General features: G+C 37.5%; 55 protein-coding genes, 1 tRNA gene and 1 riboswitch (2 of these 57 only partly in view). Of the genes, 33 read left to right on the top strand and 23 right to left on the bottom strand.

Annotated features, from left to right (window positions below; translation table 11 throughout):
- Positions 1 to 802, top strand: partial view of an FG-GAP-like repeat-containing protein gene (locus tag QME58_01765; GenBank protein ID MDI6802556.1) — the final stretch only. It extends 944 nt beyond the left edge of the window; only the last 802 of its 1,746 coding nucleotides appear in the window; the start codon falls outside the window, past its left edge; the stop codon is at positions 800 to 802.
- On the opposite strand, the gene QME58_01760 is transcribed toward QME58_01765, so the two are convergent.
- Positions 803 to 1,099 (bottom strand): hypothetical protein, encoded by a 297-nt coding sequence (locus tag QME58_01760; GenBank protein MDI6802555.1) that lies wholly within the window; start codon positions 1,097 to 1,099, stop codon positions 803 to 805. It lies immediately after the preceding gene.
- Positions 1,100 to 1,114: 15 nt separating this feature from the next.
- Positions 1,115 to 2,533, bottom strand: a complete 1,419-nt coding sequence (locus tag QME58_01755) for an undecaprenyl-phosphate glucose phosphotransferase (protein MDI6802554.1) — start codon at positions 2,531 to 2,533, stop codon at positions 1,115 to 1,117.
- A 599-nt stretch (positions 2,534 to 3,132) separates the two neighbouring features.
- Here QME58_01755 and QME58_01750 point away from each other — a divergent pair.
- A complete protein-coding gene (locus QME58_01750; GenBank protein MDI6802553.1) occupies positions 3,133 to 3,576 on the top strand; it encodes a hypothetical protein in 444 nt (147 codons plus the stop codon).
- Here the strand turns inward: QME58_01750 and QME58_01745 are convergent.
- The 4 genes from QME58_01745 to QME58_01730 are packed head-to-tail and all read right to left on the bottom strand — an operon-like array spanning position 3,568 to position 4,730.
- Entirely contained in the window at positions 3,568 to 3,867 is a 300-nt protein-coding gene (locus QME58_01745; protein MDI6802552.1) for a hypothetical protein, read from the bottom strand. The genes QME58_01750 and QME58_01745 overlap by 9 nt on opposite strands.
- Position 3,868: 1 nt before the next feature.
- Complete coding sequence (locus QME58_01740) at positions 3,869 to 4,021, bottom strand: hypothetical protein (GenBank protein ID MDI6802551.1); 153 nt, start codon at positions 4,019 to 4,021, stop codon at positions 3,869 to 3,871.
- On the bottom strand, positions 4,018 to 4,275 hold the full coding sequence (locus tag QME58_01735) for a hypothetical protein (protein ID MDI6802550.1): 258 nt from the start codon (positions 4,273 to 4,275) through the stop codon (positions 4,018 to 4,020). The genes QME58_01740 and QME58_01735 overlap by 4 nt, the downstream gene beginning before the upstream one ends.
- A 32-nt stretch (positions 4,276 to 4,307) precedes the next feature.
- Positions 4,308 to 4,730, bottom strand: coding sequence for a hypothetical protein (locus tag QME58_01730; protein MDI6802549.1), 423 nt, complete (start codon positions 4,728 to 4,730; stop codon positions 4,308 to 4,310).
- Between the two features lie 59 nt (positions 4,731 to 4,789).
- Between QME58_01730 and QME58_01725 the strand changes: the two genes are divergently transcribed.
- The 3 genes from QME58_01725 (at position 4,790) to QME58_01715 (ending at position 9,493) form a co-directional block, all read left to right on the top strand.
- Entirely contained in the window at positions 4,790 to 5,065 is a 276-nt protein-coding gene (locus QME58_01725; protein MDI6802548.1) for a DUF1670 domain-containing protein, read from the top strand.
- Positions 5,066 to 5,221: 156 nt separating this feature from the next.
- A riboswitch (TPP riboswitch) is annotated at positions 5,222 to 5,329 on the top strand.
- A gap of 82 nt (positions 5,330 to 5,411) precedes the next feature.
- Positions 5,412 to 7,928 (top strand): TonB-dependent receptor, encoded by a 2,517-nt coding sequence (locus QME58_01720; GenBank protein ID MDI6802547.1) that lies wholly within the window; start codon positions 5,412 to 5,414, stop codon positions 7,926 to 7,928.
- 143 nt (positions 7,929 to 8,071) lie between these two features.
- The gene (locus QME58_01715; protein ID MDI6802546.1) at positions 8,072 to 9,493 is read left to right on the top strand and encodes a sodium:solute symporter family protein; all 1,422 of its coding nucleotides are present in this window, start codon (positions 8,072 to 8,074) and stop codon (positions 9,491 to 9,493) included.
- Position 9,494: 1 nt separating this feature from the next.
- On the opposite strand, the gene QME58_01710 is transcribed toward QME58_01715, so the two are convergent.
- The 14 genes from QME58_01710 to larB form a co-directional block, all read right to left on the bottom strand.
- A complete protein-coding gene (locus QME58_01710; GenBank protein ID MDI6802545.1) occupies positions 9,495 to 9,821 on the bottom strand; it encodes a hypothetical protein in 327 nt (108 codons plus the stop codon).
- 58 nt (positions 9,822 to 9,879) lie between these two features.
- On the bottom strand, positions 9,880 to 10,923 hold the full coding sequence (locus QME58_01705; GenBank protein ID MDI6802544.1) for a hypothetical protein: 1,044 nt from the start codon (positions 10,921 to 10,923) through the stop codon (positions 9,880 to 9,882).
- Positions 10,924 to 10,983: 60 nt separating this feature from the next.
- A complete protein-coding gene (locus tag QME58_01700; protein ID MDI6802543.1) occupies positions 10,984 to 11,658 on the bottom strand; it encodes an SOS response-associated peptidase in 675 nt (224 codons plus the stop codon).
- Between the two features lie 13 nt (positions 11,659 to 11,671).
- A complete protein-coding gene (locus QME58_01695) occupies positions 11,672 to 14,623 on the bottom strand; it encodes a PAS domain S-box protein (protein MDI6802542.1) in 2,952 nt (983 codons plus the stop codon).
- A 16-nt stretch (positions 14,624 to 14,639) separates the two neighbouring features.
- Positions 14,640 to 15,314 (bottom strand): hypothetical protein, encoded by a 675-nt coding sequence (locus QME58_01690; GenBank protein ID MDI6802541.1) that lies wholly within the window; start codon positions 15,312 to 15,314, stop codon positions 14,640 to 14,642.
- Positions 15,311 to 16,834 (bottom strand): glycosyltransferase family 2 protein, encoded by a 1,524-nt coding sequence (locus QME58_01685; protein MDI6802540.1) that lies wholly within the window; start codon positions 16,832 to 16,834, stop codon positions 15,311 to 15,313. The genes QME58_01690 and QME58_01685 overlap by 4 nt, the downstream gene beginning before the upstream one ends.
- 35 nt (positions 16,835 to 16,869) lie before the next feature.
- Positions 16,870 to 17,397, bottom strand: coding sequence for an LPS assembly lipoprotein LptE (gene lptE, locus QME58_01680; GenBank protein MDI6802539.1), 528 nt, complete (start codon positions 17,395 to 17,397; stop codon positions 16,870 to 16,872).
- Complete coding sequence (locus QME58_01675; GenBank protein MDI6802538.1) at positions 17,372 to 18,517, bottom strand: sigma-54 dependent transcriptional regulator; 1,146 nt, start codon at positions 18,515 to 18,517, stop codon at positions 17,372 to 17,374. Before QME58_01675 ends, lptE begins: the two co-directional genes overlap by 26 nt.
- The gene (locus QME58_01670) at positions 18,511 to 19,254 is read right to left on the bottom strand and encodes an SPOR domain-containing protein (GenBank protein ID MDI6802537.1); all 744 of its coding nucleotides are present in this window, start codon (positions 19,252 to 19,254) and stop codon (positions 18,511 to 18,513) included. The genes QME58_01675 and QME58_01670 overlap by 7 nt, the downstream gene beginning before the upstream one ends.
- A gap of 22 nt (positions 19,255 to 19,276) precedes the next feature.
- Complete coding sequence (gene miaB, locus QME58_01665) at positions 19,277 to 20,644, bottom strand: tRNA (N6-isopentenyl adenosine(37)-C2)-methylthiotransferase MiaB (protein ID MDI6802536.1); 1,368 nt, start codon at positions 20,642 to 20,644, stop codon at positions 19,277 to 19,279.
- Positions 20,645 to 20,865: 221 nt separating this feature from the next.
- Entirely contained in the window at positions 20,866 to 22,011 is a 1,146-nt protein-coding gene (locus tag QME58_01660) for a cystathionine gamma-synthase (protein ID MDI6802535.1), read from the bottom strand.
- Positions 21,996 to 23,117 carry a calcium/sodium antiporter gene (locus tag QME58_01655; GenBank protein ID MDI6802534.1) on the bottom strand — a complete coding sequence of 374 codons (1,122 nt, stop codon included), beginning with the start codon at positions 23,115 to 23,117 and terminating at the stop codon, positions 21,996 to 21,998. Before QME58_01655 ends, QME58_01660 begins: the two co-directional genes overlap by 16 nt.
- On the bottom strand, positions 23,117 to 24,484 hold the full coding sequence (locus QME58_01650; GenBank protein ID MDI6802533.1) for a cystathionine beta-synthase: 1,368 nt from the start codon (positions 24,482 to 24,484) through the stop codon (positions 23,117 to 23,119). The genes QME58_01655 and QME58_01650 overlap by 1 nt, the downstream gene beginning before the upstream one ends.
- A 49-nt stretch (positions 24,485 to 24,533) precedes the next feature.
- Complete coding sequence (larB, locus tag QME58_01645) at positions 24,534 to 25,280, bottom strand: nickel pincer cofactor biosynthesis protein LarB (protein ID MDI6802532.1); 747 nt, start codon at positions 25,278 to 25,280, stop codon at positions 24,534 to 24,536.
- A 141-nt stretch (positions 25,281 to 25,421) separates the two neighbouring features.
- Between larB and QME58_01640 the strand changes: the two genes are divergently transcribed.
- The 28 genes from QME58_01640 to QME58_01505 all read left to right on the top strand — a co-directional run bounded on the left by QME58_01640 (position 25,422) and on the right by QME58_01505 (position 55,549).
- Positions 25,422 to 26,171, top strand: a complete 750-nt coding sequence (locus tag QME58_01640; protein MDI6802531.1) for a hypothetical protein — start codon at positions 25,422 to 25,424, stop codon at positions 26,169 to 26,171.
- Between the two features lie 131 nt (positions 26,172 to 26,302).
- Complete coding sequence (gene lysS / locus QME58_01635) at positions 26,303 to 27,772, top strand: lysine--tRNA ligase (GenBank protein ID MDI6802530.1); 1,470 nt, start codon at positions 26,303 to 26,305, stop codon at positions 27,770 to 27,772.
- 5 nt (positions 27,773 to 27,777) lie between these two features.
- Positions 27,778 to 30,321 (top strand): TonB-dependent receptor, encoded by a 2,544-nt coding sequence (locus QME58_01630; protein MDI6802529.1) that lies wholly within the window; start codon positions 27,778 to 27,780, stop codon positions 30,319 to 30,321.
- A gap of 15 nt (positions 30,322 to 30,336) precedes the next feature.
- Positions 30,337 to 30,960, top strand: a complete 624-nt coding sequence (locus QME58_01625) for a hypothetical protein (protein ID MDI6802528.1) — start codon at positions 30,337 to 30,339, stop codon at positions 30,958 to 30,960.
- A gap of 8 nt (positions 30,961 to 30,968) precedes the next feature.
- Positions 30,969 to 33,050, top strand: coding sequence for a DUF1926 domain-containing protein (locus QME58_01620; protein ID MDI6802527.1), 2,082 nt, complete (start codon positions 30,969 to 30,971; stop codon positions 33,048 to 33,050).
- Positions 33,047 to 33,784 carry a glycosyltransferase gene (locus QME58_01615; GenBank protein MDI6802526.1) on the top strand — a complete coding sequence of 246 codons (738 nt, stop codon included), beginning with the start codon at positions 33,047 to 33,049 and terminating at the stop codon, positions 33,782 to 33,784. Before QME58_01620 ends, QME58_01615 begins: the two co-directional genes overlap by 4 nt.
- 65 nt (positions 33,785 to 33,849) lie before the next feature.
- The gene (locus QME58_01610) at positions 33,850 to 35,457 is read left to right on the top strand and encodes a S41 family peptidase (protein ID MDI6802525.1); all 1,608 of its coding nucleotides are present in this window, start codon (positions 33,850 to 33,852) and stop codon (positions 35,455 to 35,457) included.
- A gap of 21 nt (positions 35,458 to 35,478) precedes the next feature.
- Positions 35,479 to 36,306: a DUF3108 domain-containing protein gene (locus QME58_01605; GenBank protein MDI6802524.1), complete on the top strand. Its 828-nt coding sequence runs from the start codon at positions 35,479 to 35,481 to the stop codon at positions 36,304 to 36,306.
- 2 nt (positions 36,307 to 36,308) lie between these two features.
- Positions 36,309 to 36,812, top strand: coding sequence for a gamma carbonic anhydrase family protein (locus QME58_01600; GenBank protein MDI6802523.1), 504 nt, complete (start codon positions 36,309 to 36,311; stop codon positions 36,810 to 36,812).
- Between the two features lie 15 nt (positions 36,813 to 36,827).
- A complete protein-coding gene (locus tag QME58_01595) occupies positions 36,828 to 37,724 on the top strand; it encodes an MBL fold metallo-hydrolase (protein ID MDI6802522.1) in 897 nt (298 codons plus the stop codon).
- Between the two features lie 242 nt (positions 37,725 to 37,966).
- Positions 37,967 to 38,173, top strand: coding sequence for a cold shock domain-containing protein (locus tag QME58_01590; GenBank protein ID MDI6802521.1), 207 nt, complete (start codon positions 37,967 to 37,969; stop codon positions 38,171 to 38,173).
- Positions 38,174 to 38,258: 85 nt separating this feature from the next.
- On the top strand, positions 38,259 to 38,714 hold the full coding sequence (locus tag QME58_01585; protein MDI6802520.1) for a hypothetical protein: 456 nt from the start codon (positions 38,259 to 38,261) through the stop codon (positions 38,712 to 38,714).
- Between the two features lie 19 nt (positions 38,715 to 38,733).
- On the top strand, positions 38,734 to 39,162 hold the full coding sequence (gene ybeY, locus QME58_01580; protein MDI6802519.1) for an rRNA maturation RNase YbeY: 429 nt from the start codon (positions 38,734 to 38,736) through the stop codon (positions 39,160 to 39,162).
- Complete coding sequence (locus QME58_01575) at positions 39,162 to 39,614, top strand: DUF494 family protein (GenBank protein MDI6802518.1); 453 nt, start codon at positions 39,162 to 39,164, stop codon at positions 39,612 to 39,614. The genes ybeY and QME58_01575 overlap by 1 nt, the downstream gene beginning before the upstream one ends.
- 18 nt (positions 39,615 to 39,632) lie before the next feature.
- Positions 39,633 to 41,891, top strand: a complete 2,259-nt coding sequence (topA, locus tag QME58_01570; GenBank protein MDI6802517.1) for a type I DNA topoisomerase — start codon at positions 39,633 to 39,635, stop codon at positions 41,889 to 41,891.
- A 6-nt stretch (positions 41,892 to 41,897) separates the two neighbouring features.
- Entirely contained in the window at positions 41,898 to 42,803 is a 906-nt protein-coding gene (gene xerC, locus QME58_01565; protein MDI6802516.1) for a tyrosine recombinase XerC, read from the top strand.
- Between the two features lie 20 nt (positions 42,804 to 42,823).
- Entirely contained in the window at positions 42,824 to 43,156 is a 333-nt protein-coding gene (gene raiA / locus QME58_01560; protein ID MDI6802515.1) for a ribosome-associated translation inhibitor RaiA, read from the top strand.
- A gap of 1 nt (position 43,157) precedes the next feature.
- On the top strand, positions 43,158 to 44,168 hold the full coding sequence (gene hprK, locus QME58_01555) for an HPr(Ser) kinase/phosphatase (protein ID MDI6802514.1): 1,011 nt from the start codon (positions 43,158 to 43,160) through the stop codon (positions 44,166 to 44,168).
- Between the two features lie 160 nt (positions 44,169 to 44,328).
- Positions 44,329 to 45,285, top strand: coding sequence for a M23 family metallopeptidase (locus QME58_01550; protein ID MDI6802513.1), 957 nt, complete (start codon positions 44,329 to 44,331; stop codon positions 45,283 to 45,285).
- Between the two features lie 24 nt (positions 45,286 to 45,309).
- A complete protein-coding gene (locus tag QME58_01545; protein MDI6802512.1) occupies positions 45,310 to 45,534 on the top strand; it encodes a DUF2795 domain-containing protein in 225 nt (74 codons plus the stop codon).
- A 166-nt stretch (positions 45,535 to 45,700) separates the two neighbouring features.
- Complete coding sequence (locus QME58_01540) at positions 45,701 to 47,743, top strand: BamA/TamA family outer membrane protein (GenBank protein ID MDI6802511.1); 2,043 nt, start codon at positions 45,701 to 45,703, stop codon at positions 47,741 to 47,743.
- Position 47,744: 1 nt separating this feature from the next.
- Positions 47,745 to 48,866: a DNA polymerase III subunit delta' gene (locus QME58_01535; protein MDI6802510.1), complete on the top strand. Its 1,122-nt coding sequence runs from the start codon at positions 47,745 to 47,747 to the stop codon at positions 48,864 to 48,866.
- Between the two features lie 10 nt (positions 48,867 to 48,876).
- Positions 48,877 to 49,659, top strand: coding sequence for a regulatory iron-sulfur-containing complex subunit RicT (gene ricT / locus QME58_01530; GenBank protein MDI6802509.1), 783 nt, complete (start codon positions 48,877 to 48,879; stop codon positions 49,657 to 49,659).
- A 5-nt stretch (positions 49,660 to 49,664) separates the two neighbouring features.
- A complete protein-coding gene (gene metG, locus QME58_01525) occupies positions 49,665 to 51,731 on the top strand; it encodes a methionine--tRNA ligase (GenBank protein MDI6802508.1) in 2,067 nt (688 codons plus the stop codon).
- Positions 51,732 to 51,754: 23 nt separating this feature from the next.
- Positions 51,755 to 52,234, top strand: coding sequence for a DUF2721 domain-containing protein (locus tag QME58_01520; protein ID MDI6802507.1), 480 nt, complete (start codon positions 51,755 to 51,757; stop codon positions 52,232 to 52,234).
- Positions 52,235 to 53,419, top strand: a complete 1,185-nt coding sequence (locus QME58_01515) for a right-handed parallel beta-helix repeat-containing protein (GenBank protein MDI6802506.1) — start codon at positions 52,235 to 52,237, stop codon at positions 53,417 to 53,419. It begins immediately after the preceding gene.
- Positions 53,420 to 53,712: 293 nt separating this feature from the next.
- On the top strand, positions 53,713 to 55,263 hold the full coding sequence (locus QME58_01510; protein MDI6802505.1) for a T9SS type A sorting domain-containing protein: 1,551 nt from the start codon (positions 53,713 to 53,715) through the stop codon (positions 55,261 to 55,263).
- A gap of 151 nt (positions 55,264 to 55,414) precedes the next feature.
- On the top strand, positions 55,415 to 55,549 hold the full coding sequence (locus tag QME58_01505) for a hypothetical protein (protein MDI6802504.1): 135 nt from the start codon (positions 55,415 to 55,417) through the stop codon (positions 55,547 to 55,549).
- A gap of 55 nt (positions 55,550 to 55,604) precedes the next feature.
- On the opposite strand, the gene QME58_01500 is transcribed toward QME58_01505, so the two are convergent.
- Complete coding sequence (locus QME58_01500; GenBank protein ID MDI6802503.1) at positions 55,605 to 57,104, bottom strand: hypothetical protein; 1,500 nt, start codon at positions 57,102 to 57,104, stop codon at positions 55,605 to 55,607.
- A 283-nt stretch (positions 57,105 to 57,387) separates the two neighbouring features.
- Positions 57,388 to 57,671, bottom strand: a 284-nt coding sequence (locus QME58_01495) for a GIY-YIG nuclease family protein (GenBank protein ID MDI6802502.1), incomplete at its 5' end; no start/stop codon positions are given.
- Positions 57,645 to 57,671: transfer RNA gene (locus tag QME58_01490), tRNA-Val, on the bottom strand; it runs 148 nt beyond the window's last position. The genes QME58_01495 and QME58_01490, both read right to left, overlap by 27 nt.

Raw genomic sequence — 57,671 nt, 5'->3', positions numbered from 1 at the left:
CAAAAATCAATCTGCCAAAGGCAGATCAGATGTAGTTATCGCGGGCGGTTTATTTGGATATTTATATGCATGGGAAGAAGATGGAACATCATTACCAATGTTTCCTTTCGAACTGCCGGGGATTAATGGCCCATTCGCTCCAGGAGTTCCCTCAGTGCCTATTCCATATCACGATTTGGAGAATAAAGAATTTGTGCTTTTTACAAATGCCGATATAACGAAAAATGATACAGGTTATGTATTTGCCTCTCGTAGCAATGCAACACAGATGGCATGGTCGCCGCTTAAAGTTAATGGTTTAGCAGCTAGTACTCCGGCATTCGCAGACCTCGAGAACGATGGAACTGTGGAAATGGTTATGGCAACTAAAACTGCAGATCAGATTAATCTATATGTCTGGGAGTTCACAGATATACCGTACGATAAGCAGCGTTTTCCATGGCCTGTTGGCAATGCAAACCGCTGGAACACTGGTGAGTTTGGGTTTGAACCAACCGACACGGTTATTGTGTCGGTTAGAAATGAAAACGGCTTACCAAGCAAAATTAAATTGTATCAAAATTATCCAAATCCTTTTAATGCTTCTACGAAAATAAAATATGATATTGATAGAAATACAAAAGTACGATTGAGTGTGTATAATATTTTGGGTCAGGAAGTTGTCGTGTTAGTAGATTCTGAACAGAGAGCAGGAAGCTACGAAGCGGTTTGGGATGCGCGCAAATATCCTAGTGGAGTCTATTATGTAAAAATGGAAAGTAACAATTATAAATCAGTACAGAAATTAATAATGATAAAATAATCAATGCTGCGGTTTGATTTTTTTTCGCTCCCATTTTATGTACGCATAATAAAAGATCGATTCTAATACGGTGAGTAGTGCCAGCGACATCTGGTCGCGGTCGAACCATACACTCAATCCTTCTTTAGCAAAGAAGAATTTTAAAAATACTGTTGCAACCGACCAGCCGACACCGAAAATCAGAGCCATAAATCCTACAGCGAGAAAAGCTTCACCTTTGCCCGATTCCTGCCAACGCTTCGTAAATATTGCTGATGCTGCTACTAAATGTATATAAAAAACAAAAACTGCCACCATAATTATTTCACCTTTTTAATATGCATCTTTCCCAAATAATACTGCTTTTATTGTTTTAACGATTATCTTAATGTCGAGGACTAACGACCAGTTTTCAATGTAATATAAATCGTATTTAGTTCTATCTTCTATTGATACCTGTCCACGCATCCCGTTTACCTGTGCCCAACCGGTAATTCCTGACTTGAGGAGATGCCGGTCTAAATATTTCGGAACATTATCTTTGAATTGATTTACGAAAAACGGTCGCTCAGGGCGGGGACCGACTACACTCATTTCGCCACGCAGCACATTTATAAACTGAGGTAATTCATCTAAACTTGTTCGTCGCAAAATCTTCCCGATACGTGTAGTCCGTTTATCTTCTTGTGTAGCCCATACCGGTCCGGTTTCTTTTTCGGCATCCACCTGCATTGTCCTAAATTTATAAACATTAAATATTTCTCCGTTCAATCCCATACGTTCTTGTTTGTAAATAACAGATCCTCGTGAACCTGCTTTTATTAAAATGTAAATTATGATCATTACGGGAGAAAAAATTATCAAAACAAAAATGGAAAATAAAAAATCAAAAAAGCGTTTTATAATTCTTCCCCATGTAGTAATAGGTACACCTTTTATTTTTATAAATGGAATACCTTCAATTTCTTTTATATTCATTCTGCTTGTCATCAATCCAATTACGTCGAGGACTAACATCAGCTCAACGTTGATACCATCACTTTCATGCAGAATATTATAGATTTGCTGGTAATCCTGTGAATCAAGTGTGATGAGTGCGACTTCAATTTCATGATTATTGATGGAATGAATCAAATCTTCGATAGTTCCAAGATACTTTCCGTTTGAAATGGCATTATTGCTTTGAGCCGGTGAAGAAGCGAAATATCCCAATAAATTATAACCGTATGTTTTATTGAGGATAAGTTTTTCATAAACCGAATTTGCAGTTTCGTTGTTACCGATGATGACTGCATTGCGGAGTTCTTTTCCCTTGCTTAATAATTTTTTTCGTATTAAATAAATAAATATCCTTCCACCGAAGACAAGCCCAATTGCTGATAGCCAGAGAGCGACTACTACGTAGCGTGAAAAAGAAAACTCCCGATAGAAAAAAGCTAAACCAATTATCAGCAACATTCCAAGAGTAATTGATTTTAGGATTGAAAAAAAATCATCGGATAAAAGATTATTGCGGTGCGGGGCGTACATCTTATTTGAATTTAAAATCATCAACCATATCGGGATGATTATCAGTGAGCTTGTTAGATAGATGTTGAAAGAAGGAATTTCTTCACCAACCCGGAACATTTCAAGAAAATTTGTGTTGAACCGAATCCAAAAAGAAAAAAGAAATGCCAATTCGATTGCAATAATATCGAAGATAACCGAGAGCGCAGGTATTAAAAAATCGCTTTTTTTGTGCTTTATCATTTAAAAATCATCAAAATTCATTGAAAATATATAAAAAAAATGAGTAATTACAAAAGGGGGAAAGATGACTGTAAATCAATCAATAATAAAAATCTAAAAAACAGTAAATATACTTGACAATTTGGCAAAAAAAATTATAATCTTCCTGTTAAGGATACCTTCCTGCTACGCGTCAAATGGAAGTTTCAAAGGAAAATTTAGTTTTAAGTTTTAAATGTTAATTTGATGTAAGTGTGAAGTATATCAGGTCGCGCTAATTATTTTTTCATACTGATTATTTCTTTAATTAGATTAATATAAATAACTGAAGTTACGCAAAAGAGTCATTCTGAACGAAGTGAAGAATCTGAAACCTCAAATTCAGGCTATTTTTAGATGTTTCGCTTCGCTCAACATGACAAAAAGTCAATTCTGCGTAACTTCAGTAAATAAATTAATTCAAAGTTAAATCTTTAAATAATCTTTAGGAGGAGTTATTTTGCTAAATTACTCGTAGATCTTTTTAGTTTCATTAAGTTTAAAATTTTCTGAATTATGTTGGGTCGATAATAAATAATTAACAGGAGCCGTTATGAAAACATCAATATTAATATTTACAATTGCCTTTTCGATTACTCATCTTTGTTCACAGGTTCAATCCCAAACCCACTCCAATGCCGGCAGGAGCGCTGAAAGCAAAAATCGGTATCAGCAAAGCAAAGCGAATTTGGAAGAGGCTTGAAGGTGATGATTTTGTTTACACAAAAGCTCAAAGCACATGGATACTTTTAAAAGGCGGATATAAAAGATTAAGGGAGCTTGCCGGAAAAGAATCCGACCGAGTAACCCTCAACTGGACGGGTTCTATGATGCGGGCTTTAAAGGTAACCAATGTAAACGAGGCGGAAGGCAGCGTCACAATCTCATTCACCGACAACCGAGCGTCAGAGCTTGCGGGGTTTCATCACCGAGGAGCCGGCAGGAATAAGGTTAAACGTATTTTTCTATCATTGTCGGAAGAGGAATTAAACAAACTAACATCCGGCGTAAAATTTTCATTCTAAATGCCACCACCAATATTTTTTAGGACGTTGTTCACCCAAATCTCGATATTCTTGTACACGCTCAAACTCAATCAACACATTGAGTAATTTTGCCCGCACTATTTCGTCAGTTTTTTTTACAATCTCCCACTGTTTTTCTGTAAGTGTGCGTTCCCCGTTTTCAAACGACTCTCGCATATCGAGTGTTTGCCAGTATTCATACCACTCTAGTTTATCTTTTTTAAGCTGCCCGGCAAACAGCTCCCACTCATGGACAGCGTTATTATCGTTTAATCCTGCATAATAAGTCATGTTAAAAATCTCCTAAATAATATTTCAATGTCTCGCTAAGTTTAACTTTCTTCGATAAAAAATCGGGATATTTTTTCGCGTCCCATTTAAAGAATGATTCTATCATTGTCGGAAGAGGAATTGAATAAACTAACATCCGGTGTAAAATTTTCATTCTAAATGCCACCACCATTCTTCAGGCGGCTGGGAGCTGTCGTATTCTAAGTAAATATCCAAAAGGTTTGCCCCGCGAAGCGCGGGGAACAATGCCTTTTTAAATCTCTCGTCCAGATCCTCGATCATAATCTTTGTCGCTTCGTCGTAACTATTCCAGTTAGCCAAAATCTGTGCGCGTGAGTCTACGTAGCCATCGAATTCAAACTCGTCATCTATAGAGTCCGTGAATTCCTTCTTCTCGAGCATCCCCACACAATTCTTCCATATTATAATAGGGTCGTACATTAAAAATCTCCTATAAAATCTTTTAGTTTTCCAAGATTATTAAAAATCGAACGTCTTTTGTTTGTTAAAGTCTGTCTTAGCGCTGTGCGGATAAGACCGTTCTTATCAACATAAACCGTCCACTTAGTTTCTTCATCTCTTATTATGTATCGCTGAATATTTTTTTTCCCTACGGAAAGGTAAACATCGGCGTCAGGTTTACCTAGAATTTCGTTAATTTTTTGTTTATAATCAATTCCATCCGTTACAACCATGTATTTCAGTCTCTTACCGAGGTGCAGCTCTTTGCTTGCCTTGTTTAACCATTTACCTCTGTCGTGTGCTTTGGCAAGCGTAGCCGCCTGCAACTCGTTCACCCCCTTATCCAATAATTTTTGCCTCATCGTATAAAAACCGGTATCGGCGGGTATTGCATCGTTCAATGAGTCAATTACTTTATCTCGTATGTCTTTTTCTATCTTGCGAAAATCTACCCGCGCCGATGCAGCTATTTTTTCGAAATCAACCGACGCACAAAGGGATTATCATCGCCCTGTATGAGCAAGGGATCAGTCCGGCAGATATTGTATTGAAGACAGGACACAGTCAGAGTGCGGTTGATAGGTATCTCAAGCATTATGATCAAGTGAAGAAAATGTTGAAGAAGGGAATGAATGAATCGGCAATTAAAGAAATCACAGGCAGGACGATGAAAGTTGAGAAAGAATATGTTACATTGTACTATAACTTTCATCCGACTGCTAAATATACTCAATAAATAGCAAGTGCCATTTGGCTCTATTGTAGGTAAACTATAATGGTTCAATGAACAAATTTCAATCGAGCCGATTTCTTCGGAGTGGGAAGTCGGTTTTTTTTTGTTAGACTTGAATTACACTATTTGCTTTTGAGCAATTAAGATTTTAAATTACCACCGTACCGTTAGGGGTGCTCGGCAGTCGTTGTTGTTGCTGCCGGCTGAGAATAAACCCTTAAACCTGATCTGGATAATACCAGCGTAGGCAAACGGATGTTTGTAGAATCGCCGTTTTTCTGTCTTTTCTGTATTATCCAAAGCCAGGCAAACGGCGATTTCATTTTTATACAAACAATGGAGATTTAATATGAAGAAGATAATAGCAATAATAATATTTATGACTTTTTATTTTGATGTTTCAGCCGCAACAGGACGCATCAAAGGAACTGTCAGAAATAAAGAAAATAATAAAGATTTATCGGGTGCTTCCGTTATCCTGGAAGGAATAAAAACCGGAACAAGCTCTGATTTCGATGGAAAGTTTGTTCTAGAAAATATTGAGCCGGGTACTTATTCTATAAGTGCAAGTTATCTAGGATTTAAGGTTCAGAAAAAAACTGTTTATGTTAAACCCTCTGAAACAACCAACATCACATTCGAGTTAGAACCTACTATACTTTCAGGGCAGGAAGTAGTAGTTACAGCAACGCGTGCAAAAGAGCGGGAAACTCCGGTGGCTTTCGCTAACCTGACGCGAAAAGAAATCGAATCGAAACATTGGGCTCAGGATGTGCCGATGTTGTTGAACGAACTTCCCAACGTTTATTCCTACTCTGATAACGGGAATGGAATCGGATATTCTTACTTGAAAATTCGTGGGTTTGATCAGCGTAGAATCGGCGTTATGATTAATGGAGTGCCGCTCAACGATGCCGAGTCGCACGAAGTCTTCTGGATCGATCATCCAGACATTTCAGCAAACACAGAAGACATTCAAGTTCAGCGTGGAGTGGGAAATTCGTTATATGGTGCTTCAGCTTTCGGCGGCTCGGTGAATTTGATTACTGCCGGTTTTACACACTTACCTAAAGTTCAATTTGATGCCGGTTATGGAACTTTTAATACGCGCAGGTTTTCCATCTCGGCTAACTCGGGTCTAATCGATAATACATACAATTTATACGGTCGTTTTACCCGTATCGAAACCGATGGTTATCGCAAACCCTCTTGGTCGAAATTATGGTCTTATTTTTTTGGAATAACTCGTTACGATGCGAATATGGTTACAAGAATAAACATCTTTGGCGGACCGGAACAGAGTTACCTTTCGTATCGCGGTGTTATTCGAGATTCTTTGAAGAATTCTGATTCCCGAAGAACTAATCCGTTCCAATATCCTAATGAAATTGATAATTTCTATCAGCCGCATTATCAGTTTATAAACGATTGGCAGATTACTGAAAAAATGCGTCTCGAAAATACATGGTTTGTTTTTCTTGGAGAAGGAAATTATACACAATTTCGTGCGAGGCGTGATGTTCGTGAATACAACATTCCGCGATTCAAAGTTGCTGATTCAACAATGTTGCCGGCTAATTATTACAAGACAGATGCACTTGGTAATCCGGTTCGGGATGCTGTAGGTCTGTTCGAAATACGCCGTCTCGATTTAACTCGAAAGCGATTAGTTGATGATCTCGATTACGGTTGGTTACCTCGTTTTACTTTCAAACACAGCAAAGGAAATATAGTTATTGGTGGCGAGTATCGTTACCATTCGGGGCATCATTTCGGCGAAGTAACTTGGGCGAACCTCTTTCCATCAAATATTTCACCCAACTGGCGTTACTACGATTATGTTGTCCCGAAAACTTCGATTGCGGCTTATGTCCATTCTTTGTATCAATTGTTACCTGAGTTAACTATAATGACCGATTTACAAATTCGCCATCATAACATCAAGTTGAAAAATGAGAAAAGATATTTAGTTGAGTTTGAAAGGAAGTATACATTTGTAACACCTCGTGGCGGTATTAATTATAATTTTACCGATGCTCTGAATGTTTTTGCCAATGTTTCTATGGCAAAACGTGAACCGGCTTTCAAAGATATTTATAACCCGCAAGATTATTGGATAAGCCCAATCAATCTTGCCAAGAATTTTTTAAAGGATGGTGATGTGTATAGGTTTGTTGGGAAGGAACTCAAGCCCGAAAAATTAGTGAATTATGAAATCGGTTCTGGTTATCGAACCGATGATATTAATTTAAAGTTCAATTTATACTTGATGGATTTCCGTGACGAAATTATCCCGACAGGTCAGATCGATGATAATGGCGTTCCAATATCAGGCAATGCCGAACAGTCAGTTCATCGAGGTGTTGAATTAACAGGAAGATTCAAATTATTCGAAGAGTTATATCTTGACGGTAACATATCTTTCAACGACGATCGTTTTATCAAACACTCGGAATATGTTGTAACGGATTGGGCTACAACTCCTCCAACAATCAAAGAAATTATTTACAACAATAAACGTTTAGGCGGATTCCCTACTAATTTAAGTAATCTCCGTCTCACCTATAATTTTGAAAAATTATCACTCCCGCTAAAAGCATCGATCCTTTTGCAGAATGTCGGAAGGATATATTTAGATAATACAGAAAACAAACAGGTAGCGATTTCGCCTTTTACTGTTTTGAATGGCGGCATTGCTTATGAGCTAAAAAATATTTCTGACAACTTTGATATTGAAATTAATTTAATCGGAAATAATTTATTGAATCGCTTATACGAGTCGAGTGGGTACGTTGAGGAAGGAGTTCCGTATTGGATTCCGGCAGCGACCCGAAATGTTTTTTTAACTCTCAAAGTCCAATTTTAATCCGCCTTTATCCCGAATGCTTTTGGAACTTCGGCGGAGAAGAAACAAATGCCGCTCACATTTGCTCTGATGAATCACTCTATTTACCCCCGAATAGAAATTCATTATGTGGCAGTTGAGCGGCAAATTATATTAATAATCTTATGATCACATTCCATTTACTGGATTACATAGTGGTAATTCTTTATTTTGCCGCTGTTGTTTTTATAGGTTTTGCATTCGCCCGTAAGACAAAAAAAGATGAAGTCGATTTTCTTTTAGCGGGACGCTCGTTAACACTCCCTCTGTTCGTAATGAGTTTGGTATCAACCTGGTATGGTGGAATACTTGGTGTCGGTGAGTTCTCATATCGTTACGGAATTTCAAACTGGTTTTTGCAGGGAGTTCCTTACTACTTTTTTGCTGCAATATTTGCAGCTTTTCTTGCAAAACGAATTCGGGAAACAAATTTGGTCTCGATTCCTGATCAACTTCATAAAGCGTACGGAAGGAAAACTGCTTTGCTTGGTTCGTTACTCACATTTATTTTGATGACACCAGCTCCTTATGTGTTGATGCTGAGTGTAATTTTTCAAATGATGTTCGGATGGACTTTTTTTACAAGCGTATTAGTTACTGCTGTTGTCGCTTTATCGTACCTCTACTTCGGTGGTTTCCGATCTGATATTTACACAGATGTTTTTGAGTTCATTGTTATGTTCATCGGCTTTGCCATAATTTTGCCTTTTGCTTTCTTAAAATTTGGAGGAGTTCAGTTTTTACAGGAAAATTTACCATCGTTGCATCTCGTATGGCACGGCGGACATAATCCGCAGTATATCGTAGTATGGTTTTTTATTGCTTTATGGACTCTCGTTGATCCGGCTTTTTACCAACGATGTTATGCAGCAAAGGATGGTAAAACTGCACAACGAGGTATATTTATTTCTATAATTTTTTGGTTTATCTTTGATATGATGACCTCGTTTACCGGAATGTATGCACGTGCAGCGCTTCCAAATCTTTCGCAACCGATTATGGCTTACCCGCAGTTGGCTGAATTAATTCTGCCACCGGCTGCCAAAGGACTCTTCTTTGCCGGGATGTTAGCAACAATGATGTCCACACTGAACACGCTCGGTCTTGTATCAGCCCAAACATTGGGAAGGGATATTTTCCTCAGATTAAAAAGCAACGAACGAATATCGAATATCGAATATCGAATATCGAATGATAATCTCGTTACTAAATACACCAGAATTGGTTTAGTAGTATCTTTTATATTTTCTGTTTTGATTGCTTTTGCTATACCAAGCGTCATCAAAATTTGGTACACTATAGGAACAGTAGTAATTCCAGGGCTTTTTGTTCCGTTGATTACAAGTTATTTTAAGAAATTAGAAATGAAGCCCGATTACGCTTTCTTCTCGATGCTGCTTGGTTGGTTAACATCGTTGGTGTGGTTGATTAGCGGGTATGTTGTAGCGGGCGGTCTGACTAAAAGTTATCCTTTGGGAATCGAGCCGATGTTTCCCGGCTTGTTAGTCTCGATAAGTGTTTGGTATCTTGGAAGAGTGAAGAAATAATTTAGAGCGGTCGGATTTCCCCGACTTCTTCAATTTCGATTGCGAAACCCTCTATCGATTTGGGAATTTTTAATTCGAGTTCTTCGGTGAAAACGTTTACTAACACTTTGATGCAGGGCGTATCGTTACATTCTCCGATAGCTGTTCCTACTACACCGGGAATCAGCATAAGTCGTGGAGTGTTTTCTTCTAAAACTTGTTCGATTGTTCTCATGCTTTTGTATTTATGTGATAGTGTAGTTTTTTGAGTTGTACAATCAAAGTTGATGATTGATATCGATACGATGAATGCGAATCCGCCTACGGCGAACAAATATTGAATTTTCATTTTGCCACCAAATAAATTGTAGAGACACGCCATCGCGTGCCTCTACTTAAGATAATTTTTATTGTGTAGCTATTGTTACACCAAACCTTTGCAGAACATCACTAATCGGGTTGCAAAATGTTGTCCCGTCGCTAGCCCCTGCAAATAAGAGCCCTACAGGATTTTTACCCGGATTAGTTACTACCAGTGAACCGCTGTCGCCCGATTTGCAGAACGATTTTGAAGTCATAAATTGATTTGAAAATCGTGCTATGCCGCTCGAGTAACTAACATTAATAGTTACGTTAACACCTGTAATTGTTCCGGTAGTTTGGCTTGTAGTTCTGCCAACTTTCATTATCGCCATACCGATAACAGCAGTTGCGAGAGTTGAACTTGGAGTTCCGTAGTATGCAACTAAAGTTGATACACCAACATTCGCTGTTGTTGTTGAGGCAATGGCGGCATCAATTACATTATTTGCAGATGTCGAAAAAGTGATTCGCTCAAAATCGGAAAGATTTCCTATGATGTCGGTTGTGCGTAGTGCACATCGTGGCTTGTTGTCGTAGCGACCAGGTTGAACAATTGCTTCTCCAATTTGTGCAACATTCTCACGGGCAATTACATGATTGTTAGTAAGAATGTATCGGACTCCATTTTTTTCGGTTGCACAGCCAAGTGTCCCGGCAGCACATTCATTTATATTTCCAATTGATACACCAATCGGAACAGGTCTCGTATAACGTTTTGTTAAAGCAAAAGCAGTTACTACGCCTATATTATCTACAATAACAGGAATTCCATCTATCGAACTTGGCAATCCTTTTGCTTTATCCGATTTTGTCAAAATCCTGATTGCGAATTTGCCATCAGCAGTTGTTGATGTGGCGGTTCCAATCACATCTTCCAACGAAAGTAGGCGGTCGGTATGCTTGTTTTGAACATCCATCACAGATTTAAGCTGTGCTGTTTGTTTGGAAAAATGAACGCTGCTTTGATCAGCGGTCGGTGATACAACAGTTTGTGTTTCCTTTTGACAGCCAACTATAATTAGGCTGAGTACGAGAAAAACTACAAGAACAAAAAGAGACACATTATTTTTTGTGAACAGATTGTACATAAAAAGTCTCCTATATTAATTAGTTAAGCTGATGTAATATATTAAACTTGAGACCAGTTGTCAAGTGGTTCTATAAATTGGTTCACAGCACATGGGGCTATCGTTGATAGGTGAGTTCACATATTTAGAGACTTCGTACGCAACCATTTCTTTCGCTGGGAAAGGTTTTAATAATTCAATGAGTTTGTTTTCGTCGAAATTGTTAGATTCAAGCCAATAATTTCTAAATTCCTTTGGTAAAATTACAGGCATTCGATTATGAATCGGTGAAATAAGCTCATTCGGGGTTGTAGTAATAATTGTGCAGGTTCTAATAAGTTTGCCCGCGGGTGTTTTCCATGCTTCCCACAATCCTGCAAAAGCAAATGGTTTTTCGTTTTTTAAGGAGATAAACATAGGTGCCTTTTCGCTTGCTGTTTTTTTCCACTCATAAAATCCATCAACAATTATTAAACAGCGTTTCTTCTTTAAGGCATTTTTGAAACTTACTTTCTGAGTTAAAGTTTCTGCTCTTGCGTTAATCATTTTATTTCCAATATTTTGGTCTTTTGCCCACGAAGGAATTAGTCCCCATCTGAATGAAACGAGCCGGGTTTTATTCTCATTTGTTATTACAGAAACATCTTGTGTCGGAGCGATATTATAACGAGGTAATATTTCGATTTCGGATTCTTCAATCGAGAACTCATCTTCAATCGCTTGAATTGTACTTTTAAGTGAAAAACGTCCGCACATATACACGTAATTTTTATAGTTTTAATATCTGATGTATGAAGTTCAGAAGTTGATATGCCTGAAATGGTTTCTGAATGAAACCACAAATACCTAAATTTTCGAGTTCAATTTTTTTCTCAATCTCAAGGAAGCCGGAAATAAAAATTAACTTAACATCCCCCCTCATTAATTTTAGTTGTTTGAATGTTTCTTCACCCCCCATTTTGGGCATCCCGATATCGCTGATAACTAAGTCGATTTCATTTTTTTGTTTTTGATAAATTTCTATAGCTTCTAATCCATTCGACGCAACGAGTACTTTATAGCCGGAGTCTGTCAGCATTTCGGTTAGCAACGATCGTAACATGTCTTCATCATCTATAACAAGAATTGTACGATGCCCATCATCTTTTTTAGATGGCGGACGCGATGGGGCTTCGGCAGGTGGCTCTACAATAATCGGAAGATAAATTGAGAATGTGGTTCCGTGCCCTACTTGACTTGTTACATCAATATAGCCGTTATGCTGTTTGATGATACGATAGACGATTGATAAACCTAAACCGGTCCCTTTACCTTGTTCTTTAGTGGTATAGAAGGGGTCGAAAATGCGATTTTGAATTGCTTCGTCTATTCCATGTCCAGTATCGCTGATATTTATTATCAAAAATTTTGAATTAACGGCGATGCCTAATTTATGTTTTATCTCATCGCAACTTAATTCGTTCACCGAAAAAATAAGATTTCCTCCATCGGGCATAGCATCGCGGGCATTAATTGCGATATTCATTAAAGTTTGTTGAATTAAGCTCTCGTCGCAATAAATTGTAGTTTTATTATCAGTATTTATCTCGACTTTAATATCGATATTTTTGGGGAGAGTATAAATTAAAATATTTTGTATATCTTGGATTAATTTGATAGGCGATAACGGTTGTAAGTTAATATCTTTGGCACGTGTAAAAAATAAAAGTTGTTTTACCACATTAACGGCACGGTCGGCGGAGTTCGAAATCATGCCGAGGTAGTCTTCTATTTCTTTATTATCTGTTTTAAGTTTCGCAAGTTCAACAGCTCCGACGATGATTCCTAAAATATTATTTATATCGTGTGCAATACCGCCAGAAAGGGTACCAAGGGCTTCAAGTTTTTGAGATTGAAACAATTGGAATTCGAGCTTTTTCTTCTCTTCTTCTTCCTTCAGCTTTTCGGTTATATCCCTTTGAACACCAAAATAGCCAAACACTTTTCCTTCTTCGTTTAACATAACAACGTATTGTCCGTCAATCCATATTTGCTCTCCGTTAAATTTTCGTTCTTGTGTAACAATTCTTAAATAACCCTTATCCAAAAATTCTCTCAGCCCCCTCTTACCATATTCAACGTCGTGTCGGTAAAGTTCATTTGTCGATAGCCCAATAAGTTCAGACTCGTCTTTAGCTCCATATTGTTCAAGCATAGCTTTGTTTGCCATAGTTATTTTCATGTTATTAAAAACAAAATCGAGCACTTTATCTATATCGATTGAATCGTTCCAAAAAAATTCTTCTCCTTCCGGAATCAACATAAAAAAGCAGCCGTCCATCGATGTGCGGAAAAATATTTCAAGCTGCATTTGTAATTTCTGCTGTAATGTATATGCAGTAATTTTTTCGGTTATGTCCCTCATTATACCTAAAATTTGTAGAGTATTTGAATTATTGGGAATCAGAACAGTGTTTGTTTCTACCTCTTTTACTTGCCCCGTTTTAGTGATAATTTGAAATCCGTATTTCGATGGAATAGTTTCACCACGCTGACGAGCTAATCGTCGGGCTTCAACAATAATTTTGCTTTTAGGAGTTAGCAATTGTGTAAAGTTGAAATATGGGTTGCAAATTTCATCCTGTTTGTAGCCCGTTATTTCTTCAAATTTGGGATTTACATATATGAATGATTCGTTCGTTATTAGATATATAGCGTCGTTGGCGTTGGTAACTAATGTCTTATAAATTTCTTCCTTCTTTTGAAGTTCAATTTCAGTTTGTATTCGTTCGGTAACATCCAATGCTACACCGATTACACCAATAATTTCACCTTGAACATTTTTAAGAGGTTCAACCGAGGATTGTAAATATCTACCATTCCATACAATATCATAATCCGATTTTATTCCTTCTAATGCCTTGAGATGATATTTTATCGCAGAGAAATCGGGGTCGTCGGTTTTAAAATAATCGAAAAGAGTAGAACCTACCACTTGGTTTTTTTCTAACCCTAATTTTTTTAAAGCTAAACCTGTTGAAGATGTAAATTCTAAGTTTTTATTAACAGTCCAAATTGTTGCTGGTAATTGCTCGCTGATTACTGAAAAATGAGTTACGAATTCGTGTATCGCTTTTTCAGCAACTTTTCTCTCAGATATATCTCGAACAATTGCTTGAATCATGCATTCGTTGTTGACCTCTACCTTATTTAAAGAGACTTCAACATCGAAAGGGGTGCCGTTTAATTTAATATGCTGCCATTCGAACCTTTGTGGCATACCGGCTAAAGCGGCATTAATTTTTTCTAATGCCGATTCTTTTGAATCCCTTCCGTCAGGTTGCCAAAGCGGTGAAAATTTATATGGAGGTTGTCCTATTATTTCTTCCCGTTTGCAGCCAAACATCTCTAAAGTTTTCTGATTGCAATCAATAAAAGTTTCTCCCTTCATTAAAAAAATTGCATCGTTAGCTGATTCAAAAAGAGTTTTGTATCTGATGGCGCAGATAGCTAATTCGTGGCATGTCTCTCTAACGTTTTTGTAATATTTTATGACCAAAAAAATACATATAAAAACTATTATGCTTGAAAAGAATGCAGCAGCGAGATGAGTGTTATGGAGGAAAGATTCAAAAGGACTCAATAAATAAGTTAATACCAATTGAATGAAAAATATTACAGGAACCCCCAAATACCAGATGGAGCTTTTAAATTTCGGAAAAGCCTTCATAAATGGTTTCATATTGATTCACATAATTTTATGACTTGAATTTAAGTTTTTCTTCTAGGATTAAAATATTTTTCTCGAAAAAATTTTTTTGCTTCGGTCGCTGAATAATTAAAGCACGGTACATTTTAATTGCTTCCAGGTATTCTCCCTGTTTTGTGTAAATATCAGCAAGCGTAACACTCACTATTTCCGGTAACGTTCTATTGAGTTCGTTATTCGTCAATTCATCTTGGGCAGTTTCACCTGTGGATGTTTCTACTTTCGGGGGTTCGATGTTATAATTCGGTTCAAAATTTGTAATGGCTGGTTCAGGTTGAACTGTATCATCTTTCAATAACTTTTGTAATTCATCGATAGTCGGGGCTGATAAAATCTCGAAAGCTTCTAATCGTTTTTTTTCTCCATTCGTTGAAATGATTTGTTGCCAATTTGAAATCAAGTTTTTAGTGAGGGGAGAATCGGGTTGCAGCGAAAGCGCTTTCTCGCCACATAGTACTGCTGCTTCATATTGGCGTAAAGCAGCATAGCCTCTTCCTAAAATCAAATACGAGGTAGAATGTTTAGGGTATCGCTTGATAGATTCTATACAAAGCTTAAAAACCTCGTCAATTCGAAATCGTGCAACATATAAACTTGCAAGGCGTACCGCCAGAGCGGAAGATGGAAATTGTTTCAGCCGGTCTTGTAATTGAAAAATATTCATTCCGCATTAATATTATGATTTATTCCGACAACCTCATTATTAATTTTTAGAGCTTGTAAATTAGTTTTACGTGCAAGCCAGGCATGCTTCAACGATAAAAATGCGACTAACCCATATCCCATCGAAAATAACAATTGAAACGGAACTGCTGCAATTTCTAAAAAATAAAAAGACATCATTACGCCGCCGAAGCAATAGAGTGCAAGAGCAGCTTCAATAAAAACCGTGTAACCGATTTTTACCGGCGTATATTTTTTGCCTGCCCACGATTCTTTTTTGTCGGTGATGCGGTATTTAGGAGTTCGGACAAATTCCGATTTTTTATTTAGCAAACCTTCGATAACAGCTTTAGTATTATTTACTGCAAAACCCATGCTGCCAGCCATAAATAGGGGGAATAAAAATATCCGCCGCTGCCAATCGGGATATATATCTTTTTGTGAGTAAAGATAAAACAAGAATGAACTTAAAAATGCAAACACAAAAAGCGCCATAATCGCGAAATAATTTTCGTAACCACCCTGATGTTTAATGAAGATTAGAGGAACATTTAAAATGCCAGCCAACATTATGAACGGGTAAACAATATTGCTACTAAGATGAAAAAAAGAATGTATTTTTTTTGACAGAGGCAAATCCGATTTCCAGACTTTTGGTAAAATTTTCTTGCCTGTCTCGATAGCGCCCTTTGTCCATCTGAATTGCTGCGATTTTAATGCATTGATTTCGGATGGTAACTCAGCGGGTGAAGTTACATTTTTTAGAAACTTAAATTTCCAACCCTTAAGTTGTGCGCGGTAACTTAAATCTAAATCTTCGGTTAATGTATCTGCTTCCCAGTTACCTGCATCGATGATACATTCTTTCCGCCAAATACCCCCGGTTCCGTTAAAATTTATGAAAAAACCAGCTTTGTTTCGAACATTCTGTTCGATTACGAAATGTCCGTCTAATGCCATTGCTTGTACGCGCGTCAGCATTGAGTAGTCGCTATTCAAGTGTTCCCAACGCGTTTGCACCATCCCGATTTTAGGATCGTTCAAGAAGTAGGGGAGTGTTTTCAAAAGAAAATCAGGTTTCGGAATAAAGTCGGCATCGAATATTGCAACGTATTCACCGCGGGCAACTGCTAAACCTTCTTTTAAAGCGCCAGCTTTGTATCCCTGCCTGTTTTTTCTGTGGATATGTTGGATATTAAAACCCTTTGCCTGGAATTTATTAACAACGGCAGCAACAACAGCAACAGTGTCATCGGTTGAATCGTCGAGGACCTGGATTTCAAAATTTTCGGGGAGGTAAGCCATGTTACAAGTTGCTTCGATAACCCGTTCTGCAACGTATCGCTCGTTGTAAAGGGGTAATTGAATTGTAACAAAAGGGAACTCGTTCAGTTCGGGAAGTTTGTCTTCCAATTTGTTTTTGTGTTTTAAATATTGATATATCATTACAAAACCACTCGAACCAAACATAAATAATAAAGTGAGTGATAAGAAATATGAAACCATTATAAAATCAGCCATTTGTACTTTTTAAATCCTTTAAATGTTAGTGTTGTTTACCAGTTTGCTACTGTTTCAAGTAAAATATCTTCTGTTAATTTATCAATAGTCGATTGTATAGCCGACTGTCGAGCTTCTGGTCCTGTTGTAGCATCGTATTCAGTCCAGTTTGAAATCTGCTTATCATAGATTATCCGTTTTAATTTCATATCAGTAAACACCGCTTTAACAGTGATAGTAATTTTCCATAAAGTTACTGTTTCGCCTGCTGCAATTACCGAGGGATTATTTTGAACTGTAATTATAGTGCATTCTAACATTGAATCCGATACACGGGTTTCGGTTAATTCGAAACTGTTATCTTGTATAAATTTTTCGATCGTTTTGTTTGTAAAATCTTCACGTAAACCTGCCTCGCCGAAACCGCTTTGGTCGTCGAAAAGGGGAATAGCTATCGATTTTAAATGCGGCGGAACCGACCCACCTTTGAACGAATAACATCCGGATAGAAAGTTAAAAATAATAACCAGAATCAAGGCGATTACAATATTTCTTAAATTATTTACCATTAAGACCAAATTCATGAATTTTTCTGTATAATGTTCGTTCGCTGATGTTAAGTTTCTTTGCAGCCAAACGACGGTTTCCGTGATATTTTTGCAATATTTTAATGATATATCGTTTATCCATTTCATCCAATGTGAGGTCTTCGCCATAGGATGAGTTGTTCGTTTCTAAATATGATTCAGGAACAGTGGGTTTGGATTCAGCATAATTGTTGATAAACTGTTTAATATCTACAACGTCGTTTTTAATTTCGAGTAAGGCACGGTAAATCAGCTCCCGTTCGACTTGTTCGGATGTTTTATGTGTGTGTACCGGCAAGTTCCGTTGTGGTTGTACAAATTCGATTTGATAATCTTGATAGGTGTTAAGTTGTTTCCGTACGTCATCGGCTTCAATGAGATTTCCTTTATTGATCACGAACAAACTTTCAATTGTGTTTTTAAGCTCTCGCACGTTTCCATCCCAGCGGTAGTTTATCAAAACTTCAATCGCATCCTTCGAAAAACCTTCGATGTGTATGTTATTTCGTTCAGCGAAATTCTTAATAAAATATTCTATAAAAAGAGGAATATCTTGCTTACGGTCTCTTAAAGGAGGGATGCTTATATTTATCGAACGCAATCGGAAGTACAAGTCTTTTCGGAAACCGTTTTCCCGAACGCCATTTTCTAAATTCTGGTTCGTAGCAGCAATAATCCGAACATCTACCTTGCGTGTAATATTCGAGCCGACGCGCATGAATTCGCCGTTCTCAAGAACTCTCAGAAATTTTGCCTGAGTACTTAATGGAAGTTCGCCAATCTCGTCTAAAAAAATTGTCCCGCCATCAGCAATTTCAAAATAACCTTTTCTCGTTTCTCCGGCTCCTGTGAACGATCCTTTTTCGTGTCCGAATAATTCGCTCTCGATAATACCTTCGGGAATTGCGCCGCAATTTACAGTAATCATAGGTTTGTGTGAACGCAAACTTGAAGTATGCAGTGCTTTTGCAATTACTTCTTTACCGACGCCGCTTTCACCTGTGATTAAAACTGTAATCTCGGTTGGTGCAACCTGCTTTATGATGTGTTTAATCTCTTGTATCGCAAACGAATTGCCGATGATGCCTAATGTATTTTTGAATTCTTCGTTCAATATCTTTGTACAGTGATTGCTTCGATGTTATATTTTTGTTTGATGTCGAAGGCAAGTTTTACTGCCTCTTCTACCGTTTGAAAAATTCCGACCCACACTAAGAAAAGTTTCTTCCCGGCTCTCACTCTGTTTGCAATTTCCACATCATAATTTAAATTAATGAAATATGATCTCAACTTTTCAGCATTCTCCAAAGTTGAAAAAGCGCCTACCTGGATTGTGTAAGTCCTCACTAAAATGGTTTCGGCAGGAGTTTGTTTGGGCTCGGTTAGTGTAGGAATTGCAGCCGGTTGAGCAGCAGGAGTTGGTATTGTAGCTTTCGCAGGTTCCGAAATCTTATCCGACGACTTCCCAGATAAATAAGGCGAATCAGGATAATTTTTCCGTAATTGAGCAAGTTTTAATTCGGCGGTGCGATATAAGCCAACCGCATAGTAGTATTGATAAGTGTTGTAAAGTGCATCGTCAGCCCAATCGCTTTTCGGAAAATTATCTAAAATTGTCTGATACAACTTTACTGCTTCGGTGCCATCCTCTGCTAACCGCCCCTGCAAGTACAAAACACCCGGATGGTTTATTGATGAGGAAATTAACGATGCCGATTCTGTTAATACGCGGTCGGTTTCGCCCTGCTCAATAAGTTTAATAAATTTTAATACCTGTTCGTCAACTGACTGTGAGAAGCCCATCTGTGAACCCAAGACCAGACTCATAATAATTATTTTCACTAAATTTTTCATTTAAGTCTCCAGAAATTATTAATTAAATTTTGCCTGCACGACCCTGCCCATTCCGTAGGTGGGCGATAGGCTGATTTCCAAACAGAGTGGCTGAACTGACATGGGAGATTTGCACTTCTGTATATTCGCCGATGTCGTGCCCGTTTTTTGGGAAAACTACTTTTTTATTTCTGTCGGTTCTGCCTTTTAATTCGTCTTTTGTTTTTTTGCTGTAATCTTCGATAAGTACTTTGACCTTCTGACCGATTAACTGTGTATTGTTAGTCAAAGAAATTTTATTTTGCAGTTCGATAATTTCGTTCAAGCGGCGGATTTTTTCTTCCTGCGGAACATCATCAGACACCGAGAAAGCTTTTGTATTTTCGCGAGGTGAATATGCGAACATAAACGCCCCGTCAAATTTTACTTCTTTTAAAAGTTCGATTGTCCGTTGATGATCGGCTTCCGTCTCGCTTGGATATCCGGCAATAATATCTGTGGAAAGCGACACTTGAGGTATGCGATTTTTAATTTTGCTGATTAGTTTATAGTAGTAGTCGGAGTCGTGATTGCGATTCATTAAATTTAAAATTCTATCCGACCCCGATTGAACAGGTAGATGAATATATTTGGCAATGTTCGGTTCATTCGCGATTGTGTCTATAAGCTTGTCGGACATATCCTGTGGATGAGATGTTGTAAAAAGAATCCGGATATTTCTATCTACTTGCGATGTATTTTGTATCAAGTCTGCAAAATCGAAACTGCCGTCGGAGTATGAGTTAACATTTTGTCCTAACAGAGTAATTTCTTTGTAACCGGTGCGGGCGAGGTTTTCTACTTCGCTGATAATGTTTTGCAGCGGTCGGCTTCGCTCTCTGCCTCGTGTGAAAGGGACGACGCAGAACGAACAAAATTTATCGCAGCCACGCATCACGGAAATCCACGCACTGATTCCGCTTTTTCGCAGCGGAGCAATGTCGTCGTAGTTTTCAACTCGCGAGAGTTTAACGGCAATACCTTTTTCACCATGCCAAGCTCTGCTGACTAAATCGGGTAACTTGCGGTATTCATCGGGTCCGACTACAATATCGGTGATGCTATAGTTGTTGAAATTAAATTTTTCGTCTGTGAATAATTTAGTGCGAAACTTTTCAGCCATGCATCCTAAAACACCAACCACTACATCGGGGTTATTTGTTTTGTGGCGTTTGAATTCACCGAGCCTTCCGATAATACGCTCTTCTGCATTTTCGCGGACGCTGCATGTGTTTACTAAAATAACATCCGCCGATGATATATCTTCGGTTATTTCGTATCCTTCTTTTTTTAAGATGCTAAGAACAACTTCTGAATCGGCTACATTCATCTGGCAGCCGTATGTTTCGATATAAGCCTTTTTTCCTATCATTTAGAGATTTTTTAAAAATTTCAAATCAAATATACACATTGACTGACAAAAAGACAAATCGAAATCCTGTTTAAACAAACAGATAAAATAATTAGATGACATTTCGGCAGGGGTCTGTAATTTCAAATTCTCGAAGGGTTGTCCTACGGGATTGTTCTACGAACCGTTTCTGCTCCTACGGACTCGTAATTGAATCTACAATCCACAATCTAAAATCAAATCTACTTCATCGCATTTTTCAAATCTTCAATGATATCATTCACGTCTTCAAGTCCCACTGAAATTCTAACCAAGCCATCAGTTACGCCGATCTTCTTGCGCTGTTCGGGTGGGATGGATGCATGAGTCATTGAAGCAGGGTGAGAAATAAGAGATTCGACTCCGCCTAAACTTTCGGCAAGTGCACATACACGAACTTTCTTCAAAAATTTTTTCGCAGCATCTAAACTTCCTAAATCGAAGGCAATCATTCCTCCAAAATTTTTCATCTGCTTCTTCGCTAAATTGTATTGAGGATGCGAGGGGAGTCCGGGATAATAAACTTGCTTAACCTGTTTCTGTTTTGCCAACCATTGCGCAACTTGCATAGCGGCTTTACCGTGATGTTCCATTCTGACTGCAAGTGTTTTAGTTCCGCGCAAGCACAACCACGAATCGAACGGACTTAGAATTCCGCCAATAGCTTTTTGGAAGAAGCGTAAACGTTCTGCAATTTTTTTGTTGCTTGTTACTACTATCCCGCCAATCATATCGCTGTGTCCGTTGAGATATTTAGTAAGACTGTGCATCACGATATCGATTCCGTAATTTAGCGGCTGCTGTAAATATGGTGTTGCAAAAGTATTATCTACAACAGAAAGTACACCTTCGGTTTTGGCTAATTTTGCAATTGCAGCAATATCGGTAATTTCCATCGTCGGATTAGTGGGAGTTTCGATAAAAATCATTTTTGTATTTTGCTTTAACGCCTTTTTTACATTTGTAAGATCTGTAGTATCAACAAAGTCGAATTCAAGCCGCCAATCTTCCCATATCGTTTTTGCGATTCTGTAAGTGCCGCCATAAACATTATGCGAAACAATTACATGATCGCCCATCTTTAAAAGTCTAAATATCGAATCAATGGCAACCATACCTGAGCCGAAAGCCATTCCCTCAGCCCCGTTTTCGAGTGCAGCAATGTTTTGCTCGAGGGCAGTTCGTGTTGGATTTGAGACGCGCGAGTACTCGTAACCTTTGTGTTTACCTAATTCTTCCTGCACATAAGTTGATGTTAAATAAACGGGTGTCATCACGGCGCCGGTTGTTGGGTCGGGTTCCTGACCGGCGTGGATTGCTTTCGTTGAAAATCCTACTTTCTTTTCCATATTTCCCTTTCGTTTATTGAAATTTTAATTTTTCTCTTTAATTCTCTGTAACTAACAATGACGAGTGTAATGGCAGTGATTGGGATAATAAAAAACAACATCACATCACTGAAAGCCCACAGCATATCGTGTTGGGTTGCTTCCAGGATTAAGTATAAAATATAGGCGATATAATAGCCAAAGAATACAGCACCTTCCCATCGTGAAATAGAGTTGCCTGTAAAAAATATTGGCAGACAAGCTATGGCAACTGCTATCATTATAGGTATATCAAAATTTAATGCGGCGGGTGAAACTGAAATTCCGTTAGGTGCGACTATACTTGTCAGCCCAAGAACGGATAGAATGTTGAAGATGTTGCTGCCAACGACGTTACCTACAGCTATATCTTTTTCGCCCTTTATTGCCGCAACTACGGATGTAGCCACTTCCGGTAAGGATGTGCCCGCCGCAACTATAGTTAAACCAATTACTAATTCACTTATACCAAAATATTTTGCCAACTCTACTGCACCCTCTACAAGAAAGTTCGATCCTAAAATCAGAAGAGCTCCTCCAAATAGAATTAAAAATATTTGAAGAATAAGCGGACTTTGTTTTTTGTTTTTTTCTATTCCGAATTCCTTCTCATACTCTTCTCTAGTCGCTTTGCTTTCTTTCCGACTTTGGCGTATAGAAAATACTGTGTAAACGATAACGATAAAAAATAATATAATACCATCTGTTCGGTTGATCTTCCCGTCTAATGAGAGTATCCAAGCTAAAACAGAAATTCCTATCATTAGTGGGACATCGATTTTAATCAATTGTTGCTTGACTATAAGAGGAGTAATTATAGCCGAGATGCCTAATATCAGAAGTATATTAAATATGTTGCTACCTATGACAGTGCCAAGAATGAGATCTGGCCGGTCGATGTAAGCAGAGTGAATGCCAACGGCAAGTTCGGGGGCGCTTGTTCCGTAAGCAACAACAGTTAAACCGATTACAAGAGGTGAAACTCCAACTAGTGTTGCAATCCTCGATGCGCCTCTTACTAATAGATCGGCTCCGATTATTAATAATACGAGTCCTAATAAAAATAATATAAGAGTGAACAGGTCCATTATCTCGACATATATTCAATCACATCATAACGGGTAACGATGCCAGCGATTTTTTTATTCTCTTCAATGATGACTGCTGAGTTCTTCTTTGTTAATAATTCGACTGCGTGTTCAATGGGCGCTTCGATTCCGATGATCGGGTATGTCGGTTTCATAATTTGGCTAACAGGTTTATCGAGGAGAGTCGAATTTTCGAGAACTGCCGACATTAAATCGCCATCGTCGATGCTTCCTACCGATTTTCCTTTGTCGATTACTGGAATCTGAGAAATATCGAATTGTTTAATCAGGTCAAATGCGTGTTGCACAGTTGCAGATGAATCGACAGAAATCAGGTGTGGCAGGTTTTTGGCTTTTCCTTGAATCACATAGCGCATTGTAACTTTTTCGGGAATCAGGAAACTGTGCTCGCGCATCCAGTTGTCGTTGTACATTTTGCTGAGATAACGCTCGCCGGTATCGGGTATAAGGACGACAATTATTTGTTTTTCGTTCAGGCGTTCTGCGATTTTTAGTGCAGCAGCTAATGCAGTTCCAGAAGACCCGCCAGAAAAGATTCCTTCCTCACGAGCTAAACGTCTTCCAATTGTAAAAGCTTCTTTATCCGTTACCTCGATTACTTCATCAACATAATCGAGATGCAACGTTCCCGGAATCCAGTCCAAACCAATCCCTTCAACCTTGTATGGTTTAAAGGTATCCGGATTTTTTTTTGTTTCCAGAAAATCCCTCAATATCGATCCGGTTGGATCGGCAACGATGTTTTTTATTTTTGGATTTTTCTCTTTTAAATATTTCCCAACTCCACTGATTGTACCCCCTGTTCCTACCCCAGCGACAAAGTAATCGATTTGCCCGTCGGTCTGTTCCCATATTTCCGGTCCTGTTGTTTTGTAATGTGCTTCAGGATTTTTTTGATTGTAAAATTGGTTTGCTAAAATTGAATTCGGAGTTTCGCGAACGATACGTTTTGCTACTTCTGTATAACTTTCGGGTGATTCGTGAGCGACTGCGGTTGGAGTAATAATTACTTCGGCGCCAAAAGCCCGCAATAATTGAACTTTCTCGTTACTCATTTTGTCAGGGATTGTAAAGATACACTTATAATTTTTAACGGCTGCTGCAAGTGCAAGTCCAACACCAGTATTACCCGATGTAGCTTCAACGATTGTTCCACCTGGTCGAAGCCTGCCATCACGCTCTGCATCCTCTATTATCTCAATTCCGATTCTGTCTTTCACAGAACCGCCGGGATTAAAGAATTCTAACTTAAGAAAAATTTGTGGTTTATAACCCTTCGAAATTTTATTTAATTTTACGATAGGTGTGTTACCAATTGTTTTTAAAATGTTTTCTTTGATATCCATTTGTTTTTAATAGTTGTTTATAAATTCAAAATTCAAAATCTAAAATTCCTCATCTATTCATCATGCTCGCAGCGAAGCCGGCTCCGAATCCGTTATCAATGTTTACAACAGTAACTCCAGATGCGCATGTATTGAGCATTCCGAGTAAAGCGGCGACACCGCCAAAACTTGCACCGTATCCACCTGATGTTGGAACAGCAATCACAGGAACATCAACAAGTCCACCAACTACACTCGGCAGTGCACCCTCCATACCCGCAACTACGATAATTACATTTGCTGTCATTATTTTATCGTAGTTTGAAAACAAACGGTGAATCCCAGCAACTCCAACATCGTAGAGGCGTTCCGCCGGATTTCCTAACATTTCCAGAGTAAGGCAGGCTTCTTCTGCAACAGGTATATCAATCGTCCCAGCTGATACAACGAGAACATTTTTTTTATTTGCTGCAGGTTTGTTAGGTTTGTTTGCGTAAATAATGCGGGCAACTTTGTCGTAGTGTGCCTTCTTTGTTTTTTTTTGTACAGCTTTGTATTGTTCATGAGTTGCCCGAGTTGCCAGCAATGGTTGATTCCGTTGAATAATTTTTGAAGCGATAACAGCAACTTGTTCAGAAGTTTTTCCTTGACAAAGTATAACTTCCGGGAATCCCTTGCGAATAGTCCTATGATGGTCAATTGTCGCGAACCCTAAAGATTCGGATTCAAAAATCAATATTGTTTTTAACAATTCATCCTGTGATAATATCCCGGTTTTATAATCTGCTAATAGTTTTGAAAGATATTCTTTGTTCATAACGGTAAAAATATAGCCTTTTTCGAGTTTATAAGCAAAAATAAAATAAATTATACTGATTTTTTCTGCAAGCATACTTAAATGTAAGGATATACATATTATATAAATCACCTTTTATTAATTTTCTTTTAAGGAGGAAATATGTACCGTTTATTCTTAATTTTGGTTGCATTATTTTTTTTAATCTTAAATGTTCCATCATCATTCGCGATGGGGGACTCGCTCGATTTTAGTTATTTCGAATTTAGTATGCTTCGTACTGGTATCACGATGCCGGAAAAATATAAATTAGTTGATCCTGTTTATCACAGTGGTTTTGGAATTGGTTCAAGTTCAAATGTAAAAATTATTGATGAAATCGAGATAGGTCCTGTTGGAAAATTATGTCTCAATCTAGGGAGAGATCTTTTAATTGGTTTTACTTCTGGTAAGATGGCTGTAAATTCAACTCCGGTTATTACTGATACGAGCTTCAAGTATCCTTCGGATTTGAAATCGCCTCACGATGTAAATCACTTGACCGGAATTTTAGATTTGTACTCTTTGAATGTGAACGCCGAATACCATTTACCTTTGTTAGGTGAACGTGCTTTGATCGGACAGTTTGCAGTTACATTTTTTAACATCGGCGGAACGATTTCGTATATGAAAGAGGGCGTTTTTAAAGATAAGTTTTTTGGTGTAGTTAATTTGCTTCCATTTTATATTCAGCCATCTGTCAAGCTAAAATTAAAAGGTGCAACAATCGGAATTGGGCTGTTAATCAATCCGTATAGTTTCTTAGAATACCGATTCGGTCCTGAACATTTTTATGCTGAAGAGGAAAAGGGTGTAAAATCAAGTTCAGCACAAATTACAAAATATGCACTCCAAATATTTTTGAGGTATTAGTTATTTGATTATCGTCTAAAATCTTGTTATTTTCTCTCTACTTTTATTTTTAACAATGAGATTAACGAGTGAACGACGATACTAATACAGAAAAAAATGAAGAATCATATCATCAGGAATTGAATGAATTAATGCTGCGACGGCGAGAAGAACTCAACGAGCTTATCGCCCGCGGTATCAATCCATACCCATATCAATTTGATCGTCAAAATTACACTAAAGAATTAATCGAGAATTTTAAAGACGATTCGCCCCAACATGATATTTCGATTGCCGGTAGAATTATGTCAATCCGCCGAATGGGAAAAGCTTCATTCTGCCACATCCAAGATTCAACCGGAAAAATTCAGGTTTATCTAAAAAAAGATGAACTCGGTGAAATTTACGATGCTTTCAGGTTGATGGATATTGGGGATATAATCGGTGTGAAGGGTTACAGCTTCAGAACCAAAATGGGTGAGATTTCCATTCATGCACAGAGTTTAGAACTTTTATCAAAATCGCTGCGACCACTACCGATAGTAAAAGAAAAAATTGACGAAGCCGGAAACAAAATCATATATGATCCCTTCTCAGATAAAGAACTTCGCTACCGTCAACGATATGTAGATTTAATTGTAAACTCCGATGTGCGGGAAGTGTTTGTTAAACGGTCGAAAATAATGAGTGCCATCCGGGAATTTTTCAATGAAAGAGATTATTTAGAAGTTGAAACTCCGATTCTACAACCGCTATACGGTGGTGCATTCGCCCGTCCATTTGTTACACATCATAACGCATTGGATATCGATTTATATTTGAGAATTGCTGATGAGCTTTATTTGAAACGACTTATAGTCGGCGGATATGATGGCGTTTATGAGTTTGCCAAAGATTTCCGAAACGAAGGAATGGATAAAACTCATAATCCGGAATTCACGATGCTTGAACTTTACGTAGCATACAAAGATTATATATGGATGATGGAGTTGGTTGAGCAGATGATCAGCCATATCGTTTTGAAAGTTCACGGCACTACAAAAATTAAAGTCGGAAATAACGAAATTGATTTTACCTCACCGTGGACTCGTTTAACGATGTTCGATGCGATTAAGCAATTTACGAGCAAAGATATCAGTAATTTAACCGAAGTCGAACTGCACAAGGTAGCAAAGGAGTTACATGTAGAGGTCGATCCTAATGCAAACGGGGGCAAAGTGATAGACGAAATTTTCGGTGAGTTGGTCGAACCCAAACTTATTCAACCGACATTCATCACCGATTATCCAATTGAGATGTCGCCTCTTGCAAAAAAACACCGTTCGAAAGAAGGAACTGTTGAGCGTTTCGAAGCTATTGTTAATGGGAGTGAACTTTGCAACGCTTTTTCAGAACTCAACGACCCTCTCGATCAGCGGGCTCGTTTTGAAGAACAAGCTAAACTTCGTGCACGTGGTGACGAGGAAGCAAACGTGTTGGATGAGGATTTCCTGAGAGCTCTCGAATACGGTATGCCTCCGACTGCGGGATTAGGTATCGGCATAGATCGACTTACAATGTTAATGACAAATCAAGATTCAATCAGAGATGTATTATTTTTTCCACAAATGAAACCGGAGTAATTAGTATGCGTGTTTTTATTTTTATTTCGTTGCTGTTAATTTTATTTTTACAAACAGCTTTCAGCGGTATATATGGTGTTCTCGAAGGGACAATAAAAGATAAAGAGTCGGGGCAAGTTTTGCCCGGTGTAAATGTTCTGATTGTTGGTACTACTATGGGTACTGTTACCGATGTAAATGGTGATTACCAAATTTCAAATGTCAAAGCCAGTTCTTATGATGTGCAATTCTCGCTTATAGGATACCGGACTGCTTTACAAAAAGGTATCACTATTGCTCCTGATTTACGCACCAAAATAAATGTAGCACTAACTGCCACCGACATCGAATTAAACGAAATCGAGGTAATTGCTGAACGTCCATTGATACAGCGCGATGTAACATCGACTACATATAACGTCGGTAGTGTCCGTCTCGAAAAACTTCCCGTAACATCTATGCAAGAAGTCTTAACTCTGCAGCCGGGAGTTACGCTTGAAGGTCACGTTCGAGGTGGTAAAACTTCGGAAGTACTCTACTTTGTTGACGGTTTACCGATACAGGATGTGATTGGCGGTGGCGCCGGTGCAGAACTTCCCAAAAGTGCAATTACAGAAATGAGCATACAAACCGGAGGGTTCGATGCTGAATACGGAAACGCATTATCGGGAATTGTGAACATCATTACAAAAACAAGTACCGACAGGCACAAATTTCAAGTACGACTTGATAAAGATAATTGGTTAGGTGGGAAGCAGGTAAGTAAGGTTACGGATGCTGAAATATCAGCAAGCGGACCGATTATGCAAAATTTTGGCTATTTTAGTGCCTTCAATTTACATCTGACTGATACGCGGTGGTGGCAGGATTTTCAGCACTTCTTTAAATATCCAATCCAACGTGAATTATCTAACTTCTCAAAACTCGATTACAATTTCGGGAATGGAAAGCGATTAAGTTTATCAGCAATTTCTTCATTCAAGCGTTGGCGCGACTACGAATTTAGCTGGCGGTTTAATCTTGATGGCTTACCACCTCGTTCGAGAGATGCAATTCGGGTATCAGCTGCTTGGAATCATTCTCTCTCCGAAAAAACTTTTTATAATGTCAATTTAAGTTTGTATTCATTAAGTCAAAAGATCAACGAAGGTTCAAAAAATAGTATTGATACCTCAGTCTATCAATACGATTTTTATTTACAATACATTACTGAAGGGAATAGAGCTTGGTGGGTGGATCAGCAGCAAAATATATATACACTGAAAGCTGATATAACAAGCCAAATTGTAAAAAGCCATTTGTTCAAAGTGGGTCTTGAGTTTAATCAATATTCAATTTTTTCGGATATGCTTAAATACGAACCCCGCAAAACTTATTTCGGAAAACCACTCGTCAGTGAATCACAGTTGAATTATTCCTCCAACTATAAATATTATCCTCGAAGTGGTAGTTTTTATATACAGGATAAATTTGATGAAGAAGGATTTACGCTTAATCTTGGAGGTAGGTTTGATTTCCTTGACCCGACTGCCGAGAGGCCAATGGTTGAAAGGGGAATTGCTAATATCGATACACTATCCAGAGACACTACATACAGCCAAGTCGTTACAAAGTTTATCAAATCAAAATTCAAATATTCTATAAGTCCACGTATTGGATTGTCGGCACCAATAGATGTTAATGGATATATATTTATTAATTATGGCGAGTACTTTCAATTTCCACTATTTGATTACCTATATTCAGGTTTGAACAATGTAGCTATCGCAAAAGGGGCTCGTGCATTAATGGGTAATCCCGATTTACTTCCCGAAAAAACTAAAGCATGGGAAATAAGCGTGAAATATATTTTCTGGAATCAATTAGTTGTAAGTGCAACCTATTTTAATAAAAATACTACCAACCAAATTGATACTAAAACACTTATTCCACTTAATAGCCGGTATGCAGGCGATTTCGGTTTTGCTGAATACGTAAATAATCCTTATGCTGAAGCCAATGGATTAGAGGTTAGTGCTTCACGAGAACACGGAGAGTTCGTAAATGGTACAATCTCATATACTTATATGGTGGCGAAAGGTTTGAGCGAGTATGTGAACCAATCATTAAACTATGCCCAATGGGGTTTTGCTCTATTTCCAAAACCCTTTTACCTAAGTTGGGACCAGCGCCACACCGTGAAGGGAAATATTGAATTTTCACTTCCGTCCGATTTATTCATCAATGTTTTATTCCAATTTAATACACCAAAACCATACACACATTATCCCACGAAAGACGGTTTTAACCCTCCGGCTTCAAGTAAAGATTCAACGCTCATAAAATCATTTATTCCAAACAACGCGAGGATGAAGGATTTTTCAAACATAGATATTAAAGCCTCTAAAAAATTTGTAATTGGTTTTATGAAAAATATGAAACTATATGTTTATGTTGATTTTCGAAATGTGTTAAACGCTAAAAATGTAAGATGGGTCGATTCGAACGGACGAATCGGAGGTGAATTGGATGACCCTTCGGCTTATTTCCAGCCACGGCGAACACGAGCTGGAATAAGATTAGAATTTTAAAAAGGATTAGTACTTATGAAGTTTATAAAATATTTAACAGGTTTCATCACGATTATTTTTTCTGTAGTAATCTTCCAAGCTTGCGACGAAACATTACCCGAATATAAAAGTCCTCCTGATATATTGACCGCTAAAATCACCGTCCCAGATAGCGGTTCGTCGTATTACTTTAGCATTCGCGAATATTATCCAGATCCAACCTGGCGTCCGAGAGTTACATTTTATACTCCTGATTCTATTATGTTCAGGTTTGAGGTTAAGAATATTTACGATAAAGTAATATCGGACAGTTCCGATGTCGGAGGATATCTTAAAATTTGGGATCCGGTTTATCCTGATAACATAGCAATAGTACCTTTTACAAATAGCTCCTTATCACCTTACAAGGAAATTTTAGAGATCAAACCCGATGAAAATATTTGGCTTAAAGCATCTTGGAAAAAACTCCTACTACAAGATGGTTCGTATGTGTGGATTGGCAAACAAGCCGACGACACTCCTGATTACAGAATTCGCTACAGACCTATTCTTCTGAAGGCAAAAGCTTACATCAAATTATATAAAAAATTAGGAATAGTAGTAACACCTGATATTGAATTTAAACTCGATATAGTTTCTACTTTCATTATTCCGGGATAAATGAATTAATGGATACTATCAATTTAGTATTTGCTGTTCACAATCATCAACCTGTTGGAAATTTTCATCATGTTTTTGAAGATGTTTATCAAAAATCGTATAAACCTTTTTTGGAGGTTATAGAAAAATTTCCAAGCATTAAAGTTACGCAGCATTACACCGGAATCCTGCTTGAATGGCTGATTAACCATCATCCCGAATTCATTGAAAAATTGAAATATGCAATTGCACGGGGACAAGTAGAACTTTTGACAGGTTCATACTACGAGGCAATCTTATCTATTATTCCACCTCGCGATAGAGCTAATCAAATCGAAAAACTTACTAATTACATTACCGACAGATTCGATTATCAACCTAAGGGAATGTGGCTCGCTGAAAGAGTTTGGGAACAAGCTATCGCAAAAGAAATTTCTGAAGCTGGTGTAAACTTCTTGCCCATTGATGAAGCTCATTTTATGTATGCCGGTTTGCCGGAGTGTGCTTTGTATGGATATTACACAACAGAAGAACAGGGGAGATTGGTGAATATTTTTCCTGGCAGTAAAAAATTGAGATATACAATTCCGTTCGCACCGGTTGAGGAAACAATAAATTGGCTGCGAAGTACAGCCACGGTTTCTGGAAATCGTATCGTTGTTTTTGCCGATGACGGCGAAAAATTCGGTGCATGGCCCAACACTTACCAACACGTTTATGTAAATAAGTGGTTAGAAAATTTTTTTTCTGCATTAGTTGAAAATAATGAATGGATAAAAACAATTCACTTTGCAGATGCAGTTAATAATATTGCACCGGTAGGGAAAATTTATCTGCCGACTGCCTCGTATCCTGAGATGCTAAAATGGGCGCTGCCTCCCGAATCGGCCCAAAATTTTGAAGAATTTGAAAACGAATTAAAACACCATAACTTAGAAAGATACGAAGTATTTATTTGTGGCGGTTATTGGCGGAATTTTTTAGCAAAATACCCCGAAGCAAACTGGATGCACAAGAAAATGCTTCGTGTTTCTAATAAAATCCAGCATTCCGAAGATCAAGGAAACAATGTTGACGAAGCAAAACAATTTCTTTTGGCGGGGCAATGCAACGATGCTTATTGGCATGGTGTGTTCGGTGGTTTGTATCTGCCCAATTTACGACATCCGGTTTATCGCAATTTAATACAAGCTGAAAATTTAATTGATAAAATCGAAAACAAAAAAATATCCATCGAAGTTGTAGATTTTGATTGCGATGGACAGATGGAAGTAATAGTCGAATCACCTACATCAAATGTTTATATTAAACCGGATATGGGCGGTGCTATTTTCGAGTACGACCATAAACTGAAACAACTGAATATTCTTGATATCGTTAGCCGTCGTCCGGAAGCGTCGCATAGAAAATTATTACAGAGAAATCTCTCGCCCGACCAAACCAAAGAATCGAATCTGCACGAATTTTTAATCTACGATAAATATCAACACGCATCTTTGATTGACCATTTCTTTGATGAAAATACTTCGGCCGATGATTTTATGAAAATGAATTACAATGAAAGGGGTAGTTTTGTATCTGGGAAATACGATGTTCGGTCTTACAAAAAAAATAAAACGGCTATCATCGACCTTGTTCACAATGGTACAGTCAATTATGAAAACACAATCTCGAAAATTCAATTAATCAAAAAAATATTCGTTCCACATGACTCATCTGAAATTACAGTCGAGTATAAACTAATCAACCAAGAGAGTAAACCACTAAAACTTCGGTTTGGAGTGGAGTGGAATTATGGTTTGATGGCTGGTGATGCGCCCGATAGATATTATGAAGCTGCGGGAATCGAATTAACTGACCGCCGTTTAAAAAGCATCGGTAGTTTATCCAACATCACTAAACTAAATTTAGTCGATGAATGGTTGAAGATCCGGGTTGAGCTTGAAACCGAAAAACCAGCCGAGTTTTGGAGATGTCCGGTCGAAACAGTCTCACTCTCAGAAGGGGGTTTAGAAAAGGTGTATCAAAGTTCAATTGTTATGCCCGTGTGGAACATTGAATTAATAGACAACTGGCAAATACAAATTAGACAAAGAATTTTTGATATTTGAACGAGGCGAAAAAAATAAGTGTCGTAATACCCACTTTGCAAGAAGAAAAAATTATAGTTGGGATACTTTCACAATTTACAGCTGACCTAAAAAAAAGCCACAACATTGAATTAGTTATTAGCGATGGTGGATCGACTGACAGGACTTTGGAAATTGCACGGAAGTATGCCGACGTTGTGGTCGAAAACAAAAACCGTGTAAAACAAAACATCTCAATCGGAAGGAACACCGGGGCTCGTTCATCGAGCGGCGATATACTTGTGTTTATAAATGGCGACACCCTGATTTCAGACATCAATTTCTTCTTCACTCATTTAAGAAAAGTTATCGAATTGCCGTCAGTAAAAGGTATCACGGCTCCTGTTTACATTTACCCCGAAATAGAAACTTTTGCCGATAATTTTTTCCACAATTTTTTAAATGTATATTTTTACTTTTTGAATGTGATAGGGTTGGGGATGGGACGGGGCGAATGCCACGTCGTAAAACGGGCGATGTTCGATCAAGTTGGCGGTTACGACGAGAGAGTTGCTGCCGGTGAAGATTTTGACTTTTTCCGGCGAGTGCGTCGGTATGGCAAGATTAAATTCGATTGGAAATTACGAGTTTTCGAATCGCCGCGTAGGTATCGAAAAAGCGGATACTTAAAAATAATTTTATTATGGTTACTAAATGCAATTACTGTGTTACTATTCAAAAAATCTATCGTAGATGAGTGGAAACCAGTGCGTTAGCATTTGACTTTAATTTGTTTTTTAAATATACTAAAACAGTGAAATCAATCATTAGAGGTTTATTTATGATAAAACGTTTTTCGTGGGCAACGGTCATTATATTAATGGCGGCTGCCTTATTTTTTGGAACTCAATTAAACACCGTTTTTTCAGGTGATAATATTTATGTGCAATTCAGCAAATTTAAGGATGTTTTAAGTTTAACTGAAAAATTTTATGTTGAAGATATAAACTCAAAAGAGTTAGTCGAAGGAGCGATTGTTGGTTTACTCCAAAAATTAGACCCACACTCTGTATATATTCCAGCCGCACAAGCCAAACGGGCAGAAGAAGAATTCAGAGGCAGTTTTGAGGGAATAGGAATTGAATTCGATGTTTTGAATGATACATTGATAGTGGTTTCTCCGATTGTTGGAGGTCCGAGCGAAGCGTTGGGAATATTAGCCGCCGATAAAATTATAAAAATCGACGACACTTCTGCTATTGGAATCAAGCGTGAAGACGTTCCCAAAAAATTACGCGGTCCTAAAGGAACAAAAGTTAAAGTTCTAATTCTGCGAATAGGTATGAAAGATTTACTCGAATTCGAAATTATTCGGGATAAAATTCCTCTCTACAGTGTTGATGTTTCATATATGATAGACGATGAAATAGGATACTTAAGTGTAAACCGTTTTTCAGCAACTACGCGTGATGAATTTGTAGAGGCTTTACAAAAACTAAAAAATAAAGGTATGAAACGGTTGATACTCGATTTAAGAAATAATCCGGGTGGATATTTAGAGCAAGCTTTCAAGATGGCTGATGAACTCCTTCCACCGGGGAAGAAAATCGTTTATACAAAATCACGTAGAAAAGAATTTGAAGAAGAGTACATTTCGAGCGGTATTTCAAAATATCAAAACATTCCTATCATTGTGCTTATCAATCATGGATCAGCATCAGCAAGCGAAATTGTATCGGGTGCGATTCAAGATTGGGATCGTGGTTTAGTTGTGGGCGAAACATCGTTCGGTAAAGGATTAGTGCAACGGCAGTTTGATTTGCCCGATAGCTCAGCATTCCGTTTAACTATCGCAAAGTATTACACACCTTCGGGACGTTTGATACAAAAACCATACGGTAAAGATATGGCAGATTACCGTAAGCCCCTCGAAGATGGTGAGGAAGAAGAGCTTGATAACATCGATCATAAAGTTGAAAGCGATACATCGCGTCCGAAGTATTTGACTGCCAAGGGACGAACAGTTTACGGCGGCGGCGGAATTTCTCCGGATTTTATAATTAAAACCGAAAGGTTAACCAATTATTCTGCTCAACTTCGCGGTAAAGCAATATTCTTAGAATTTGCCAACAAATTTTTTGAACAAGAAGGAATAGCGTTCCGTAAAAATTATGAAAAAGATTTCAAAAAATTCTTAAACGAATTCAGTATTTCCGATGGAATGTTAGAAGAAATCGTAGAGCTGGGCAAGAAAAGAGGAATTGAGTTTAATAAAGAACAATACGAAAAAGATATTCGATTTATTAAAGTTTTTGCAAAAGCACAGATTGGTCGAAACATCTGGGGTAACGAAGGTTCATACCCTGTTATTCAGTCTGAAGACGTTCAATTAAAAAAAGCGATATCACTATTTCCTGAAGCCGAGAAAATTGCAGGATTAAAACCGTAGCTGTGGTTAATAAAATTAGAGATGAAGCTGAACAGAATTTATTTCATCGTCGGATTATTTGTCTTCATTCAAATAAAATTGATTGCCGCTTTTCCGAATCCCGAATCAGATTCTTTGTACAAAGCATTTGAATTTGAGGTCGGTGAGGAACTTACTTACAATGTAAGTTATGCATTCATCACCTTAGGGCAAATACGCTTGAAAATTTTAGAAAAAATTATTCAGGATGGTAAAGTGATGTACAAAACTATCGCATATATGGATAGTTATAAAGGATTACCGTTTATTGATCTGCATGAAATTTATGAGAGCAAAATCAATAGTAATGTTACTTCGTATTGGTTTCGTTCAAGGTCTAAAGATGGGTCGAAAATTAAATATGTTACATACGATTTTGACTACGCGAATAATAGAATATTTTTTGAATTTGGCATTTGGGGAAAAGGAATGTTAGATAAACGAGATACACTCAAGATCGATACATTGTCGCAGGATGGGTTATCCCTCTTTTATTTTGCACGGTATAATTTATTGCGGAACAGAACCGTCCGAATACCGACAGTAGTAGTCGAACAAATATCAAATACTACAATAAATTTTTCAAATAAAAATGAAAGCGTAAATATCGATGCAGTCGATTATCCGGTCGATGTAATAGAATTTAACGGTCGTGCAGATTTTAAAGGAGTGTATGGCTTTTCGGGCGGGTTCGAAGGATGGTTCAGTAACGATGAAGCACGAGTTCCGATTGTAGCTAAAATGAAAGTGTTAATTGGGAAAGTTCGTATCGAGTTGGTATCTTGGAAAAAGAAAAACTGGAAACCTCCAATTTATCAATCGAAAAAATAATTATGATTCACAAATATCAAAATAAAATTCCGAAATTAATCTCACCCTCGTTCACTGCCGATAGCGCCGAAATTATTGGGGATGTTTTAATTATGGAAGATGCCAGTATATGGTTCAATGCTGTAATAAGAGGCGATATTAATAGTATTTCAATCGGGAAAGGAACGAATATACAGGATGGGGCAATTATTCATGTATCGGAAGTTCTACCCACAATTATTGGCGAAGGCGTAACTGTTGGACATCGTGCAATTCTGCACGCGTGCAGTGTGGGTAATTATAGTTTGATAGGAATGGGTTCTTGTATATTGGATGGTTCAGTAATTGGCAACTATACATTAGTGGCAGCGGGGTCTGTGGTTTTACAGAACATGAAAATACCCGATGGCTCGCTCGTGGCTGGTGTCCCTGCAAAAGTTATGCGGCAGTTGCGTAACGACGAAAAGAATATGTTGGAAGAGTCTGCAAGAAATTATATTATTTATGCTAAGTCATATCTAAAATAATAATCGGGGAAAAATATGAAACTTATATTTTGGGGAACAAGAGGTTCAATCCCGACACCGGGTAAACAAACTGTAAAATATGGTGGCAATACACCTTGTGTTGAGTTACGATTGGATGACAATAATTTAGTTATATTAGATGCCGGTACCGGGATACGGAATCTTGGCGAGAAGCTGATTGAAACCGGTGATTCAATAAATGCTTACGTCTTGATATCGCATCCGCATTGGGATCATATTCAGGGATTCCCTTTTTTTAAGCCAGCATTTATTTCGGGGAACGAATTTACGATCGTATCCGGCGAAACAAAAAGTGTTTCGCTTCCCGATATGATTTCAGACCAGATGAACAAAGTATATTTTCCGATACAATTGAATGAACTTAAAGCAAAAATCAATTTCAAACCTATCGGCGAAGATGAATTCAGAGTGTTCGATGCTGATGTTAAAAGTATATATTTGAATCATCCAACATTTGCAATCGGCTATCGTATCACTCAAAACGGGAAATCAATAGTGTATATAAGCGATAATGAACCATTTGATCGTTATGTTGCTCAATCGATTCGTAACGTTGAACAAGATATCGTTAATAAATATTTGGAATGCAAGCCAGAACCAAATCAGCGAGTTTTTAATTTTGTGATGGGTGCCGATGTACTTATCTACGATACTACCTACACACCCGAAGAATATATTGATCGGGTGGGTTGGGGGCACTCGCACTATTTATTTTCACTAAAGGTTGCAGCCGAAGGGAAGGTCAAAAAATTGATACTTTTTCATCACGATCCATCGCATAATGATGATAAAATTGATGAAATTTACAAGAAATGCTTAAAAGAAATAAAAATTCGTGATTATAAATTTACCTGTATCGTCTCGTACGAAGGGCTGGAAATTGAAGTTTAAATAATTGAAGACTTGACAAAATTGAATTCGTATCGTATATTAGCTACAGATAATTTCTCCATTAATGGGGTTTTTGTCGGTTGATTATTAGGATTTTTAGGTGGTATGATATAAAATTGAAATATTTAATTTTTTTTCTAAAAACACTCAGGTAACTTTACCGCGATAGTCGCACAATTAATAAATTATTAACCTGAGATGTTTTGCGACTATTAATGGTAAAACTTTTAGAGGAGGTCGTTATGCCAAAAGGCAAGGTAAAGTGGTTTGATGCAAAAAAAGGTTACGGATTTGTTCAGTGGGAAAACGGAAAAGATATTTTTATCCACTACACCGAAATCCAAACCAAAGCAAATTTTAAAAAATTAGATCAAGGTGATCTGATTGAATTTGAGCTTGTAGAAGGAAATAAAGGACTGCAAGCCCAAAAAGTATTTGTTGTCAGATAATTGTATTTTTTAAATATTCAAATACCCCGAAGATACTCTATCGAGGAATCTTGCGGGGTTTTTATTGTTAAACTTAGGACATAAAATGAAAAGTAAAACAGAGAAGTTTTATACTTTCAATAAAAATAGTTTATCGGTTATTAGTAAGGTTCTAAAAACGAAACTAAAAAAAATTGGAAACTTTTATCGGTACGAACTCCGTAACGAAAAAGAAAAGCGAAAACTTGCTTTAGAAATTTATCCTGATATATTAATCGGAGATAAAATTGGTACAATGGTATCGGTTTATGCACTCAATTCTTTTTTGCAATTACATTTTTGCACAGGATTTGCTGTGAGTGAAGAGTTGAATGAAGTTACATTTATCGGAGATATGAACGGTAAACTTAGCGGCTTAATTGTCGAACGTGAAGCCGGCTGTTCGCTCTACGCTAATGTCGATCGTAAAATCCTCTCCGGCGATTTTACACGGCTTGCTCCAGAAGTAATGATGTCGGGTATCGCCTTGTCGTTAACCGAAAGTTTATTTCCTGAAAAATAATTAATAATCTGAAATTATCTTGATTACGGTTTTCAATAACTATAAAAAACAAAAAATAGATAAGAGCAAAATTGTTTCGCTCGTTAAGTTCGTTTTAAAGGGAGAAAAATCCCTCCAAAAAAATATCAATATCGTTTTCGTTGACGATGAATACATCACCCAACTGAATAAACAATATTTATATCATAATTGGACCACCGATGTTATAAGTTTTCCGCTGAATGATGATAAAAAAATCGAAGGCGAAATTTATATCAATATCGATCAAACCAGGCGTCAAGCCAAAGAATATAAAGTCAAGATATCAGAAGAATTAAATCGGTTGCTTATCCACGGAACATTACACCTGATTGGATACACCGACACGACCCAACGAACTAAAAAGAAAATGAGTTTGTTGGAAGATATGTATTTAGGGAAATGCAAAAATATTTATAAATTAGAATAATGCAAGATAGAATCATAGAAATAATAGTTTACGTGTTGAACGAAATTAAGACAACCCAAAAATCTCTACAGGAAATTGATGTCCAAAAATTAGAGAAATTGGGCTTTACAACCTCGGAAATGAACGCCGCATTCAGCTGGCTGTTCGATAGATTGTATTTAGCCGAAATGAACTTGAATTTTAAACCTTCGGAAAAAACGAATTCACATAGGATTCTTCATGATGTAGAAAAATTAATTATTATGCCCGAAGCTTACGGTTATTTATTACAACTCCGCGAACTCGAGATAGTGAGCAATATTGAAATGGAATTTATAATTGAAAGAATAATGATAAATTATTCACATTCTGTCGATTTAAGAGAAATGATAGCAATAACTGCTTCAATAATTTTTCAAAAAGACGAACATGTTTTGGGAAGCTCTTCTTACGACAACGAAACTATTAATTGAAACGAAAGTAATTATTATATGAATAAATCACTTGTCATCGTCGAGTCTCCCTCAAAATCAAAGACGGTGAAAAAATATTTAGGGAAAAATTTTACTGTAGAAGCTTCAGTCGGGCACATAAAAAACCTCCCAAAAAATAAACTCTCGGTGGATGTTGATAACGACTACAAACCGAATTTTGAATTAATCGAAAGGAAAGAAGAGGTCGTTAAAAAATTATGTCGACTGAGTTCCGAAGTTGATGCTGTCTATTTAGCGACTGACCCTGACCGTGAAGGTGAAGCAATTGCTTACGATATTGCAGAAGAAATTCAGAAGCATAACAAAAATATCTACCGCGTTCTATTTCATGAAATTACAGAATCCGGAATAAATGAGGCGATGAAAAATCCTCACAAGATAGACCAGCATTTAGTCGACTCACAAAGAGCGCGCCGCGCGATGGATCGTATCGTAGGATATAAAATCAGTCCTTTCCTTTGGAAAACATTTTATTACGGTTTATCAGCCGGGCGGGTTCAGTCGGTTGCTCTGCGATTGATTTGTGATCGCGAAGAACTTATTCAAAGTTTCATGAGTGAAGAATACTGGTCGATCACCGGCGAATTCAAAACCGATAAGAGCGAACCTTTCTTCGCCAAACTCGTTCAAGTTACCGGTCAAGAACCGAGAATTTCGGACGAAACAACTGCAACAGGATATGTGAATGAACTTTCGAATCAACAGTATAAGATTTCGAATCTTCAGAAGAAAGTAGTAAAACGAAATCCGCCGGCACCTTTTATTACAAGTACTATACAGCAGGAGGCAGCATCACGCCTCGGCTTCTCAGCAAAGAAAACAATGCAGTTAGCTCAAAATCTTTACGAGGGTGTCGAAATCGGAGAAGATGGATTGGTAGGTTTGATTACTTATATGCGCACCGATTCAACGCGTTTAAGTACCGATTCAATTGCTGCTGTTCGCGAATTTATTTTTAACAATTATGGTGGCGATTATTTACCCAAAGAAGCACGCCAATTCAAAAAGGTTAAAGCTTCCCAAGATGCTCACGAAGCAATTCGTCCGACAATTATGAAGTACAATCCCAAAACAATTAAAAAATATCTTCATAATAAAGATTTGTATAGTTTATATGAACTTATCTGGAATCGTTTTGTAGCTTCACAAATGTCATCAGCCGAATTTGATCAAGTTACTGTTGAATTAAGTGGTGGCGAATATTTATTTCGAGCGACCGGAACGACGCCTAAGTTCAGAGGTTTCTTGCAAGTTTACGACGACATACAAGAAGAAAACGGAGTTACACCCGATGCCGATCCTGTTTCAAAGATTCCGGCTCATCTTCATATCAACGATAATGCTCAATTATTAAGTATGATTCCCAAACAGCATTTCACAAAGCCACCGCCTCGATATAACGAAAGCAGTTTGGTCAAAGATTTGGAAGCTTATGGGATTGGGCGTCCGAGCACTTACGCTATGATAGTTAGTACAATAGTTGACCGCAAGTATGTTGAACAGAGAGAGAGAAAATTGTTTGCACTCGAATTAGGGATGAGTGTTAACCGATTGTTGGGGCAAAATTTCCCCGAAGTTTTAAATGTAAAGTTTACTGCGAAGATGGAAGAAGAATTAGATACAATTGCTTCGGGTAAACGGACATACAAAAAAGTGATGGACGATTTTTACATCCCATTCAGCAAAGCATTGGAAAAACGGGTTAAACTGGCTACTGAAATTAAAAAATCGTTGCAAGAAATAACTGAAGAACCTTGTAAATTATGCGAAAAACCAATGGTAATTAAATGGGGGCGCAACGGTAGGTTTAAAGCGTGCAGCGGATATCCCGGATGCAAAAATACAAAACCCATTGATGATGATTTGGCTAAACACGAACACCTCGAAGGTATGAAATGCGAAAAATGCGGTGGCGATATGCTCGTTCGTTCCAGCAAATTTGGAACATTCCTCGGTTGTTCAAATTATCCTACTTGCACAAATACAAAACCTATCTCGATGCCGATGAAATGCCCAAAATGTAAAGTTGGTAATTTGATAGAAAGAAAAACAAAAAGTAAACGAATCTTCTATGGTTGTTCAAAATACCCGGAGTGCGATTTCGCATCGTGGAATAAACCGGTTGATAAACCTTGTGAAGTTTGTGGATCAGCATATTTAGTCGAAAAATACTCACAAAAAACCGGCACACATCACGTATGTCCAAGTTGCAAAGCCAAAATCGAAATAACTGTTGTAGAAGCTGAAGCAAGCTAATTTGATATGATAGATCATATTACATCGTTTTTAGATTATCTGAAATTCGAAAAAAACTATTCCTCCAATACAGTGTCATCTTACGAGGACGACTTGTTACAACTGAACTCGTTTTTCACAAAACATTTTTCTTCTGAAAAATATCAATTAAATACTATTGACAATCTAACGATACGACTTTTTTTAGGCGATCTGATTGAGAATGGAATATCAAAAAAAAGTATTGCCAGAAAACTATCTTCGGTACGTTCTTTTTGCAAATATTTACACAGAAAAAAAATAATTAAATCGAATCCGACTATAAACATCGCAACTCCAAAAATTCCTAAAAAATTACCCTCATTTTTGGATGAATCAGCGATGATCAAAATGTTAGAACTTCCGAATGAAGCGGCTGTAACAGGTTTGCGGGATAAAGCGTTGTTGGAGCTTTTATACAGCACAGGCATCCGGCTTAACGAATTGATACAGTTGAATTTTGAAAACATCGATTGGTACAATAAAACACTGAAAGTTATCGGAAAGGGTAGAAAAGTCCGAATTACTCCCTTTGGAGAAAAAGCAAAGTCAGCATTGAAAAAATACCTGCTGAGACGTGAGGAATTATTTTCAGAAACGACGTCTGAAAAAGAACGTCGTTCAGTTTTTATTTCGAATCGTGGAAAGCGTATGTATCCCAAAGGAGTGTATAATATTGTAAACCACTATATTCAACAGGTTTCTGATATCGAGAAAAAAAGTCCGCACGTTCTTCGGCACACCTTCGCCACACATTTATTGAATCGAGGAGCCGACTTAAAGGCGGTAAAAGAATTATTAGGACACGAGAGTTTATCAACGACTCAAATATATACACATGTAACTATTGATCGGTTAAAGAGTATATACGATCAAGCTCATCCAAAATCGTAAACAAAAAGAAAGGAATACAAATGGACGTACATATTACTGCACGCAAAGTTCGACTGCATTCAAATGTAAAAGAGCATGCAATCGCAGAAATAAATAAACTAAGTAATCATTTCGATGGAATCCTTCGCTGTAATGCAACATTCAGCCAGGAGGGGTCCGACAATAATTCAAAAATTGTTGATATGAGTTTACATCTTTACAGGCACGATATTGTTGCAACTGAAAAATCGGAAAACTTTTTTAAGTCGATTGATCAAACCGTCCTGAAATTAGAAAAGCAACTCTCAAAAATAAAATCTAAAGTACGCGGAAAAAATAAGCAGCAGGTTAGGGAATTCAAAAGGAAATTCTAATATGAAATTAGAAGTCAAAGAAACCCGCAAAAAGAGTATCACTGTCGGTTATTTGTACGAATCGAACAAAGAGAGACTTGCTTTAACATTACTCAACGGTGAGACTAGTTTTGAAAAAGAAATCATTGATAAAAATTTTCATCGCCCCGGATTACCTTTAGCAGGTTATGTCGATTTGTTTTCTTACAACAGGGTGCAAATTTTTGGAAATACCGAAGTTAAATACTTGAGGCATCTATCGCTTGAAGATCGTATCAAATCGTTCAAAAGAATAATAGAATTTGATATTCCCTGTATTGTAGTAACCAGCAGCAACGTCCTCGGCGATGAACTGGTTCAATTGGCGACAGAAAAAAAGATTGCAGTTATGCAAACATCTTTGGAGACAACAAAATTCATTTATTTTTTGAGTGATTTTTTGGACGACCAATTTTCTGTACAAGCCGCAGTTCATGGGTCGTTCGTTGATGTTTATGGAATCGGTGTTCTTTTAATGGGAAGATCAGGTATTGGCAAAAGCGAGATTGCTCTTGATTTAGTAGAAAGGGGCCACCGGCTTGTTGCAGACGATGTGGTTATGATAACACGGAAAGGCGAAGGAATTTTAATGGGCGCCGGTTCGGATATCGTAAAACATTTTATGGAAATCCGTGGTCTCGGTTTGATTGATGTTCGTTCGATGTTCGGTATCAGGGCTATTCGATTTCAAAAAAGAGTAGAAGTTGTAATCGAACTTACAGATTGGAATCCGGACGAGGACTATACACGCACAGGCCTGGATACTGAAGGCATCGAAATTGTCGGAGTCGAACTGTTGCACGTAAAATTACCAATATTCCCCGGCAAAAATGTAACTGTAATTTGCGAAGTTATAGCGATGAATTACTTGCTAAAGCATTATGGATACGATGCCGCCAAGGAATTTGCTAAACGTCTGGAGGCAGTGATTGATGAAAAAAGTAAGCGATTAGGCGATAGAGCAATAAACTACTTTGAACACGATTTTGAATAAAAATTCCAAAAAAGTGAAATTACTCTTGACAAATGATTTTTTTTTATATATAATTAGCAAAAAAGTATTGTAACTTTGTTTGAAAACAGCTTATTTCATCAACTTTTATTTTAAAATCGTTGATGGGAAGGCAAATTAACTAAATAAAACACATTTTATATTGATTTTTAAGAACCGTAAATATTTCTATTTTTCCGAAAAAGACCTTACTTATAAGGAGGTAAAGCACTTTGGTTTTAAAACCATAGTTACGATACTTTCGAGTGTGGTCTTGATCGTGAGTATAATCTTTAGTGGAAATTATATTATTTACGATTTTTTAAATCTCGGTTATGATCGAATTAATAAAATTGTAGATGAAAACAAAGTTTTAAGATCTCAAATATCATCTTTAACACAAAGATTTGAAGAATTTAAAACTGACATCGACAAGATTAATACTCAAGGCGATTATCTCAGATTACTGGTTGATATTCCTAAACTGGATACGGATGAGTTGAAGGTTGGCGTTGGCGGTAGTATATTTAAATTTGATTCTAAACAAATTTTGAATAATAGTGAAAACGCTCTCAGTCAGATAAACGACATTGCCGATAAACTGAGCAGGGAAATAAATCAGCAAAGCGAAAGTTACGCGAAAGTTCTTCAAAAGTATAATTACAATCAGAAACTTTTTGCAGCACTTCCGGCATTAAAACCGATGGACGGATATCATTCAATCGGTGGTTTCGGAAAAAGAATGCATCCGGTTCTCGGTTTCTTCCGTAAGCACGAAGGTTTGGATATCATCAATGACGTTGGTACACCGGTATATGCAGCCGGCGATGGTTCAGTCGAATTTGGTGGACGCAGCGGTGGCGGTTATGGTATCGTTGCAGTTATCAATCACGGCTTTGGTTATCAAACTTTGTATGCTCATTTATCGAAGGTACTTGTCCGTTCGGGTGCAAAGGTTAAACGTGGCGACCTGATTGCAAAAAGTGGAAGAACCGGATTAGTAAGTGGGCCCCATTTACATTACGAAGTCCACTACAGAGGTGTCAAACAAAATCCTATTGATTACTTTTTAGACAATCTATCTGTGAATGAATATGTCAGAAATATTTCAAAGCGTTAATATTTTAATAAGGAGAATTATTTTATGATTTGGACTTTGGAACTCGCTGCACATTTAGACGATGCGCCCTGGCCCGCTACTAAAGAAGAATTAATCGATTACGCGAATCGAATCGGTGCGCCGATCGAAGTTATTGAAAATCTGCAGGAACTTGAAGACTCCGACGAACCGTATGAAAGTATGGAAGATATATGGGTCGACTTTCCCTCGGATCAAGATTTTTTCTTTGAAGACGAAAATGAATATTAGATTTGAATCTTAATAAATTTTATAAACCTTTACTAAGAAACCCATCTTGTTCAACCGGATGGGTTTTTTTATAAACTGAACCCACTTGATATTTTTAATCAAATATAATTACCATTGCAGAATTAGTATTTATTTACTCGTATTAATCTATTTGTTTTCCCTTCCGTTGTTTTCTCAAGATGTAGTATCAGAGAAGCCTCTTGAAGTAAATAATATTGAATTATCGGGTAATAAGTTCTTTGATGATAAAACAATTTTAGAAACTTTTATTACAAAAATATCACCAGGCGCTTTTTCAAAATTCTTGTATAACATATTTGGCGAAAAATTTGGAAGACAAACAGAATATTTTTATCAAGATGTTTATTATTCTGATATTGAACGCTTGAAACAACTCTATCACGATTATGGATTCTTTAATCTGAATGCCGCTTCATCGTATTCATACAATTCCGACACTACTGTAATCAAAATTGATTTGAAGATAGATGAAAATGAACGATCGTATATCGATACCGTAGAATACAGAGGGATTGAAAGTATAGATCAAAAGGTGCTGAATGAAATATTCTTGGAACCAAAGATTAAAGTAGGAAGTCCTTACGAAAAATCTAAAATCAACGACGAAGCCACAAGAATAACTGAGATTATTTCAAACAGTGGATATCCTCTGGTTACTATACTGCCCGAAAGTTCAACTGCAATCAGATACTTCTCGACTAACAGATTTAAAATCACGTATGCAATACTCCCCGGTAAAAAATATAAATTCGGAGAATTAAGTATAGTTGTTGAACCCCCTCGTGAGGATATAACAAATAAGATTATTACAAAACATTTAGATTTTAAATCGGGAGAGTTAATAAGTAAAAATAAAGTAATATCATCTGAAAGGAATTTAAACAGGTTAGGTTTGTTTGAGGCAGCCCGAGTTGAGATTCCGGAAATTGCTGTTACTACGATTGGCGATTTGCTCCCGATTAGCGTTCGTGTGAAGCCAAGAGATAAACACGAAATTGCCCCCGAAGTAATTCTATCGGATGAAGATAACGTATTTAATTTGGGTTTAGGTCTTGGATATACCAACCGAAATTTTCTTGGTGATGCCCGGAATTTTAATTTACGATTACGTTTCAATACGCAATCAGTGCAAGAGTGGAATTTTGGAAGGGTTTTCGGTAAGTACGGCTTGAAAGACAATTCAGTCCAGGGTAAAGTAGATTTGAATTTTCAGATAATTCAACCTTACCTTTTCACACGTACACTAAATGGAACGTGGTCATTATCGTTAATCGCTGATAAAAAAAACTTTTACTTTGTTACACTCGTTCGAAATAAAATCGGGTTGATTAATCAATTTGCTACTTATACAACCGGATTTATTGATTGGATATTAGAACGATCGGACGTTAATTGGATCGAGGATACGATTAAAACAGGATTGAGCATCACCCGTTTGAAGCAAGAGGAGCAACCGCAGTTTAACTCTATTCTGAGTTTTACTTTGCAGAGGGATAAAACCAACGATATGTTTTCACCAACAGAAGGTTTTTTTCATGCCGCATCCATTGAGGAGTCAGGAATTCTCCAAAATGTTTTAAAAACTATTCAGCAGTCACTTCCATTCACTCAATACTACAAGGTAACTTTATTTGGAAGGTGGTATAAAGATTTATCGCGGACAAAATTTAATATTTTAGCTGTAAAACTGAAAGCCGGATATCAGGATAAATATGGTGAAAGCAAACTAAATCAAAATATATCAATTCCATTGAATAGGAGATTTTTTGCAGGAGGAAGTGGAAGCGTGCGTGGTTGGAAAAATCGTGAGCTTGGCTCAATGCTGCAACGCGAAATCCCATTAGGTGGAAATTTCCTATTTGAAGGTAACACCGAACTTCGCATAAACCACATGCGCGGATTTGGGAAATTATGGATTTTAAATCTGGAAAACTTATGGGCTGTTTATTTTTTAGATTATGGGAACCTGTGGAATAATTTCAAAGACGTAAACATCAAAGATGTAGCAATTGCTTCCGGAGTAGGTATCAGATACGATACTTTTGTTGGACCGGTGAGGTTTGATTTCGGGATTAGAGTTTACGACCCGATGGAAATTGCAGGGAAAAAATGGATCTATCAGAAAAAATTTTTTAACGAAACACTCTATAATGGAGTTTTAAATTTCGGAATTGGACACGCATTCTAATATGAGCTGGGATATAGTTATAGGACAAAATCGAGCTAAGAGAATAATTCAAAAGCATCTCGAACAAAATCGTTTACCACATTCGTTGCTTTTATACGGTGGCGACGGTGTTGGCAAAGATGCGGCAGCCATTCAAATCGCAAAAATCCTTAATTGTAAAACTGCATTAACCGATTCCTGCAATTCTTGCCCCGATTGTCATAAGGTTAGTATCCTTCAACACCCTAATGTTCACCTCGTGTTTCCTCTTCCGGTAGGTAAGAGTGAATTATCCGATGATTTTCCACTCGAAAAATTAACGCCAGAAGAACTTTCACAAGTTTATTCCGAGTTAGCAGCTAAAGCCAAGAATCCTTATCATAAAATCTCAATTGAAAGAGCCAATTTCATAAAAATTACAAGCATCAGGGAAATAAGGAAAAAATCTGCACTCAGTGTTTTATCGCAAGGAAGGAAAGTAATCATAATCTTCGATGCAGAAAAAATGAATGAACAATCGTCTAATGCGTTATTAAAAACCCTTGAAGAACCTCTGGGCGAAACCGTATTGATTCTCACAACATCGAACAAAGACGCATTACTTCCCACAATTATTTCACGATGCCAATTAATTCGATTTGAAGATTTAAAGGAAGATGAAATATCTGACGCACTTCAAAGTCGCGAAAACTTAGATGAACAGCAGAGCAAAATCATCTCACGTCTATCAAATGGAAGTTACACGCACGCTTTGCAGTTAATGCAAACTAATTTGAATGCAAAACGGAATCAGCTTGTGGATTTTTTGGCGATCATTCTTACTCAAAACACTGTGAAGATTTCAGAGGAAATAGAAAAAATGACAAAAGAAAACGATCGGGCTGAAATCGAACAGTTGCTTTTACTGCTGCAGGTTTGGTTCCGTGATGTGCATACACTCTCGACTGGGAGCGATCAAGTTTTAAACGTTGACCAAAAAACCCGTCTTGAAAAATTTAACGCTATCTATAAAAATTTCGATATCTACGCTGTTTTTAAAGAAATTGAAAAAGCTCTTTTACTTCTCAAAAAAAATGTATATATTAAATTGATTATTACAGTAATGGTTATTAAAATAAGACGTATTATTTTAGTTAAAAATTAAGGTTCTATTAGTGCATCAGAATAAGTATCCGCAGGAAAACGAGAAGACAAATTCAAAAGGAAATAACTTTCCTGATGAATATTATTCTCAAAACGGGAATGTTCATTGCAAACAGTGCCCTCAAGAAACCCAACAAAATGTAACTACCGAAATTAGTTATGCCCTCATTAAATTCAAAGCAGACCGGTGCGATTTTTATTGTGTGCAGAATGGATTGAGTATTCAGATTAATACTTATGTAATTGTTGAAGCCGACAGGGGTTGCGACATCGGGATGGTTGTATCGACAGGGAATCTCGCCTTCTTAAAAATGCAGACAAAAAAGGGAAACTGCGGTGAGTTAAAAAAAATTATCAGGTTAGCAAACGAAGGCGATTTACAACAGCTCCAAGAGAATCGAACAAAGGAAGCCGAAACTTTTAACATAGCCCTCGAAAAAATATCAAAACATCAGTTGTCGATGCGTCTGGTTGATGTTGAATACCAATTCGATTTGAACCGGATGACTTTCTACTACACAGCCGAACACCGAATAGACTTTCGTGAATTAGTGAAAGACTTGGCTTTCGTTTACCATACACGCATCGAGATGCGACAGATTGGTGTACGGGATGAAACTAAAAGAGTAGGTGGTATCGGTGTTTGCGGCAGACAAATTTGTTGCACAATTTGGTTACACGACTTTGAACGGATTTCTTCTCAACACGTTGCTCAACAAGGATTATCTCATAATCCGCTGAAACTTTCGGGACAATGTGGCAGGTTGAAATGCTGTTTGGTATTCGAACAATAAATCAAATGAAAAAAGAGTATAAAAGAATTTTAATTACCGCAGCGTTACCATACGCAAACGGTAAAATACATTTAGGTCATTTAGCCGGCGCATATTTACCGGCTGATATTTATGCCCGTTATCAAAGGTTACAAAAACGTGATGTACTTTTTATTTGCGGCTCCGATGAACACGGCGTTCCTATTACGATCACTGCGGAAAACGAGAAAACAACACCTCAGGCAATCGTAGATAGATATCACGAGTTGAATAAAAAAGCTTTCGGAAAATTCGGGATGAGTTTCGATAATTACTCACGAACTTCGCTTCCGCTGCACCATTCTATTGCACAGGAATTTTTTATAAAGATGCACAGAGCAGGGATATTAAAAGAAAAAATTGAGAAGCAACTTTACGACCAAAAAGCGAGGATGTTTTTACCTGATAGATATGTGGAAGGAACCTGCCCGACTTGTAAAGCACCCGATGCCCGTGGCGATCAGTGCGAAAAATGCGGCACTTTTTTAAATCCGACCGATTTGATCGACCCGAAAAGTAAAATCAGCGGCGATACTCCGATTGTGCGTGAAACCTCGCATTGGTATTTTCCTCTCGGCGATTATCAGCAACGACTCAAAAATTATATAGATAAAAAAAATACTGAAGACGGTTGGCGCGATAATGTTATTAAGTATTGTCAATCCTGGTTCAACGATGGTCTCCAAGACCGAGCAGTTACGCGCGATTTGCAATGGGGGGTGGAAGTTCCGTTAGAAGGTTATAAGGATAAGGTTTTGTATGTGTGGTTCGATGCAGTGTTAGGTTATATTTCGAGTACAAAAGAATGGTCGCAAAAGAACGGTAACGAAAAGTGGAAAGATTATTGGACGAAAGATGATACAAAGTATGTAGCGTTCATCGGAAAAGATAATGTTGTGTTCCATTGTATAGTTTTTCCGGCAATGTTGATGGCATGGAACGATAATAGCGATATTAAATATGTACTTCCTACAAATGTACCCGCCAATGAATTCTTGAATTTGGAAGGACAAAAGTTTTCGAAAAGCCGCGGATGGGGTGTTGATGTAGATGAGTTTTTAGAAAAATATCCTGCCGATTCGCTGCGATATGCTCTTGCGGTCAATATGCCCGAATCACGCGATTCCGATTTTTATTGGAAAGATTTTCAAGCGAAGCATAACAACGAGTTAGCCGATATCCTCGGTAATTTTGTAAATCGCACGTTTACTTTTGTTCATAAAAATTTTGAGGGCGTTGTTCCTCAATTACACGAACTCTCTGATTTGGATAATGCTTTCGTGAATGAACTTACGCTCAAACCCGAGACGGTAGGTAACTTAATTGAAAAATATAAATTCCGTGAGGCGGTACTCGAAACTATGAACCTCGCTCGTTCTGCCAATAAATATTTTAACGATAGCGAACCCTGGAAAACAAATAAGAATAATCCTGAAAAATGTTCTACAACAATCAACATTAGCCTACAAGCAGTTCGGACACTTTCTATTTTATTTCAACCCGTTATACCCGGTGTGGCGCATCGAATACATTCATTGTTTAATTTGCCGGTTACCAGCGAAAACTTCAGTTGGAATAACGCAGCGAAATTAGAATTAAAACCGGGTACCAAATTAGGAATTTCTGAAATTCTCTTTACCAAAATTGAAGACGAAATTATACAAAAAGAATTGGATAAATTAAGCGTTCCCAACAAGTCTTCAGATGTTCAAGTGGTAGAAATTAAACCTACAATTACGATTGAAGATTTTAAAAAAATCGATTTACGCGTTGCAACGGTTATGGAATGTGAGAAAGTTCCAAAATCAGAAAAATTGTTAAAGTTACAGATTTTATTAGGTGCTGAAAAACGGCAGTTGGTTGCCGGTATCGCTCAACATTATAAACCAAGCGATTTAATCGGGAAAAAAATAATTGTTGTCGCGAATCTTCAGCCAACAAAATTAATGGGAACCGACTCGCAAGGGATGCTGCTCGCGGCGTCAGATACTGATGGGAAACTTGTTTTTGTAACAACCGCTGGAGAAATATCCAACGGTGCAATTGTCAAATAATCTTACATAAATAACATATTCCGATGTTCGATATTTCTGCTACACAGATAATTCAAGCAATTTTAGCCCCGGCAATAATGATTTCAAGCTGCGGGCTAATTCTTCTTGGGCTTCAAAACCGGTATTCATTTATTGTCAATCGCATCCGATTATTGAACGAAGAACGACGTCGATTACAGAAACAATTAGTTTCCGGGAAAGACTTGGACTATTCGGAAAATATCAGGTTCCACAGCGTCCGCCAACAAATGCAGGAGCTTTCAACACGCGCCTTCATTTTGCGTAATGCTATCCTTTTCGAAATCATTGGGGCTATATTTTTTGTTCTAACATCTCTCCTAATAGCTTTGTTCTTTTTCATCCCGCATGAATTTGTACAAATCTTACCAATATTTTCCTTTTTAATCGGACTGGTTTCAGTTCTGATGGGATTACTTTTCTTTGGGAGAGATATTTTAAAAGCTTACAAAGTAATTAAACTTGAAACTCAGGCTGAGGAGTAAATGAAAAATTTAATAATATTTGGATTAACGATTATCTTAATTCACTCTAATGTTTTATCGGGTAACAGAACCATCGAAGTTAAAAAAGGCGAAAGTTTGCAGACTGCAATCGATATTTCTGTTGACGGTGATACAATATTAATTTATGAGGGTGAATTCAAAGCACTTCCACGATCGTATATCGAAGAAGAGTGCGGTAATTGCAGTCAACAAAATACAAATGTAACAGCAACTACAGGTTTTATTGTAGAGGGTAAAGCTGTTGTAATCAAAGGTGCCGGTCCGTTCAAAACAAAACTTATCACGAATGCCGGATATGGCTTCCTGTTTCAGAATAGCGGCGGTTCATCGATTTGCAATTTAACGATTAGCGGTGGTAAACGTGATAGAGACGCTAATGCTACGAACGGAGGAATTGTAACAAAAAACAGTATCGTCCACATAAAAAATGTTCACGTCAAAGATAACGAGGAATATTCAGATGATACCGTCGTTGGTATTTCTGGAATTGTTGGTCGCGAAAATTCTGAATTAATCATCGAAAAATGCCTCATCCGGAACAACAGTTGGGATGGGATAGCTCTTTATCGTGGTGCCATTGCTGTTATCCAGGAGAATACTATCGAACAGGGCAGGGGCGTAGGCATAGGAATTACCTGGGATGCAAAAGCAACCGTCATGAAAAACAGCGTCTCATATTATTGGAAAGGAATTGGAACTTTCGGAAACTCAAGCGCAATAGTTAAAAACAATATCGTGTTTGAAAATCTGGGATGGGGAATTGTAATTACAGGTTCATCGACTATGGAAGTAGCAAACAATGTTGTTGACAAAAATGGGAATTGTGGTATTGCAGTTTGGGAAAGTACTGCCGTGGGTAAAATTTATAACAATATAATTACAAATAATGGCTGGCGCGACGAATGGGTTTGTCCGCAAGTTGGTTATTGGATGAACGGCAATCCAGTTAATGTGGAATTCTCATTCAATAATGTGTGGAATAATATTATGGGCAATTATAGGTTTACCAAAGACTTGACGGGAATTAAGGGTAATCTATCGGTGGATCCACTATTTATTCCTGAAAAAAATTATATGCTTGATAGTACTTCACCATTAAAAAATGCGGGGAGTTTTTATCCAAACAGTAAAGGGAAAAGATTTCCAATTGGGAAACAAGACTAATAAATTTATCGAAATTAATAAATTGTTAACTGCATTTATTCAGAATTGAAAATGATTATTGTTAGAAATAAATATTTTTATCCCAAAAACGCAATTTTCCATTCAATTTGATAGATTTGTTCTTAATTTAATACTTTAAAAAAGAGGGTTATAGTGGCATAATACTTGACTTTATATAATCAGTTCGTTATATTGCCGATGTAATTTATATTGATGGCAGCAGTAATAAATATTATTAAATTAAAAATATTATTAAATAACTATATGTCAAAAAAAATAAATAGGAGGTTTTTATGAAAATTTTTACAACTTTATTTATCTTAATTTTTTTGGTTGCTTTTTCAGAAGCGAACAGTCAAGCTACTTGGCCCGATTATGCAGGGAAAGCTGCATGTTTCGGCTGCCATATATCTACCAAACCAATCGACCTTGCAGAGTTTAACAAGTCAGGACACCCTTGGAAAATTCAAAAAATCGACCCAACTAAAATTGGAATCGACGGAGTTTATCGTCCATTCCCAACCGGAACAAACGAATACGGCGTTCCACTTGCACCTGAAGCTTTAGCCCTTGGATATCGTTATGATGATCTCTACCAAGATTCAAGTGTCTCGTATCTAATAGGCGGTTTTGGCTGGAAGGCTCGTTGGATGAACAAAAATGGTTATATTTTTGAAGGGACAAAAGCACAATTTAATTTGGGGACTACCTTACCAGGTACTCCTAAAACTTTTAGTGCTTATAATGCTTTAAACGTTGCAAATCAAACATTTGCATTACGCACCCCAACAGGTGCCTTATACACTTGCGGGAGTTGCCATACTACTGGTTGGAAAAAATATGATGCAACAACTTCGCCATATCGTTATGAAGATAAACCTGGTTTTGATGGGACATTTTTTGAATTCGGTGTTCAATGCGAAGGCTGCCACGGACCAGCGAAAGCTCATACTCAAAATCCTTCAACCAAACCTCCCAAAGATGGATTTAATGGTTGCAAAACTTGTCACGCTCGAGGTCTTGGTGTAAGAATTCCTGTAAAATCTGGTGGGCAATTTTTAGATCATCGTGAACAATACGACCAAATGGTTTTCACAAAACATCGTCGTACTGCAAATATGACATGCGTAACTTGCCATGATCCACACAAGAGCACAGTTTATGACCGGGGTGGTTTAAAATCGATAGCAAAAGGTTGTTCCTGCCACCAAAGTAAAGTAATTAATATTATCAAAGATGGTGTAACGCTCCAACACAATCAATGCAAAGATTGCCACATGCCATATATCGGAAATACTGCAGTGAAACAAAATGATAATCGTGGCGACCAGGCATCGCATATGTGGAAGATTAAAACTACAACTGATAATAAATTCACAGGTATGTGGACTGCTGATTCTCTTAACGTAAAGATTCCAACAGATTCCATCGTGGCTCATACACTCGATTTTGCATGTTTGGGTTGCCATACGACTAAAGATTTAACATGGGCTTCCGGTCATGCGACAGGGATGCACTCTAAAACCATTATCATCACTAATGTTGGCGATGACAAAAACATCCCAAGCGCTTGGTATCTCAATCAAAATTATCCAAACCCATTTAACCCGAGTACTATGATTAAGTTTGGATTACCAACAGAATCGAATGTGAAGATTACTATCTTCGATATTGATGGACGTTTGATAAATACAATTGCGGATGCAAAATATGCAGCCGGTGAGCATCAAGCAACGTGGAAAGGCACTGATGTCAGCGGTAAATTAGTTGCAACTGGTGTTTATATATATCGTCTTGATACTGATCAGTACAACCAAACAAAAAAGATGTTGTTGATGAAATAAGGACAACTGGTATTTATTTTTCGAGGGACAACTAATTTTTTAGTTGTCCCTTTTTTTTGTCCTGAAATATGTAATAAAGGAGAAACAAATTAAGAGGGGAACTTTGTGGAGGCTGGGTTCTGCTTAAAAGAGGTGGAGAACCTGCGACCTCATGGCAGTTCTCAGAAATATGCTTATCTTTCCATACGAATACGAATTACATCAAACCGAAAAGCTCGAAGTAATTATGAACATAATAATAAACATTTTACAAAAAATCGGTTATCCTGTAATTCTAATTTTTTAAAACCTCCTCGCATCATTATCAGCAAGGAGGTTTTTTATTTTACATCAATTTTATCTCACCATGAATACCTGATGGTATAGGTTACTACTTTTTCTGAATCCTTCGCAATTTTCACAGGAAACTTTATAGTGGACTGGTCAACTTTTACCCATTCAGTGCTGCTCTTTGTAATATCCCACTCGCTCCAACGCCACGGGTGTTCGTAAATCATAACTTCGACTGCTTCACTCTTATGATTTCTCACTTTTATTTGTATCGTTTCTTCAACGACTCTACCGCCGGCAAAAGATTTAAAATCTGTTTGCGCTCTCTCGCCTACAATGTCAAACGCGTTTCCCAAATATAGTCGCACCTCTTCATCTTTCGGAGTATGGTCGATCTGATCTTCACCTATAAATTGTTCTTTGCCGTCGTCGTCGCGCTTGTACACACGTACTTTACCTTTAGGTAACGGAATTCCAAGTCCCGATTTTCCATCATTTTTGAAAGTAACAAACACACCTACTTTTGGATTCGACTGCTGACCAAAACTACTCTGGTTACGATAAGAGTAATTCTTGTACCATGAACGCCACTGGTCTGCCAAGCCGTCGTAGATAAATACTTTTTTTGAAGTAACATTTTTACCGGATACAAGCTCTACTTGTTTTGTTTCATTATTGTTTATATTTGTCTTCCTTTGCAGTGTATACAATTTGTACTCAAAAAGCTCAGTCTGTTTAAATTGCGGTTCAGCAGCTTTCATCATCACCATATCAGTTGCATACCTTCCTCCTCTTAATTCTTCTTGAACGATATTAACATCACCCGCAACAAGTTTAAGTCCTGCATCTTTAAATGAAGTTCCGGAATTATTCGTCAGAGTTACCCAGCCGGTCAAATCTAACTTTGAATCGTCTTTGTTGAGCAGTGCAACATAATTTGCATTCCACGAAAGTTGTCCGGCAAGATAGCTAATTTCAGTTTTATGAACTCCCGGTTTTGAGTTTTCTACAAGCCATTCAAGTTGTGGTTTCAGAATCAACCCCTCAGGCAAGCTCGGAAGAATAAGTCTACCTACTGGATTAATTTCTATCTTTCCACCGATTTCAGCAACCATACCTCCGGCAGTTGAGACCGTTCCATAGAAGGAAGACGGAGCTTGCCACCCGGCAGCTAACAGTTTTCCTTTTACTGAGTACTCTTTCTTGGTTTCTTCGTTCAAACGGATGAATTCAATTTCTTTACCTATGTACTTTTCCAGAAGTTTTGACTGGTTCACAAGGTCGTACTGATAATTTTGTTCAAGAACTCTAACCGCAAACGGGTCAGTCAGACTCGAAAAATGAAGTGAAGTCCCATCAATCGTCGCAGGGATATCAGGAATGATGACCCGGCTGAAACCTTTTGCGATATTGATAGTTCTTTCCTCACGGATGAGGGAAAGATTTTGGTTATAGATAGTTAAATCAACTGACGTGCGTTCTCCAGTGTTGGTTTGTTTATTCTGAGAATGAAGTGAGTTGTAGAGGCCCGCCAGAATAATAACGATTGCGAAGATAAGTATTCGTTTCATAAAAATTCCTTTCAATTTTCATCTATACAAATATAATAAATATTCGGAGTGCTTGCAAGGGAAGCAGGACTTCTGAGAATATTCGAATCGTGTCTATTATTATTGATTTTATTCAAACCTTTATCTTGCCGATGATCGAAGACCACTATATGACAGGCACATTCTCGATTGAATTGAATTTTTCCACAATATGTAAGTGTAGAACATATTAGTGGACGCTGCGGGGATCGAACCTGCGACCTTTCCGTCTCGAATCGGAGATACGAGACGGAACGCTCTGAACCTACTTCGCATTGATTGCTATTAAATTTTCAATAAATTTTTTACTTTTACGATTTTTGATAAATCTTTCGTGGCGAGCTGCTTCGGACTTTGTCCGAAATTCTTCAGAGTAAACTAACTTCCAAGGAATGCCACGCTTGGTAAAATTAGAACGTGCGTTGTTATGGTATTCAAGACGTTGGTTTAAATCGTGTGTATGTCCAACGTAGTAAATATTTTTTGAATCACTCCACAATATGTAAGTGTAGAACATATTAGTGGACGCTGCGGGGATCGAACCTGCGA

The organism is Bacteroidota bacterium (assembly GCA_030017895.1).
Lineage (GTDB): Bacteria > Bacteroidota > Ignavibacteria > UBA10030 > BY39 > JASEGV01.
The sequence above is the reverse complement of the archived record's forward strand: the minus strand, read 5'-3'. Positions and strand labels throughout refer to the sequence as shown.

Excerpts from the sequence above, each read along its gene's own strand:
- QME58_01760 (MDI6802555.1), bottom strand. The coding sequence starts at position 1,099 with ATGGTGGCAGTTTTTGTTTTTTATATACATTTAGTAGCAGCATCAGCA.
- QME58_01630 (MDI6802529.1), top strand. The coding sequence starts at position 27,778 with ATGCGTGTTTTTATTTTTATTTCGTTGCTGTTAATTTTATTTTTACAA.
- xerC (MDI6802516.1), top strand. The coding sequence starts at position 41,898 with ATGATAGATCATATTACATCGTTTTTAGATTATCTGAAATTCGAAAAA.
- QME58_01725 (MDI6802548.1), top strand. The coding sequence starts at position 4,790 with ATGCAGCTATTTTTTCGAAATCAACCGACGCACAAAGGGATTATCATC.
- QME58_01670 (MDI6802537.1), bottom strand. The coding sequence starts at position 19,254 with ATGAAAAATTTAGTGAAAATAATTATTATGAGTCTGGTCTTGGGTTCA.
- QME58_01535 (MDI6802510.1), top strand. The coding sequence starts at position 47,745 with ATGAGCTGGGATATAGTTATAGGACAAAATCGAGCTAAGAGAATAATT.
- topA (MDI6802517.1), top strand. The coding sequence starts at position 39,633 with ATGAATAAATCACTTGTCATCGTCGAGTCTCCCTCAAAATCAAAGACG.
- QME58_01720 (MDI6802547.1), top strand. The coding sequence starts at position 5,412 with ATGAAGAAGATAATAGCAATAATAATATTTATGACTTTTTATTTTGAT.
- QME58_01710 (MDI6802545.1), bottom strand. The coding sequence starts at position 9,821 with ATGAAAATTCAATATTTGTTCGCCGTAGGCGGATTCGCATTCATCGTA.
- QME58_01590 (MDI6802521.1), top strand. The coding sequence starts at position 37,967 with ATGCCAAAAGGCAAGGTAAAGTGGTTTGATGCAAAAAAAGGTTACGGA.
- QME58_01640 (MDI6802531.1), top strand. The coding sequence starts at position 25,422 with ATGTACCGTTTATTCTTAATTTTGGTTGCATTATTTTTTTTAATCTTA.
- QME58_01655 (MDI6802534.1), bottom strand. The coding sequence starts at position 23,117 with ATGGACCTGTTCACTCTTATATTATTTTTATTAGGACTCGTATTATTA.
- QME58_01745 (MDI6802552.1), bottom strand. The coding sequence starts at position 3,867 with ATGACTTATTATGCAGGATTAAACGATAATAACGCTGTCCATGAGTGG.
- QME58_01520 (MDI6802507.1), top strand. The coding sequence starts at position 51,755 with ATGTTCGATATTTCTGCTACACAGATAATTCAAGCAATTTTAGCCCCG.
- QME58_01600 (MDI6802523.1), top strand. The coding sequence starts at position 36,309 with ATGATTCACAAATATCAAAATAAAATTCCGAAATTAATCTCACCCTCG.
- QME58_01575 (MDI6802518.1), top strand. The coding sequence starts at position 39,162 with ATGCAAGATAGAATCATAGAAATAATAGTTTACGTGTTGAACGAAATT.
- lysS (MDI6802530.1), top strand. The coding sequence starts at position 26,303 with ATGCTGCGACGGCGAGAAGAACTCAACGAGCTTATCGCCCGCGGTATC.
- QME58_01650 (MDI6802533.1), bottom strand. The coding sequence starts at position 24,484 with ATGGATATCAAAGAAAACATTTTAAAAACAATTGGTAACACACCTATC.
- QME58_01685 (MDI6802540.1), bottom strand. The coding sequence starts at position 16,834 with ATGGCTGATTTTATAATGGTTTCATATTTCTTATCACTCACTTTATTA.
- QME58_01695 (MDI6802542.1), bottom strand. The coding sequence starts at position 14,623 with ATGAAACCATTTATGAAGGCTTTTCCGAAATTTAAAAGCTCCATCTGG.
- QME58_01660 (MDI6802535.1), bottom strand. The coding sequence starts at position 22,011 with ATGGAAAAGAAAGTAGGATTTTCAACGAAAGCAATCCACGCCGGTCAG.
- QME58_01500 (MDI6802503.1), bottom strand. The coding sequence starts at position 57,104 with ATGAAACGAATACTTATCTTCGCAATCGTTATTATTCTGGCGGGCCTC.
- QME58_01595 (MDI6802522.1), top strand. The coding sequence starts at position 36,828 with ATGAAACTTATATTTTGGGGAACAAGAGGTTCAATCCCGACACCGGGT.
- QME58_01505 (MDI6802504.1), top strand. The coding sequence starts at position 55,415 with ATGGCAGTTCTCAGAAATATGCTTATCTTTCCATACGAATACGAATTA.
- lptE (MDI6802539.1), bottom strand. The coding sequence starts at position 17,397 with ATGAATTTGGTCTTAATGGTAAATAATTTAAGAAATATTGTAATCGCC.
- QME58_01690 (MDI6802541.1), bottom strand. The coding sequence starts at position 15,314 with ATGAATATTTTTCAATTACAAGACCGGCTGAAACAATTTCCATCTTCC.
- QME58_01705 (MDI6802544.1), bottom strand. The coding sequence starts at position 10,923 with ATGTACAATCTGTTCACAAAAAATAATGTGTCTCTTTTTGTTCTTGTA.
- miaB (MDI6802536.1), bottom strand. The coding sequence starts at position 20,644 with ATGATAGGAAAAAAGGCTTATATCGAAACATACGGCTGCCAGATGAAT.
- QME58_01610 (MDI6802525.1), top strand. The coding sequence starts at position 33,850 with ATGATAAAACGTTTTTCGTGGGCAACGGTCATTATATTAATGGCGGCT.
- QME58_01605 (MDI6802524.1), top strand. The coding sequence starts at position 35,479 with ATGAAGCTGAACAGAATTTATTTCATCGTCGGATTATTTGTCTTCATT.
- raiA (MDI6802515.1), top strand. The coding sequence starts at position 42,824 with ATGGACGTACATATTACTGCACGCAAAGTTCGACTGCATTCAAATGTA.
- QME58_01625 (MDI6802528.1), top strand. The coding sequence starts at position 30,337 with ATGAAGTTTATAAAATATTTAACAGGTTTCATCACGATTATTTTTTCT.
- larB (MDI6802532.1), bottom strand. The coding sequence starts at position 25,280 with ATGAACAAAGAATATCTTTCAAAACTATTAGCAGATTATAAAACCGGG.
- QME58_01585 (MDI6802520.1), top strand. The coding sequence starts at position 38,259 with ATGAAAAGTAAAACAGAGAAGTTTTATACTTTCAATAAAAATAGTTTA.
- QME58_01620 (MDI6802527.1), top strand. The coding sequence starts at position 30,969 with ATGGATACTATCAATTTAGTATTTGCTGTTCACAATCATCAACCTGTT.
- QME58_01545 (MDI6802512.1), top strand. The coding sequence starts at position 45,310 with ATGATTTGGACTTTGGAACTCGCTGCACATTTAGACGATGCGCCCTGG.
- QME58_01755 (MDI6802554.1), bottom strand. The coding sequence starts at position 2,533 with ATGATAAAGCACAAAAAAAGCGATTTTTTAATACCTGCGCTCTCGGTT.
- hprK (MDI6802514.1), top strand. The coding sequence starts at position 43,158 with ATGAAATTAGAAGTCAAAGAAACCCGCAAAAAGAGTATCACTGTCGGT.
- metG (MDI6802508.1), top strand. The coding sequence starts at position 49,665 with ATGAAAAAAGAGTATAAAAGAATTTTAATTACCGCAGCGTTACCATAC.
- QME58_01515 (MDI6802506.1), top strand. The coding sequence starts at position 52,235 with ATGAAAAATTTAATAATATTTGGATTAACGATTATCTTAATTCACTCT.
- QME58_01715 (MDI6802546.1), top strand. The coding sequence starts at position 8,072 with ATGATCACATTCCATTTACTGGATTACATAGTGGTAATTCTTTATTTT.
- QME58_01700 (MDI6802543.1), bottom strand. The coding sequence starts at position 11,658 with ATGTGCGGACGTTTTTCACTTAAAAGTACAATTCAAGCGATTGAAGAT.
- QME58_01740 (MDI6802551.1), bottom strand. The coding sequence starts at position 4,021 with ATGAAAATTTTACACCGGATGTTAGTTTATTCAATTCCTCTTCCGACA.
- QME58_01510 (MDI6802505.1), top strand. The coding sequence starts at position 53,713 with ATGAAAATTTTTACAACTTTATTTATCTTAATTTTTTTGGTTGCTTTT.